Genomic DNA, 56,503 nt, shown 5'->3' with positions numbered 1-56,503 from the left:
AGCCGCGCGCCACCGCACGCGGTGCACGGCGTGTAGCTGCGGTACTTCGACAAGAGCACGCGGATGTGCATCTTGTACGCCTTGCTCTCGAGGTAGTCGAAGAAGCGCAGCACGCCGTACCACTGCCTGTTCCAGTCGCCCTTCCAGTGCGGCGAGCCGTGGATCACCCAGTCGCGCTGCGCCGGCGTCAGCTGGTTCCACGCCGTGTCGCGCGGGATGCCGGCCTCGCCGGCGTAGCGCAGCAGGTCGTCCTGCACCTCGGCCCATGCGGGGGTCTGGAATGGCTTCATCGCACCGTTGCGCAGCGTCTTGCGGCCGTCGGGGATCACGAGGCCGAGGTCGACGCCGATCACGCGCCCGAAGCCGCGGCAGGTCTCGCACGCGCCGTACGCCGAGTTGAAGCTGAACAGGCTCGGCTGCGGGTCGGCGTAGCGGATGTCGGACTCGGGGCAGTGCAGCCCGGTCGACCAGCGCCAGACGTCGGTCGTGCCGTCGTCGCGCTGCACCTGCACGTCGACACGGCCGCCGCCGCGCTTGAGCGCCGTTTCGATCGCTTCGTTGATCCGCACGTCCTCGGCGCCCGATGCGCGGAAGCGGTCGGCCACCACGTCGAGCACCTTCTTGTCGCCGACCTGCCGCTCGCCATGCACGCGCGCGAAGCCGCTCGCCGCGAGCCACTGCTCGACCTCGGCGGCCGTCGTGTTCGCCGGCAGCTCGACCGGGAACGTCACCGTCAGTCGCGGGTCGCCGGCCGCGGCGGCGCGCGCGCGCAGGTCGGCCTGGATCGTCGCCGGCGTGTCGTGGCGCACCGGCCGCGCCGTGACGCGGTCGAACAGCTGGCCGGCGCGCGCGAACAACAGCTTCAGGTGGTCGTTCAGCTCGGTCATCGTGCCGACCGTGCTGCGGCTCGTGCGCACCGGGTTGGTCTGGTCGATCGCGATCGCCGGCGGCACGCCGTCGACGCGGTCGACCGCCGGGCGGTCCATGCGGTCGAGGAACTGGCGCGCGTAGGCGCTGAACGTCTCGACGTAACGGCGCTGACCTTCGGCGTACAGTGTGTCGAACACGAGGCTCGACTTGCCCGAGCCGCTGGGGCCCGTGACGACCGTCATCTCGCCGGTGCGGATGTCGAGGTCGAGGTGCTTCAGGTTGTGCTGGCGCGCGCCGCGGATGCGGATCAGGCCCCGGTCGGCCGGCGGCACGCCGGGGTCGAGGGCAGGCGTCTCGGGACCGACGGGCGTGGACATCGCTCGGAAGGGCTGCGTACGACTCGGAACCGGCCATCGTAGCAGCGCTGCCGCGGCCCCGGTGGCGCCCGCCGGCTGCCGTCGCGCGCCTGCCGCCGCCCCCTCCGAAGGGGCATGGCGCCGCGCGGCCGGCGCGGCCCATCATGGCCGGCATGGCGACGCGGGATGCAGCACCGGCCCTGCCGGACCCCGACAGCGACGACGCCGGCTTCACGCTCGACGAGGCCGAACGGGCCCGCCGCAAGGCGGCCAACGAGCGCCGCCTGTACACCGTCCAGGTGCCCGCGCTGCGCGCGGCCGGCTACGTCGTGCTGTGCGCGCTGCTGCTGGTGCAGGCCTGGCGCGACGGCGCACGGCTGACCTCGCCCGCGCTGTGGACGCTGATCGTCGCCAACCTCGCCTGCGCCGCCGGCGCCTGGCTCGCGCTGCGCCTCGGCCACGGGCGCACCGGCCGCATCGACCTCGGCCTCGTGCTGTTCCACCTCGACATCGCGATGTGGCTGGTGAACCTGCAGCACCTCGAGCAGGCGAACCTGTTCTTCGCCTACTTCCTGCTCGTGCGCGTCGCCGACCAGGTCGGATTCGGCTTCCGGCGTGCGCTGTACTTCGCGCACGCCGTCGTGGCCGCCTACCTCGCCTATGCCGTGGTGATCGCGTGGCGCGATCCGGCGCGCGCGCTGTGGGGCGAGCGGCTCGGCATCGCGACCGGGATGTATCTGCTGGGCGGCTACCTCGCGCTGACCGGCCTCGTCACCGAGCGCCTGCGCCGCCGCTCGCGCCAGGCCGTGCACGCGGCGCGCGCCCTCGTCGAGCGCCTCGAGCAGAAGACGCGCGACCTGCAGGCGCAGGCCGACGAGCTGCAGCGCGCCCGCGAGCAGGCCGAGCAGGCCAGCCTTGCGAAGTCGCAGTTCCTCGCCGTCACCAGCCACGAGATCCGCACGCCGATGAACGGCATCCTCGGCGCAACGGAACTGCTCGCCGCCACGCCGCTGACGGCGACCCAGCAGCGCTACGTGCGCACCGTGCACCACTCGGCGACGGCACTGCTCGCGCTGATCGACGACGTGCTCGACCTGTCGCAGCTCGAAGCCGGCCGCCCGACGCTCGTCCCCGAACCGGTGGACCTGCGCGCCCTCGTCGCCGAGGCGGTCGACCTCGCCAGCGTCGCGGCGCGCGACAAGCCGATCACGCTGGACGTCGACGTCGCGCCGCAGGTGCCCGCGCGCGTGCAGGCCGAACCGCGGCGGCTGCGGCAGCTGCTGCTGAACCTGCTGCACAACGCGGTCAAGTTCACCGAACGCGGCCACGTGCGGCTCGCCGTCTCGCCGGTGCCCGACGCCTCCGGCGGCACGTCGTCGCTGCGCTTCTCGGTGCACGACAGCGGCATCGGCATCGCGCCCGAACGCCTCGGCGACCTGTTCGTCCCGTTCTCGCAGCTCGACGCTTCGAGCACGCGCCGCCATGGGGGCAGCGGTCTCGGGCTCGCGATCGTCAAGCAGCTGGCCGAAGCGATGCACGGTCAGGTGCGCGTGCACAGCCGCCCCGGCGTCGGATCGCACTTCTGGGTCGACCTGCCGCTGCCCGCCACAGCCGCACCGGCGCCACCACCGGCGCTCGAGCCAGCGTGCAGCGACGAGGTCGGTGCGGCCGTGCTGCTGGTCGAGGACGACCCGGTCAACCAGATGGTCGTCGAGCAGATGCTGCTGCAGCTCGGCTGCGACGTCGACGTCGCCACCGACGGCGAGGCCGCGCGGCGCGCCGTCGAGCGCAAGCGCTACGACCTCGTGTTCATGGACTGCCACATGCCGGTGATGGACGGCTACGAGGCCACGCGCCGCATCCGCACCGACGAGCAGGTCGCCGGCACGCGCACGCCGATCATCGCGCTGACCGCCGACGCGCTGGCGGCCGACCGCGAACGCTGTTTCGCCGCCGGCATGGACGGCTTCATGACCAAGCCGGTGAACACGGCCCAGCTGTCGGCGACGATCGAGCGCTGGACCGGGCGGCGCACGCACCCCGCCACGCGCTGGTGAGCGACGTGCTACAGCCGCCGGTGCGCGAGCGCCGGCAGCTGCAGGCGCACCTGCCGCTGGCGCTCGGCGTCGATGTCGGCGATCACGACGCCCTCGCCTTCGGCACGCACCGCGAGCACTTCGCCCCACGGGTCGACGATCATGCTGTGGCCCCAGGTGCGGCGGCCGTTCTCGTGCGTGCCGCCCTGCGCGGCGGCGATCACGTGGCACTGGTTCTCGACGGCGCGCGCGCGCAGCAGCAGCTCCCAGTGCGCGCGCCCCGTCGTGCACGTGAACGCCGCCGGCACGCTGATGAGGTCGAGCGGCGTCGTATCGCCGAACGTCATCGCGCGGTACAGCTCGGGAAAGCGCAGGTCGTAGCACACGCTCAGCCCGGTGCGCAGCCCGGCGGCCACGACCGTGACCGGCTCGACGCCCGGCTCGAGCACGCGGGCCTCGTCGTAGCTCTCGCGGCCGTTGTCGAACGCGAACAGGTGCAGCTTGTCGTAGCGCGCCGCGCGCGTGCCGTCGGGCGCGTAGACGCAGCAGGCGTTGCGCACGCGCTGGTGGCCCGGCTCGCGGATCGGCAGCGTGCCGCCGATGATCCACAGCCGGTGTGCGCGCGCCTGGTCCGACAGGAACGCTTGGATCGGGCCGCCGCGGCCGCTGCCGTCGTCGGGCTCGGCGAAGGCCAGCTTGTCGGTCTCGGCGCCCATCAGGCAGAAGTACTCGGGCAGCGCGACGAGCACCGCCCCCTGGCGGGCGGCGTCGGCGATCAGGCCGGCGGCGGCGGCCAGGTTGCGCTCGACGCTCGGCGTCGAGACCATCTGCAGCGCGGCGATCTTCATCGTCGGGTCCTTCGCGGGGTGTGCGGGCGTCACTGCGCCGGCGTGGCCGGCGCGGCGTCAGCCGTGCGCACGACGCGCTCGACCTTCGGGTCGCTCCAGCTGCCGGTGACGTGGAATTCTCGCGTGCTCGCCTGCATCAGCGGCTGGCGCAGGAACAGCTGCGCGACGAAGCTGCCGAGCCCGACGGCGGGGTTGATGATCGAGTAGACCAGCGACGCCGTGCCGGCGTTGATCTCGGGCACGACGATCACGCGCAGGTCCTGCGTCTCCTGCCACAGGTCGGCCTGCCCCTCCATCAGCACCGCCGCCTGCAACCCGCGCAGGCGCAGGTTGTTGCTGCGTGCGACGCCGTCGGCGATCGTCACGTCGCCCGACGCGTCCTCGAACGCGAAGCCGTCCTGGAACACGTCGCGGAAGTCGAGCGCGAGCCGCCGCGGCAGCGACTGCAGGCTGAGCACCGACAGCAGCCGCGCCGCGCCGGGGTCGGCCCTCAGGAAGCGCCCGCTGCCCAGCGCCAGCCGCAGCCGGCCGTCGAGCGACGGCGTGTGCAGCGCCAGCGGCGAGCCCTGCCACGACACCTCTCCCGTCAGCCGCCCCTTGCCGCCGCGCAGCGTGCCGGGCCAGCCGAGGCGGTCGAGCAGTGCGCCCGCATCGGCCAGCTCGAGCCCGAAGTCGGCCGTCATGCGCGCGGGGTCGCGCCCGGCCGCAGGGCGCCAGCGGCCGGTGGCCGTCAGGACCGCGGCGTCGTTGGACAGCCGCAACCTGCCGAGCCGCCACTCGTGCGCGCCGCTGCCGTCGGCAAGCGGCACGTTGGTCGCGTCGACCTCGAGACGGCCGAGGGCCTTGCCGTCGAGCACGAAGCGCTCGACGACGACGTCGAGCGACGGCACGCGCCGCGGCGCGCGGTTGAGCAGCGACTCGTCGTGGGCCGCATCCGTGGCTGGCACCTCCAGGTGCGTCAGCCGCGCGCGCAGGCCGCCCGGCGCCGACGGCGTGCTCGCGCGCCACTCGGCGTAGCCGGCCAGCCGGTCGGCCGCGGCCGTGATGCGCCACAGGCCGCCGGACGCCAGCGACGCGCCGGCGACGACCCCAGTCAACTCACGCCCCTCGGCGCGCAGGCGGTCGATGCGCAGGCCGACCTGCGTCGGCGCGTAGCCGCCGGCCATCGCCACCCCCGCCGCGTCGCCGCCGCCCGCGCGGTCGAGCACACCCTGCCACGCGGCCGTGTCGAGTTCGCGCAGCGTCGCCACCGCGGCGACGCCCTCGGCCGGCCACGGCGCCGGCTCGTTGACGCCGATGCCGCCGCGCCGCACGCGCCGCTGCGCGCCGTCGCCCTCGCGTTCGAAGCGCGCCTGCACGCGCTCACCGAGCGTCAGCGTCAGCTCGTCGACGTCACGCCCGGACGCCGCGCGCGCCAGCGGCGACGTCGCGTAGCGCAGCGGCAAGGCCTCGTTGGCGGCCTTGCCCAGCGGTGCGGGCAGCCGCACGGCCAGGCCGACGAGGTCGCTCGTGACCTCGATCGCCGGCGCCTGTCCGGCGCGCGACTCGATCTGCAGCCGGTAGGGCGCCTCGCCGTCGAGCCATGCCGCCACGCGCGCCAGCGCCGGGATCTCGGTCGCTGCACGCAACCCGTCGGCGCGCGCGGTGCCGCGCGCGGCCACGCGCAGCACGCCGTCGCGGCCCAGCCCGGCGTCGATCGTGACGTCCCCGCCCAGTACGCGCGCGCTCGCCCCGCGCACCGCGAAGCCCTCGTGCGTGAAGTCGACGCGCCCGCGCGCGGCGGCCAGCATGGGCAGCGACGGCACGAGCCGCACGTCGTTGCCCGCCAGCGCGAGCGTGCCGCGCACCGCACTGCGCGCGGTGTCGTCGAGCGGCACGCGAAGGCCCAGCTGCAACTCGCCGACGCCATCGATGGTGGCTTCGGCCAGTGCGTCGCCGAGCCAGGCGCCCACCGGCGACGCGTGCAGGTAGCGCAGCAGGTCGGCCGCCGGGCCGCGCGCGGTGCCGTCGAGCTGCAGCACCGGCGTGTGCGCGAGGTCGGCGATCGTCGCCTGCACGCCACGCATCGCGACGCCATAGAAGCGCGCGCTCGCGTCGCGCACCGTCATCGTCGCGCGGCGGAACTCGAGCTCGCCGGCGACGTCGCGAAACGCGGGCCACGGCGACGTCCACCCGGGCTCGTCGGGCACGTACGCGAAGTCGACCCCCTCGACGCGTCCGGCGATGCGGAACTCGCCGTCGACGCCGTCGGCATAGGGGAAGTCCCAGAGGTCGCCGCGCACCTCGAAGCGCGCCTGCGTCAGCCGCCCGCCGCGGATCGCGCGCTCGACGTAGCTGCGCGCCGATGCCGGCAGACCGAGCGGCAGGTAGCGCGCGACGGCCGCCGCGCGCCCCTCGTCGATGCTGCCGCTGAGCTCGAGCCGCCCGGGCAGGCGCGCGCCGCGGCCGAAACCGTCGCCGTCGCCGGTGTGCCACTGCGCCTCGAAGCGCCCGCGCGCGTCGGCATTCGCGAAGCGCGCGTCGCGCACCTGCAGCGCGACGCGCGGCGGCGCGCCCGCGGCCTGGGCCTGGACCTGCCACTCGAGCCGCGCATCGAAGCGCGCCAGCGGCACCTCGGGACGCTCGAAGACGCCCGGCAACACGAGCGCGCCGTCGGCCACGCTCAGCTGCGCGCGACCGCTGCGCTCGGTCGCCTCGAGGTCGATGCGCGCCCCGCGCCAGCCCGGACGCCCGACGACCGCCGCGCCGTCGGCGGCCGGCGCGGGCTGCGCCGCCACCGCGAGGTCGCGCACGACGGCCTTCACGCGGTACTGGTGCGGCGCATCGAGCGGGCCGTCCCAGCGCAGCTCGAGCGGCTCGACGATGCCCTGCGGCTGCAACTCGTCGAGCAGCTGGCGCAGCGCCTCCCCGAGCGGCAGCCGCTCGGCGACGGCCGCCATCAGCGCGAGGTCGAGGCGGTCGGCGTGGAACTCGCCGCCCGTCACCGGCTGCGGGCCACTCGGGTCGTCGCGCTGCTGCAGCACGACGCGCAGCTGGCCCGCCGGCCACGTGCCGCCATCGCCGTCGGTGAACGCGAAGTCGCGCGCGGCCAGCGTCCAGCTGCGCGCGTCGCGCTGCACCGACAGACGCCCGCGCGCCTGCTGCAGCTGCAGCGGCGCCAGCGTCGGCGCCAGCCGCAGCGACACCGACTCGAGGGCGACGTCGGCCGTCGCACCGGCGAGCCGGCCGCGCTCGAGCTGCAGCCACGCGCGCAGCGCACCGCGCCCCTCGCTCCACTCGAACGGCAGCTCGACGTGGCGGCGCAGTTCGGCGCCGTCGATGCGCGGCAGGTCGACGTAGACCTCGCCGCCGAAGCGCCGCCAGTCGTCGCCGGGGCCCAGCAGCGGCGCGGCCAGCCGCGCGCGCAGCGAAAAGCGCTCGCCCCAGGCCGGCGGGGGCGTCGCGTCGAGGCGCGCCTCGTGGCGGCGGCCCACATTGCGCACGACGACGTCCACCGCGTCGAGCTCCAGCGGTGGCGCTGCGCGCAGCTCGTCGACCCAGCGCAGCCGTCCGGCGCGCACGACGACCTCGCGCTGGTGCAGCAGCCACTCGAGCGCCGCGCTGTCGACGGGCGTCGATGCCTGCGCGCCGAGCTCGAAACCGGCAACGCGGATGCGCCCGAGCGCGTCGCGCCGCAGCTCGAGCTGCGCGCCGTCGACCAGCAGCTGCTGGAACTGCGGCTCGAGCGCCAGCAGCGAACGCACCGCCGGCACCGCCGTCACGCGCGGCAGCCGCAGCACCTCGCGCTGGTCGCGGTCGAGCAGCACGACGTCGGTCAGCTCGACGGTGGGCACCCAGGCGCCGGACTCCACGCGGATGTCGCCGATGCGCACGGCGGCGCCGAGCGCACGGCTGGCCTGCACCTCGAGCTGCGGCAGCCACGCGCGCGCATTGGGCAAAATCCCCCAATACAGCGTGATCCAAGCGATGAGCAATAAGCTCCACGCGCCAAACACGACCCCGAACGCGATGCGCGCGGCCACACGTGCCCAAGAGGTGCGCAAGGGTGGCGGCGCGGGGTCGGAATCGAGACGGGAGGCAGGCAACGACATGTCGACTCGCCAGCCGCGCGAGACTGTGCTCGGCGCTGCGCCGTGCTTGCGCGCGCGCGCCACGCCGCCCGCCTGGCGGCGGGCAATCTAGCACACCGCCTCCCCGCCAATGACGTCACCCCCGCTGCCCGCCCCGCCGTCGCTGCCGGCGGGCATGGCGTCGGCCGCGCACAGCCGCTTAGTGCAGCGCGTGCGCCGCCGCTACGCCGACGAACTGCCGCTGCTGGCCGCCGGCGTGCCCGACGCCGCCACGATCGGCGCCCTGATCGACACGCTGTGTGCCCGCGGACGCGACCTGGGCGCGGCGATGCGCGTCGCGCGCCAGCTGGTGCTCGAGCGCCTGGCGGTGCTCGACGTCGAGCAGGGCGCCGCGCTCGACGACGTGACCGGCGCGATGACGGCGCTGGCCGAGGTCACGCTCGAGCGCGCGCTCGCGCAGGCGCACGCCGACGAGCAGGTGCGCCACGGCGCACCGCGCAGCGACGCCGGCGCGCCGATCGAGATGTGGATCGTCGGCATGGGCAAGCTCGGCGCGCGCGAGCTCAACGTCTCGTCCGACATCGACCTCGTCTACGTCTACGACGACGACGGCCACACCGACGGCGCGGTGCCGGTCAGCGCACACGAGTATTTCTCGAAGGTCGCCAAGCGGCTGTACGCGCTGATCGGCGACACGACCGACGACGGCTTCGTGTTCCGCGTCGACCTCGCGCTGCGGCCCAACGGCCTGTCCGGGCCGCCGGTGGTCAGCCTCGGGATGCTCGAGGAGTACTTCCTCGTGCAGGGCCGCGAGTGGGAGCGCTTCGCGTGGCTGAAGAGCCGCGTCGTCGCGCCGCGCGCGGCCGTCACGAGCGGGCGTGCGCTGGCGTTGCGCGCGCTCGTGCAGCCCTTCGTCTACCGCCGCTACCTCGACTACGGCGTGTTCGAGGGGCTGCGCCAGCTGCACGCGAAGATCCGCGACGAGGCGCAGCGCCGCGCCGCCGGCCGCCCCGAGCGCGCCAACGACGTCAAGCTCTCGCGCGGCGGCATCCGTGAGATCGAGTTCATCGTGCAGCTGCTGCTCGTCGTGCGCGGCGGCCAGTTTCCCGAGATCCGCACGCGCTCGACGCTGCGCGGGCTCGACCGCCTCGTCGCGCGCGGGCTGATGAGCGCCGACACCGCGGCGCGGCTGGCCGAGGCCTACGTGTTCCTGCGCCGCATTGAGCACCGCATCCAGTACCTCGACGACCAGCAGACGCACCTGCTGCCCACCGCCGACGGCGACCTCGGCTGGATCGCGCGCTCGCTGGGCCTCGCGTGTCACGCCGACGCGTGCGAGCTGCTCGACCGGCTGTGCGCGACGCGCGAGTTCGTCGCCACCGAGTTCGACGCGCTGCTGCACGACGGGCGCGCACCCTCTGGCGGCAACGGCCGCGGCGGCTGCCGCCACTGCGGGTCGGGCCCGCTGGCGATCGACAGCGAGCGCCTGCTCGAGAAGCTGCCCGCCGCGATGGCCGAGCGCGTGCGCGCGTGGGCGCGCCAGCCGCGCGTGCAGGCGCTGCGCGACGACAGCAAGCTGCGCCTGGGCCATCTGGTGCAGCGCGTGGCCGCGGCGGTCGCCGCCGGCGACGCGACCGAGGACGCCGCGCTGCGCTTCGTCGACTGGGTCGAGCCGCTGCTGCGCCGCGAGAGCTACCTCGCGCTGCTCGTCGAGCGTCCCGAGGTGCTCGGCCGCCTGCTGCGCCTGCTCGGGCTGGCGCGCTGGCCGATGCGCTATCTGCTGCGCCACCCCGGCGTGATCGACGAGCTCGCCGACACGCGGCTGCTCGGCGGGCGCTTCGACGCCGCGAGCTACCGGCGCGACCTCGAAGAGCGCCACGCGGCGTGGCAACGCTCGGGCGAGGCGTCGGAGGAATCGCTGCTCGACACGCTGCGCCGCGCGCACCACGCCGAGGTGTTCCGCACGCTGGTGCGCGACGTCGAAGGCCAGATCACGGTCGAGCAGGTCGCCGACGACCTGTCGGCGCTGGCCGACGCCACCCTCGCCTGCACGATCGACTGGGCCTGGCCGCGGCTGAAGCAGCGCCACCGCGACGACCCGCGGCTCGCGGTGATCGCCTACGGCAAGCTCGGTGGCAAGGAGCTCGGCTACGGCAGCGATCTGGACCTCGTGTTCCTCTACGACGACGACGACGAGCGCGCACCCGAGGTCTACGGCGCCTTCGTGCGCAAGCTGATCACGTGGCTGACGCTGCGCACCGCCGCCGGCGAGCTGTTCGAGATCGACACGGCGCTGCGGCCCAACGGCAACTCGGGTCTGCTCGTGACGTCGATGCGGTCGTTCGAGGCCTACCAGGAGGGGCGCGGCAGCAACACCGCGTGGACCTGGGAGCACCAGGCGCTCACGCGCGCGCGCTGGTGCGCCGGCGCGCCCGACCTCGCGCCGCGCTTCGAGGCAGTGCGCCGCCACGTGCTGGCCGCCGAGCGCGATGCGGCCGCGCTGCGCGCCGAGATCCACGCGATGCGCGACAAGGTGCGCGCCGCGCACCCGGTCAAGCCGGGGCTGTTCGACGTCAAGCACAGCGAAGGCGGCATGATCGACGCCGAGTTCGCGGTGCAGTACCTCGTGCTCGCGCACGCCGCGCGACACCCGGCGCTGCTCGACAACGTCGGCAACATCGCGCTGCTGCTGCGCGCCGAGGCCGCGGCGCTGCTGCCGCCGGGCGTCGGCCAGGCCGCCGCCGATGCGTACCGCGAACTGCGCCGCGCGCAGCACCGCGCGCGGCTCGACGAGCAGCCGACCCAGGTCGACCCGGCGCTGCTGAGCCGCGAGCGCGACGCGATCCTCGCGCTGTGGCACGCGGTGTTCGGCTGAACGGTGACCGCGGCCTCGCGTGGGCCGCACTCGGGATCGCACTGCTCGCCGGCGCGCTCGTCGCGACGGCGCTGCCAGCGGCGGCGCTCGACTGGCAGCCCGCGCTGGCGTGGCGCGAGCCGTGGCGCTGGTGGAGCGCCGCGTTCGTGCACTGGAGCGCGCGGCACCTGGCCGTCAACGTCGTCGGGGTCGCCGCCGTCGTCGCTTGGGGCTGGGTCGCGCGGGTGCCCGCGCGCAGCGCGCTCGCGTGGGCCGCGGCGTGGCCGGTGACGCACCTGGCGCTGCTCGCGCAGCCGCAGCTCGCGCACTACGGCGGCCTGTCCGGGGTGCTGCACGCCGGCGTCGCGATCGTCGCCGTGCGGTTGCTGGTGCGCGAGCGCGGCGCGCGGCGCACCATCGGTGCGGCCGTGCTCGGCGCCCTGGCGCTCAAGGTCGTGCTCGAGGCGCCGTGGCGCGCCGCCTTGCAGAGCGTGCCGCCGTGGGACTTCGCGGTCGCGCCACTGGCGCACGCGAGCGGTGCGGCAGCGGGCGCGCTGCTCGGCGCCTGGGCGGCGCGGCCACGACGCGGCCGGCTAGCATCGACGCGATGACCGATCGCAAGACGAGCCTCGACGCCATCGCCGTCGCGTCGCTGGTGCTGTGCTGCGTGCTGTGGGGGCTGAACCAGGTCGCGGCGAAGGTCGCGCTGGTCGAGATTCCGCCGCTGCTGCAGGCGGGCGCTCGCTCGCTGGGGGGCGCGGCGCTGGTGTTCCTGTGGGCGGCATCGCGCCGGCTGCCGCTGCGCGACGCGCCCGGCGCGCCGCCGACGGCGCGCGCGGGCTGGCTGGCCGGTGCGCTGTTCGCCGCCGAGTTCGCGTGCATCTTCGTCGGGCTGCAGTTCACGACGGCCGGCCGCATGGCGGTGTTCCTGTACCTGTCACCGTTCGTCGTCGCGCTGGGCATGCCATTCATCGCGCGCGCCGAGCGGCTGTCGGCGCTGCAGCTCGGCGGGCTGGTGGCCGCCTTCGCCGGTGTCGCGTTCGCGTTCGCCGACGGCTTCGGCGCCAAGGCGGTCAGCGACCGGCAGTGGATCGGCGACGGTTTGGGCGTGCTGGCGGCGCTGTTCTGGGGCGCGACGACGCTCGTCATCCGCGGCTCGGCGCTGACCAGCGCGCTGCCCGAGAAGACGCTGCTGTACCAGCTGGCCGTCTCGGGCCTGCTGCTGACGGCCGGCGGCGTCGCGGTGGGCGAGTCGTGGCCGGCGCAGACGAGCGCGCTCGCGTGGGCGCTGCTCGCGTTCCAGACCGTCGTCGTCACGTTCGCGAGCTACCTGCTGTGGTTCTGGCTGATCCGCCACTACCCGGCGACGCTGATCGCCTCGTTCGTGCTGCTGACGCCGGTGTTCGGGCTGCTCGCCGGCGCGCTGCTGCTCGGCGAGCCGGTGACGGTGCGGCTCGTCGTCGCGCTGGTGGCGGTGTCGGCGGGTATTGCCGTCGTCAGCCGGCCGGCGCGCCCGCGCGCGGCCGCATAGACTCGCTACCCACCCCCACCCGAGGAGACTGACGATGATCACGCTGTGCGGCTTCCCGCTGTCGAACTACTACAACAAGGTCAAGCTCGCGCTGCTCGAGAAGGGCGTGCCGTTCACCGAGGAGCGCGTGATGACGGGCCGCACCGACGAGGCGGTGCTGTCGGCCTCGCCGCTGGGCAAGATCCCGTTCATCCGCACGCCGCACGGGCCGCTGTGCGAGAGCCAGGCCATCCTCGAGTACCTCGAAGCCGCGCACCCGACGCCGGCGCTGCTGCCGGCCGACCCGTTCGCGGCGGCGAAGGTGCGCGAGCTGATGATCTTCACGAACCTGCACCTCGAGCTGGTCGCGCGCGAGCTGTATGCGCAGGCCTTCTTCGGCGGCACGGTCAGCGAGGCGACGCAGGAGCGCGTGCGCAAGCAGCTGACGAAGAACATCCCGGCGTTCAAGCGGCTGGCGAAGTTCGCGCCGTACGTCGCCGGCGACACCTTCACGATGGCCGACTGCGCCGCCTACGTGAACCTGCCGCTGGTGGCGCTGGCCACGCGCAGCGTGCTCGGCACCGACCTGCTGGCCGAGCACGGCATCGACTGGAAGGGCTACGGCAAGATGATCGCGCAGCGCCCGAGCGCGCAGAAGGTCGATGCCGACCGCAAGGCCGACCTCGACGCGCTGGCCGCGAGCAAGAAGGCCTGACGCCGCGTCGGCCGGCTCAGACCGGCTGCAGCGCCGGCGCGGCCGCCAGGCGCGCGCTGATTTCCTTGCGGAAGCGGTTGAGCTCCTGCACGCTGGCGAAGCTGCGCTCCATCAGCAGGCCGAGGTTGTGCAGGATGCGCTCGACGACCTTGCCTTCCCACGCGGCGTCGAACTGGATCTGGCGGTCGAGCCAGCGCTCGAGCCACTGCGGGTCGGGCAGGCGGCTTTGCACCGTGTCGCGCGGGAACAGCTTCTCGTTGACGTGCAGGTTCGTCGGGTGCAGCGCCTGCGCGGTGCGGCGCGCGCTGGCCATCAGCACGCCGACCTTCGCGAACGCGGCGCGCGCCTCGTCGCCGAAGCGCGCCAGCGCGCGCTTCATGTAGCGCAGGTACGCGCCGCCGTGGCGCGCCTCGTCGCGCGCCAGCGTCTCGTAGATGGCCTTGATGACCGGCTCGGTGTGCCACTCGGCGGCACGCCGGTACCAGTGGTTCAGCCGCACTTCACCGCAGAAGTGCAGCATCAGCGTCTCGAGCGGCGGCGCGGGGTCGAACTCGAAGCGCACCGCGTGCAGCTCGTCCTCGGTGGGCACCAGGTCCGGGCGGAAGCGGCGCAGGTACTCCATCAGCACCAGCGAGTGCTTCTGCTCCTCGAAGAACCACACGCTCATGAACGCCGAGAAGTCGCTGTCGTCGCGGTTGTCGCGCAGGAACATCTCGGTGGCCGGCAGCGCCGCCCATTCGGTGATCGCATTCATCTTCACCGTCTGCGCCTGCTCGTCGCTCAGCCGCGCGGCGTCGAACCGGTCCCATGGAATGTCGGTGTCCATGTTCCAGCGCACGGCTTCGAGTTGCTTGAACAGTTCAGGGTAGAGCATGGCGGTCCTGCGATCGGCGGCGGGATTGTAGGCGGCCCCTGCGGGCGAGCGCGTCCAGGGGCTGTGTGCTCAGCGGCGGGCCGCGCGCCAGGCGTGCACCGCTGCCACGAGCGCGTCGAGCGTGGGCATCGCGTCGACGCCTTCGACGGCGTGGCGCTGCAGCAGCGGCAGGACCCCGCCGGCCCACAGCGCCGTCGTCGCCGGCAGCTTCGCGCGCAGTTCGGCCAGCCCGTCGAGGATGTGGTTCGGGTTGACGCTGGCGGTGAACCCGATCGCGACGACGTCGGCGCGGTAGGCCTCGGCGGCGAGCACGATGTCCCACAGCGGCGTCTGCACGCCCAGCGACACGCACGCCGCCCCTTCGATGGCCAGCGTCGCCTCGGCCATCAGCAGCCCGAGCCCGTGCGGCTCGCCGGGGAAGGTGGTCAGCAGCACGCGCGGCCTCGCGCCGGCCTCCGGCTCGGGCAGCGCCGCCAGCGCGTGGCGCAGGACCGACTGCAGCGACTCGGTCAGCGCGTGTTCCTGGTAGACCTCCAGATCGCCGCGAACCCACGCCTCGCCGACGACGGTGGCCAGCGGCGCCGCGACCTCGACGACAAAGCGACCGAGGCCCGCACGCGCGAGGCCGCGCGCCAGCGCGCGCCGCAAGCCGACGATGTCGTGCGCGCGCAGGCGGTCGAGGTAGGGCTGCAGGTCCGACGGCGTCACCGCCAGCGCGCGGCCGGGTACGGGCGGGCGCTGGTCCGGCATCGAGGCCGCCAGTCGCTGCAGGTCCTCGCTCGGCAACGACACGATGCGTCCAGGCCGGTGGCCGGCGTCGAGCAGGCGCTTGACCGTGCGCAGCTTCTCGACCTGTTCGAGCGGGTAGGCGCGCTCGCCGTGGCGGTCGCGCTGCGGGGCCGGAAAGCCGTAGCGTCGCTCCCACGCGCGAAGCGTGTCCTTACTCAGGCCGGTGTCGCGCTCGACGGCAGCGATCGACAGCGTCAGCGGGCGCGAGGCGCGCGCCATCCCGCCGCCTTGCGACACGGTGGCCTCGGCCATGTCGACGGCATTGCTGTCCAGGACGCTCATCGGCAACTCTCGGGTTCGCGGCCTAATATTGGCTCGTCGTCAATATTTGCACAGGACAAGGGGTATGAATCGAAGAGTTTGCCGTCGGCCGGCGGCGTGGCACCGGCGGGTGGGCGTGGCGTTCGCGGCGGTGCTGGCCATGTCGTCGGCAACCGCCGCAGGTCGCGACGCGACGTGCCCGGCGCTGCTGCAGCAGACGATGCCACGTCTGCAGGACGAGCGGCCGATCGACCTGTGCACCCATGCGGGCAAGGTCGTGCTCGTCGTCAACACGGCGAGCTATTGCGGCTTCACGGGGCAGTACAAGGGCCTCGAGGCGCTGCAGCAGCGCTATGCGGCACGCGGCTTCGTCGTGCTCGGCTTCCCGTCGAACGATTTCGGCCGGCAGGAGCCGGGCAGCAACGCCCAGATCGCCGAATTCTGCGAGAACACCTTTGGTGTCCGCTTCCCGATGTTCGCCAAGTCGAGCGTCGTCGGCGCACAGGCCAACCCGCTGTTCCGCGCCCTCGCGCAGCGCACCGGGCAAGCCCCGCAGTGGAACTTCCACAAGTACCTCGTCAGCCGCGATGGGCAGGAGGTGGTCAGCTTCGCCAGCGCAGTCGATCCGCAATCCCGAGCGCTGACCAAGGAAATCGAGCGGCTGCTGGCCAAAGAATAGACTTTTGAGTATATTAATAGACGCTATGGTTCACATCGCGTCTAGCCAGACTCGCCGCTTTCCTTGCCCCCGCGCGCGGGTGCGTGATCAGCGTCGGGGAACTCACGCGCCCGGCGCCGCTCATAGGCAGTGCGCGTCAGGGTCGCCGATGGCGACGGCGTCGAAGGTTTCCCTGCTGTGCAGCCCGCCGGCTTCGCCGGCTGGAATCTCGGAGCGTCTCTCCTCCTCCCTCCTCCCTCCCTCCTTCGCTCCGGGGCGGCCCACAGCAGCTTTTATCCCGCGGGGCACCGGCTTCGGTGCCCCGCTTGCGTTGGTGCAGGGCTGAACGATGCGCCGCGTCGCCGTCATCGGCTCCGGCATCTCGGGTCTGGCCGCCGCGTGGCACCTCGCGCGCGAGGCACGGGTCACGCTGTTCGAGGCCGGCCGCTGGTTCGGCGGTCACACGAACACGGTCGACGTGACGCTCGACGGCGTCACGCACGGCATCGACACCGGTTTCATCGTCCTCAACGAGCGCACCTACCCGCGGCTGCTCGCGCTGTTCGCCGAACTCGGCGTGCCGCTGGCGCCGTCGGACATGTCGTTCTCGGTGCAGGTGCCCGACCTGCCGCTCGAATGGAGTGGCAGCAACCTCAACAGCGTGTTCGCGCAGCGCTCGAACCTGCTGCGCCCGCGCTTCTGGAAGCTGCTCGCCGAGATCCTGCGCTTCAACCGCGTGACGACGGCGATCGCGCAACGCAATGCCGACGACGAGCTGCGCCAGCCGATCGGCGAGTTCCTGCGCGCGCAGGGCTTCGGCAACGAGTTCCGCGACTGGTACTTCCTGCCGATGATCGGCTGCATCTGGTCGTGCCCGACCGACCAGATGCTGCGCTTCCCGATCGCGACGATGATCCGCTTCTGCCACAACCACGGTCTGCTGCAGGTCGACGACCGGCCGCCGTGGTTCACGGTGCGCGGCGGCGCGCGGCAGTACGTGCGCAAGATGCTCGAGCGCATCGACGACGCGCGCCTGAACACGCCGGTGCGCTCGGTGCGTCGCATCCCGCCGGGGTCGGCCGAGTACGGCGTCGTCGTCGCGACCGACCACGGCAGCGAGCGCTTCGACGACGTCGTGCTCGCGTGCCACTCCGACCAGAGCCTCGCGCTGCTCGCCGACGCGACCGACGCCGAGCGCGAGGTGCTCGGCGCGATCCGCTACCACCCCAACCGCGCGGTGCTGCACACCGACACCACCGTGCTGCCGCGGCGCCGGCTCGCGTGGGCGTCGTGGAACTACGAGCGTGCGTCGGACGACGCGCGCGAGCGCTCGCAGGTGTGCCTGCACTACCTGATGAACAAGCTGCAGCCGCTGCCTTTCACGACGCCGCTCGTCGTCTCGCTGAACCCGGTGCGCGCGCCGCGCGCCGCCGCGGTGCTGGCCGAGTTCGACTACGCGCACCCGGTGTTCGACCAGGCCGCGATCGACGCGCAGCAGCGCCTGCACGAGATCCAGGGCCGCGCGCACACCTGGTTCTGCGGCGCGTGGACGCGCTACGGCTTCCACGAGGACGGCCTGATGTCGGGGCTCGCCGTCGTCGACGGTCTGCGCGCCGCGTGGCACCAGAGCGCGGCGACGACGCCGGAGGCCGCGTGAGCGCACCGCGCGCGCTGCTCGGCCGTGGCGTGGTGCGCCACCAGCGGCTGCGTCCGGCGCGCCACGGCTTCGCGTACCCGACCTACTTCCTGCTGCTGCCGCTGCGCACGCTGCGCGCGCAACCCGACGCGGCGCTGCCGCGCAACCGCTTCGCGCCGATCGCGTTCTTCGACCGCGACCACGGCGACGGGCGCGACGACTGCCTCGCGTGGCTCGACGAGTTGCTGGTGCGCGAAGGCATCGCCGACGCCGACGGCGAGGTCTGGCTGCACTGCTATCCGCGCGTGCTCGGTTACGTGTTCAAGCCCGTCAGCTTCTGGTACTGCCACCGCCGCGACGGCTCGCTCGCGGCGATCGTCGCCGAGGTCAACAACACGTTCGGCGAACGTCACTGCTATCTGCTCGCCGGCGAGCGCGTCGGCTTCGGGCGCGAGCTGACGGCGCGCAAGGTGTTCCACGTCTCGCCGTTCTGCCGCATCGAGGGCGACTACCGCTTCCGCTTCATGCGCACCGACCTCGCCGGCCGCGGCCGGCCGCCGCGCACCGCCGTGCGCATCGACCTCCACGACGCCGACGGCCCGCTGCTGCAGACCAGCGTCAGCGGCGTGCTCGAGCCGCTGACGGCCGCCGCGCTGCGGCGCGCTTTCGTCGGCACGCCGCTGATGACGCTGGGCGTCATCGCGCGCATCCACTGGCAGGCGCTGCTGCTTTGGGCCAAGCGCGTACCGTTTTTCCGCAAGCCGGCGCCGCCGGCCGCCTTCGTGACCCGTTGAACGACGACGAGCCCTCCGATGAGCACGACCACCACCGCCTCGCTTGCCCTGCCCGCGTCGGCGCCGCGCGCCGCGCGCCTCGTGCTGAATATGCTGCAGCACCTGCAGCGCGCCACGCTCGACGTGCAGCTGCCCGACGGCCACCAGCTGCGCTTCGGCAACCCGGCCGACACCGGGCCGCGCGGCGCGATCCGCCTGCGAACCTGGGACGTGTGCGCCGCCGCGCTGAAGTCGGGCGACATCGGCTTCGCCGAGTCGTACATCGCCGGCACCTGGACGACGCCCGACCTCGCCGCGCTGCTGAAGGTCTTCATCGCCAACCGCGACGCCGCCGAGCAGCTGATCTACGGCTCGTGGTGGGGTTCGCTCGCGTACCGGCTCAAGCACCTGCTGCACCGCAACTCGCGCCGCGGCAGCCGCAAGAACATCCACGCGCACTACGACATCGGCAACTCGTTCTACACGCTGTGGCTCGACGAGACGATGAACTACTCGAGCGCGTGGTTCGCCGGCGACACGTCGCGCTCGCTGCCCGATGCGCAGCACGCCAAGGTGCGCCGCGCGCTCGCGCAGTGCGGCATCGCGCCGGGTGGGCGGCTGCTCGAGATCGGCTGCGGCTGGGGCGCGCTGGCCGAGATCGCCGCGCGCGACTTCGGCGCCCACGTCACCGGGCTGACGCTGTCGACCGAGCAGCTCGCGCACGCGACGAAGCGGCTGGCCGACGCGGGCCTCGCCGACCGCGCCGACCTGCGCCTGCAGGACTACCGCGACGTCACCGACGCGCCGTTCGACGCGATCTGCTCGATCGAGATGTTCGAGGCCGTCGGCCGCGAGTACTGGCCGCACTACTTCCGCACCGTGCACGACAAGCTCAAGCCGGGGGGGCGCGCGTGCATCCAGACGATCACGATCCGTGACGACCTGTTCGAGCGCTACGTGCGCTCGACCGACTTCATCCAGCAGTACATCTTCCCCGGCGGGCTGTTGCCGAGCGCGCAGGCGTTCCGCGCCGAGGCGGCCCGCGCCGCGCTGCGCGTCGTCGACGAGTTCGCGTTCGGCCACGACTACGCCGAGACGCTCGCGCGCTGGCGCACCGCGTTCCTGCAGCGCGAGCCGCAGGTGCGCAAGCTCGGCTTCGACACGCGCTTCATGCGCACGTGGGAGTTCTACCTCGCGTACTGCGAGGCCGCGTTCGCCACCGGCAACACCGACGTCGTGCAGTTCACGCTGCAGCGCGACGGAGGCCGCCCGTGACGCGCGGCGCCGGCGTGTCGCGGCGCGCGCTGCTGCTCGCCACCACGGGCGCGGTGGCCGCGGCGTCGTGGCCAGCACGCGCGTCGATCGCGCCGCCCGAGATCGCTGCCGAACTGCCCGGCGTGCTCCTGCTCGGCAGCGGCCGCCTGCGTTTCCTCGGCCTGCAGGTCTACGAGGCGCGGCTGTGGGCGCCGCGCCCGCTGGCCGACGACGACTATGCGCGCGTGCCGCTGGCCCTCGAGATCGAATACGCGCGCCGGCTCGTCGGGCGGCTGATCGCCGAGCGCTCGATCGTCGAGATGCGCCGCCTCGCCGCGTTCGACGACGCGCGCGCCGAGCGCTGGCAGGCGCAGCTCGCGGCGATCCTGCCCGACGTCGACCGCGGCGACCGGCTCACCGGCGTGCAGCTGCCCGGCACCGCCGCGCGCTTCTTCGCCAACGGGCGCGCGATCGGCGAAGTGCGCGACGCCGAATTCACGCGGCTGTTCTTCGGCATCTGGCTGTCGCCGCAGACGTCGGAGCCGCAGCTGCGCGCGGCGCTGCTGGGCACCTGACGATGGCGACGCCCGCGATGGCCGCGCCGGCCGCAGCGACGGCGGCGCCGCCCGCCGGCTGGCGCCTCGGCGTCGCCTATGGCGGCCTCGGGCTGCCGCTGGCCTTCGTCGCGCTGCCGCTGTACGTGATGCTGCCGAACCACTACGCGAGCGTGTTCGGCGTGCCGCTCGCGCTGCTCGGCGCAGTGCTGCTCGGCGCGCGCCTGTTCGACGCCGTGACCGACCCGTGGATCGGCCGCCTCGTCGACCGCTGGTTCGAGCACTCGACGGCGCGCGTCCTCGTCGCCGCCGTCGCTGCCGCAGTCGCGGCGGCGGTGGGCTTTCGCGCCCTGTTCTTCCCGCCGGTCGAGGGCACCGCGGCGCTGCTCGTCTGGTGCGCCGCCGCGCTGGTGTGGACCTACCTCGCGTACAGCGTGCTCGCGGTGCTGCACCAGGCCTGGGGCGCGCGGCTCGGCGGCGACGCCGCGCAGCGTGCGCGCGTCGTCGCGTGGCGCGAGGGCTTCGCGCTCGTCGGTGTGCTGGTGGCCAGTGTGCTCCCGGCGCTGGCCGGGATGGGCGCGGCCACCGTCGTGTTCGCCGTCGCGCTGGCCGCCGGCGTCGCGCTGCTGGCGCAGGCGCCGCGCACGGCGTCGCACCCCGCCGCAGCCGGCAGGGTGCCGTCGATGACGCTGCCGCTGGGCGATGCGGCGTTCCGCCGCCTGCTCGCCGTGTTCCTCGTCAACGGGATCGCCAGCGCCGTGCCGGCGACGCTGGTGCTGTTCTTCATCCGCGACCGGCTCGACGCGCCGGCGTTCGAGCCGCTGTTCCTCGCCAGCTACTTCGCCGCCGGTGCGCTGTCGATGCCGCTGTGGGTGCGCATCGTGCGCCGCGTCGGGCTCGCGCGTGCGTGGCTGGCCGGCATGCTGCTCGCGGTGGCCACGTTCGTCTGGGCCGCGTTCCTCGGCGCCGGCGACGTCGCCGCGTTCACCGTCGTGTGCATCGCGAGCGGCCTGGCGCTCGGCGCCGACCTCGCGCTGCCGGGCGCGCTGCTCGCCGGCGTGATCCAGCGCGCCGGGCGCAGCGGTCAGGCCGAGGGCGCCTACTTCGGCTGGTGGAACTTCGCCACCAAGCTCAACCTCGCGCTGGCCGCCGGGCTCGCGCTGCCGCTGCTGCAGCTGTTCGGCTACACGCCGGGCAGCCGCGAGCCGCAGGCGCTCACGGCGCTGACGGTGGCGTACTGTGCGCTGCCGTGCGTGCTCAAGCTCGGCGCCGCGGCGCTGCTCGTCACGCGCTGGATGCGCGACCCCCACGGAGCCTGCGAATGAACCGACGACTGTGGCTCGGCGCTGCCGCCGGCACCGCCGCGCTCGCGCTGGCCGGCTGCGCCGGCCCGAAGCCGGCCGACTACGCCGCCGAGCGGCCGCTGCTGGACCTGCGCGAGTACTTCAACGGCGACGTCGTCGCGCACGGCATCTTCACCGACCGCAGCGGCAGGGTCGTGCGCCGCTTCACGGTGCTGATGAAGTGCCACTGGAACGGCGACGACGGCGTGCTCGACGAGTACTTCACCTACAGCGACGGCGAGACGCAGCGCCGCGTCTGGCGGCTCAAGAAGTGGCCCGACGGCCGCTACACCGGCACCGCCGACGACGTGATCGGCGAAGCCAGCGGTCAGGCCGCCGGCAACGCGTTCAACTGGCGCTACACGCTCGCGCTGCCGGTCGACGGCAAGGTCTACCACGTGCAGTTCGACGACTGGATGTACCTCGTCGACGAGCGCGTGATGCTCAACAAGGCCGTGATGAGCAAGTTCGGCATCACGCTGGGCGAAGTCACGCTCGCGTTCAGCAAGCGCTGACCGGCACCTGACGTGACCGATTGCGAGACGCCGCGATGCCGCTGAACCCGCCGATCACCGACTGGACGCGCCAGGTCGTCTGGCTCGTCGGCGCGTCGTCGGGCATCGGCCGCGCCACCGCCGCGCACCTGGACGCGCTCGGCGCGCGCGTCGTCGTCTCGGCGCGCAACGCCGCGGCGCTCGACGCGTTCGCCGCGCAGCACGCGGGCAGCCTGGCCATCGCGCTCGACGCGACCGACCGCGACGCGATGCGCACGGTCGCCGCGCGCATCGTCGAACAGCACGGGCGCATCGACCTCGCGATGTACTGCGCCGGCCACTACAAGCCGATGCGCGCGACCGCGTTCGACCTCGACGACGCGCTGCGCCACCAGCAGGTCAACTACGTCGGTGCGCTGCACCTGCTCGATGCCGTGCTGCCGCAGCTGATCCGCCAGGCCGGGGCCGGCCAGCCCGCGCACCTGAGCCTGGTGTCGAGCGTGGCCGGCTACCGCGGGCTGCCGAAGTCGCTCGCGTACGGGCCGACGAAGGCCGCGCTGATCAACCTCGCCGAGACGCTGTACCTCGACCTGCACCCGCTGGGCGTCGGCGTCTCGGTGATCAACCCGGGCTTCGTCGACACGCCGCTGACGGCGCAGAACGAGTTCCGCATGCCGGCGCTGATCGGCTCCGACGAGGCCGCGCGCCAGATCGTCGCCGGCTGGCAGAAGGGCCGCTTCGAGATCCACTTCCCGAAGCGCTTCACGCACGCGCTCAAGGCGCTGAGCGTGCTCAGCGACGGGCTGTACTTCGCGGCGATCCGCCGCGCCACCGGGCTGTGAGCCGCCACGCCGATGCGCGCGTCGCGCGCCTGGTGGCACGCTTCGAGGCGCTCGCGCCGTCGGACCTGCCTCGGCTGGCCGAGCTCTACGCCGACGGCGCACGCTTCAAGGACCCGTTCCACGACGTGCGCGGCGTCGACGCGATCGCGGGCGTCTTCGCGCACATGTTCGCCGCGCTCGACGCGCCGCGCTTCGTCGTGCGCGACATCGTCGTCGACGGCGACCAGTGCTTCCTGACCTGGGACTTCCTGTTCCGCATGAAGCGCTTCGCGCAGGGCGAGCAGTGCATCCACGGCGGCTCGCACCTGAAGCTGGCCGCCGACGGGCGCATCGCCGAGCACCGCGACTACTGGGACGCGGCCGAGGAGCTGTACGAGAAGCTGCCGGGCATCGGCGCGCTGATGCGCTGGCTCAAGCGGCGCGCGCGGTCATGAGCCCGCGCGTGGCCGTCGTCGGTGCCGGCATCGCGGGCCTGGCCTGCGGCGCGCGGCTGCGCGACGCGGGCCTGGCCGTGACGCTGTTCGACAAGGGCCGCCAGCCCGGCGGCCGTCTGGCCACGCGCGCGACCGACGTCGGCACGTTCGACCACGGCGCCGCGTCGTTCGCGGTGCGCGCCGACGGCCACGACGAGGGCTTCGGCGCCGAAGTCGCGCGCTGGGCCGCCGCCGGCGTCGTCGCGCCCGATCCCGTGCTGCCCGGCGCGTGGATGGGCGTGCCGACGATGAACGCGCTGCCGCGCGCGCTCGCGGCGACGCTCGACGTGCGCCAGGGCGTGCGCGTCGCGGCGATCGGGCGCGACGGCGGGCGCTGGCACGTGCTCGACGCCGAGCGCCGCGTGCTCGGCGACGGCGCGTTCGACGCCGTCGTCGTCGCGACGCCGGCCGAGCAGGCCGTGCCGCTGCTGGCAGGCTCGCCGGCGCTGGCGCAGGTGCTGAGCGGCGTGCACAGCGAAGCCTGCTGGGCCGTGATGGCGGCGTGGAACGCCGGCGCGCCGGTGCTCGAGCGCCCGCTGCTCGGCCCGCTGTGCCACCGCCCCGACAGCACCGCGCCGCTGGGCCCGCTGGCCTGCGTACGGCTCGAGAACGGCAAGCCGTCGCGCGACGCGTCCGGCGCGCAGCGCTGGGTGCTGACGGCCACGCCGTACTGGAGCGCGCACAACCTGGAACTCGACGCGGCCGAGGTCGTCCGCCACCTGCTCGACGACCTCGCCCGCCGCTCGGTGCGCGCGCTGGGCACGCCGGTGCACGCCGTCGCGCACCGCTGGCGCTACGCCGAGGTGCCGCAGCCGGTGGCCGCGCCGTGCGGCTGGGATGCCGAGCGCGCGCTCGGCGCCTGCGGCGACGCGTGGTGCGCCGACCCGGGCGCCTCGAGCGTCGAGCGCGCGTGGCGCTCGGGCCGTGCGCTGGCGCAATGCGTCGTCGCGGCGCTGCCGGCCGACGCGCGGCGGCGCTGACGCGGCGCCTCGCGCGACCTCAGTCGTCGGTGCCGGGCCAGCGACCGTCGCGCGCGAGCGCGGCGCGGATCGCGTCGCCGTCGGCGTCGAGCCCCGGCGCGGGCCGCTCGGCGGCGGCGCGCCGGCCGTCGAAGCGCATCGGGCTCAGCACGGCCGGCGGCACCGCGCCATCCGCCGCGCGCGCGATGCCGCGCGCGACGACGTGCGGGTCGGCGAACACCTGGCCGATGTCGAGGATCGGCGCGCACGGCACCGCCGCCGCTTCGAGCGCCTCGACCCACGCCGCCGTCGTGCGCTGGCGCATCACCTGCTGCAGGCGCGGCACGAGTTCGTCGCGGTGGCGCACGCGCTCGGTGTTGGTCGCGTAGCGGGAATCGGCGGCGAGCTCGGCGCAGCCGGCCACGGCACAGAAGCGCTCGAACTGGCCGTCGTTGCCGACCGCGAGCACGACGTGGCCGTCGGCACTTTCGAACACCTGGTACGGCACGATGCTCGGGTGCGCGTTGCCCTGGCGCTGCGGCACGCGGCCGCTGCAGAGATAACCGCTGGCCTGGTTCGCGAGCATCGCGACCTGCACGTCGAGCAGCGCGGCGTCGATGTGGCGCCCGCGGCCGGTGGCCTTCGCCTCGTGCAGCGCGGCAAGGATCGCGGTGGTGGCGTACAGCCCCGTCATCAGGTCCGCCACGGCAACCCCGACCTTCTGCGGCTCGCGCCCGGGCTCGCCGGTGATGCTCATCAGCCCGCCCTGCGCCTGAATCGCGAAGTCGTAGCCGGCGCGCTGCGCGTACGGCCCGTCCTGGCCGTAGCCGGTGATCGAGCAGTAGATCAGGCGCGGGTTCAGGTCCGCGAGCGTCGCATGGTCGAGCCCGTACTTCGCGAGCTGGCCGACCTTGTAGTTCTCGATCAGCACGTCGGCCTCGGCGGCGAGCGCGCGCACGAGCGCCTGGCCGTCGGCGCTCGCGAGGTCGGCCGCGACCGAGCGCTTGCCGCGGTTGGCCGCGAGGTAGTAGCTCGCCGTGCGCGCGCCGTCGGGCGCCTGCCACCACGGCGGGCCCCACGCGCGCGTGTCGTCGCCGGCGCCGGGGCGCTCGACCTTGATCACGTCGGCGCCGTAGTCGGCCAGCAGCTGCCCGCACCACGGCCCCGCGAGCACGCGCGACAGGTCGAGCACGCGCACGCCAGCCAGCGGGCGTGGCGCGCGATCGGTCGGGGATGGTTCGCTCACCTCGGTCAACCTCGGGCGACGCCGCGCCGACGCGTCAGGCGGCCGCCGCGGATCCGGCTTCGCCGGTCCGCCGGCGGCGCCCCCTCGAGGGGGATGCGCCGAAGGCGCTGCGGGGGTGGTCCATCAGAACGCCGCGATCCCGGTGATCGCGCGCCCGAGGATCAGCGCGTGGATGTCGTGCGTGCCCTCGTAGGTGTTGACGACCTCCAGGTTCACCAGGTGCCGCGCGATGCCGAACTCGTCGCTGATGCCGTTGCCGCCGAGCATGTCGCGCGCCGTGCGCGCGATCTCCAGCGCCTTGCCGCAGCTGTTGCGCTTGAGCAGCGACGTCGCCTCGATCGACGCCGTGCCGGCGTCCTTCATGCGCCCGAACACCAGGCAGCCCTGCAGCCCCAGCGCGATCTCGGTGGCCATGTCGGCGAGCTTCTTCTGCACCAGCTGGTTGGCCGCCAGCGGACGGCCGAACTGCTTGCGGTCGAGCACGTACTGGCGCGCGGTGGCGTAGCAGAACTCGGCCGCGCCGAGCGCACCCCACGCGATGCCGTAGCGCGCGCTGTTCAGGCACGTGAACGGGCCCTTCAGCCCGCGCACCTCGGGGAACGCGTTCTCGTCGGGGCAGAACACGTCGTCCATCACGATCTCGCCGGTGATGCTCGCGCGCAGCCCCACCTTGCCGTGGATCGCCGGTGCCGACAGGCCCTTCCACCCCTTCTCGAGCACGAAGCCGCGGATCTGCCCGTCGTCGTCCTTGGCCCAGACGACGAACACGTCGGCGATCGGGCTGTTGCTGATCCACATCTTCTGCCCCGTCAGGCGCCAGCCGCCGTCGACCTTGCGCGCGCGCGTGGTCATGCTCGCCGGGTCCGAGCCGGCGTTGGGCTCGGTCAGGCCGAAGCAGCCGATCCACTCGCCGCGCGCGAGCTTGGGCAGGTACTTCTGCTTCGTCGCCTCGGTGCCGAACTCATGGATCGGCACCATCACGAGCGACGACTGCACGCTCATCATCGAGCGGTAGCCCGAGTCGACGCGCTCGACCTCGCGCGCGATGAGGCCGTAGGCGACGTAGTTCAGGCCCGCGCCGCCGTAGGCCTCGGGGATCGTCGGCCCGAGCAGCCCGAGCTCGCCCATCTCGCGGAAGATCGCCGGGTCGGTCGTCTCGCTGCGGAAGGCGTCTTTGACACGCGGCAGCAGCCGCTCCTGACAGTACGCGTGCGCGGCGTCGCGCACCGCGCGCTCGTCGTCGCTCAGCTGCGCATCGAGCAGCAGCGGGTCGTCCCAGTGGAAGGCGGGCTTGGCCATCGCGGTCTCCGGTGCGGGGTCATCGAAATGCGGCGCCTTCACTCGGCACACGCACCAGCCGACATGCTAAGCGGCCCGCGCTCCGGCGGGCAAACGAGAATTCGGCATCGACGAGTGCAAGAAACGCACTTCGACAAGGAGCCCGCGATGCGCCGCCGCCTGCCCAGCACGACCGCCCTCGTCGCCTTCGAGGCGGCCGCCCGCCACCAGAGCTTCACGCTCGCCGCCGAGGAGCTCGCGCTGACGCAAAGTGCGGTGTGCCGCCAGATCGCCGCGCTCGAAGCCACGCTGGGCGTCAAGCTGTTCCGGCGCACGCGCCGCGGCGTCGCGCTGACGCCGGCCGGCGCCGGGTACGCGCGCCGCGTCGCAGCGCGGCTGGCCGCGCTCGAGGCCGACGCGCTCGACGTCGCCGCCGGCGATGGCGGAGAGCGCCGCGTCATCGAGCTGGCCGTGGTGCCCACGTTCGCCACGCGCTGGCTGCTGCCGCGGCTGCCCGACCTCGCGCGCGCCGCGCCGCAGCTGCAGCTGAACCTGCACGTGCGCACGCGCCCGTTCCTGTTCGACGGCAGCGGGCTCGACGCGGCGATCCACGCCGGCGACGGTCACTGGGCCGGGTGCCGCTGCGTGCCGCTGATCGGCGAACGGCTGGTGCCGGTGTGCAGCCCGGCAGTGGTGCCGCGCGGCCAGCGGCTGAGCGTCGAAGCGCTCGGCCGCCTGCCGCTGCTGCAGCAGACGACGCGCCCCGACGCGTGGCGGCGCTGGTTCGCGCAGGCGGGCGTCGAGGTCGACGGCGATCTGCGCGGCCCCCGCTACGAGCTGTTCTCGATGAGCATCGAGGCCGCGGTGCAGGGCCTGGGCGTCGCACTGGTGCCCGACATCTTCGTCGCCGACGAGCTCGCCAGCGGCCGCCTCGTGCAGCCGGTGCCCGCCGCGTTCGACAGCGACCGCCGCTACGAGCTCGTCGTGCCCGACGGGGCGGCGAGCCCGGCGCTCGAGACCTTCGAACGCTGGCTGCTCGCCACGGCGCGCTGAGGCCCGCGCCGCCGGGCGCGGCCGCTCACCCGCACGCGAGCGCCGCCGCGTCGTCTTCGCGCACGTCGGTGCCGTGCACGAGTTCGAAGCTCGACGGGTACCAGGCGCAGCCGCGCGGCAGGTCGTCGTCGCCGGCCAGCGCCGGCAGGACGTCGGCCGTGCCATCCTGCACGCGCGTCGAGGCGGCGCCCCGACGGCGGCGCCCGTGGCGCGCACGTGCGAACCAGCGCCACGGCACGAGCGAGGACAGCGAGCGGATGGAGGTCATGCCAGTCTCCCGGTCATCGTGGGCCCGCACACCGGCCCTTCGACGCCATCGTCGGTGACGCGGGTGCCGTACTCAATCGCCCGCAGGTCGGTCACCCGTCGGAGGCCCCCGGCGGGGCCGACAATGCCGCATGGCCGACGCGATCGACACCGCGCTGCAACGCCACCATCGCCTCGTGCAGGCGCTGTGCCGCGCCGGCGGCTGGCCCGACGCCGACGGGCCGGTCGAGGTCGTGCAGACCCACCTGTCGACGGTGCTGCTGTCGCGCACCTGGGCGCTGAAGCTGAAGAAGCCGCTCGCGCTCGACTTCGTCGACTTCTCGACGCTCGAGCGCCGGCGCCACTTCTGCGAGGAGGAGCTGCGGCTGAACCGCCGCACCGCGAGCGCGTGGTATGTCGACGTGCAGCCGGTGACCGGCACCGTCGATGCGCCGCGGCTCGGCGGCGACGGCGAGCCGATCGAGTGGGCGCTGCGCATGCGCCGCTTCGACAGCGCGAGCGCGTTCGACCGCCTCGCCGACGCCGGTGCACTGACGCGCGCGCACATCGATGCCCTCGCGGCCACGGTGGCCGCGTTCCACGGTGCGCTGCCGGCGTCGCCGGCCGCCTACGGGGACCCGCAAGTCGCGCTGCGCGTCGCGCTCGACAACCTGCGCACGCTGGCAACGCTGCGCGCCGATGCGGCCGCCATCGACGCACTGCACCGCTGGACGCGCGAACGCTTCGACGCCATCGCCGAGACGCTGGCATGGCGCCGCGCGCAGGGCCGCGTGCGCGAGGGCCATGGCGACCTGCACCTGGCCAACATCGCGTGGCTCGACGGGCAGGCGGTGCCTTTCGACGCGCTCGAGTTCGACCCGCGGCTGCGCCACGTCGACGTGCTCGCCGACGCCGTGTTCGCGTTCATGGACCTGCTCGACCACGGCCTGCCGGCGCTCGCGTGGCGCTACCTGAGCCAGTACCTCGAGCACACCGGCGACCACGACGGGCTGCCCGTGCTGCGCTGGTTCGCCGCGTACCGCGCGCTGGTGCGCGCCAAGGTCGCGGCGATCCGCGCCGCGCAGCCGGACGCGGCGCCCGCCGAGCGCACCGCCGCCGACGCTGCCGCGCAGCGGCGCCTCGCGCTCGCGCACGACCTCGCGCACCCGCCGGCGCCGCGCCTGGTGCTGACCAGCGGCGTCAGCGGCAGCGGCAAGAGCACGGTCGCGCAGCGGCTGGTCGAGGCGCTCGGCGCGGTGCGCGTGCGCTCCGACGTCGAACGCAAGCGGCTGTACGGCCTGACCGCGACCGCGCGCGTCGCCGACCCCGCGGCGCTGTACCACGCGCGCGCGACCGAGCGCACCTACGCGCGGCTCGAAGCCGTCGCGCGGCACGCGATCGAAGGCGGCATCTCGGTCGTCGTCGACGCCGCGTTCCTGCGCCGCCGCGAGCGCGACGCGATGCGCGCGCTGGCGCGCACGCTCGGCGTCGACTGCGTGACCGTCGAGTGCACGGCGCCCGAGCCGGTGCTGCGCGAGCGGCTCGCGCGCCGCGCCGCCGACAACCGCGACGCGTCGGACGCGACCGCCGACGTGCTCGCGCTGCAGCTGCGCGTGCGCGAACCGCTCGCCGCCGACGAGGGTGCCGTCGTGCTCGACACCGACACGACACCGGGCGAGGTCGACGCGCGCGTCGACGCGCTGGTGGCCGGCTGGCGGCGCGGCTGACACGCGCGCTCTACCATCGGCGCCCACCCACCGCCACCGCGACGACCGTGATGCGCATCGACTTCGTCTCCGACGTGGCCTGCCCGTGGTGCGCGATCGGCCTGAACGCGCTCGAACGCGCGCTCGAGCGGCTGCGCGCGCAGCCGGGCGGCTTCGACGTCGAGCTGCACATCCAGCCGTTCGAGCTGAACCCGGGGCTCGGCCCCGACGGCGAGGACGCCGCCGCGTACCTGAAGGCGAAGTACGGCCTGAGCGACGCGCAGCTCGCAGCGTCGCGCGAAACGCTGCGCGAGCGCGGCGCCGCGGTCGGCTTCGCGTTCGGCGAGCGGCTGCGCGTGTGGAACACGTTCGACGCGCACCGGCTGCTGCACCACGCCGGGCTGCAGGGCGGCGACGTCCAGCGCCGGCTCAAGCACGCGCTGCTCGTCGCGTACCACCGCGACGGGCGCAACCCCGGCGCCGCCGACGTGCTGCTCGAACTCGCACGCGACGCCGGCCTCGACGACGACGGCGCGCGCGCCGTGATCGCGTCCGACGCGCATGCCGACGACGTGCGCGCGGCCGAGCGGGCCTGGCAGCAGGCCGGCATCCGCGCCGTGCCGTCGGTGGTGATCGACGGCCGGCACCTGCTGCAGGGCACGCAGACGCCCGACGCCTACGCGCAGGCGCTGCGCGAGCTCGCACGCTGAGCGCGCGGGCGCGCGCCGCTCACGCGTGCGCGAAGTTGACCGGCAGCCCGGGCACGTCGACGCGCAGCCGCAGCACGGCGCCGGCCCAGGGCTCGCGCGCGAGCTCGTCGGCGCCGAGCCCCTTGCGCGCCGTCGTCACGTACAGCGTCTTCAGGTCGTCGTCGCCGAAGCACGGCATCGTCGGGCTGCGCACCGGCAGCGGCACCTCGCGCGTCAGCGTGCCGTCGGGTGCGAAGCGCAGCAGCCGCGCGCCCTCGTACATCGCGACCCAGTAGCCGCCGTCGGCGTCGACGGCGGCACCGTCGGGGCGGCCACCGTAGGCCGCCGGGGCCGCCGCGTCGCGCGACGCGAAGCGCGCGAACTCGCGCTGGCGCGACAGCGTGCCGCCACTGACGTCGAAGTCGAACGCGTACACCACGTGCGCGCGCGTGTCGGCCCAGTACATCGTGCGGCCGTCGGGGCTCCACGCCAGCCCGTTGCTCGCGCTGATGCCGCCGGCCACGCGCTCGATCCGGCCGGCGTCGAAGCGGTACAGCGCCGCCTCGCCGGTGCGCCCGTCCTCGCTGTAGGTGCCGACCCACAGCCGCCCGAGCGCGTCGGCCTTGCCGTCGTTGAAGCGCTGCGTCGCGGTGTCGTACGGCGCCTTCGCGACGCGCCGCGTCAGGCCGGCGCCGGGGTCGAAGTGCCACAGCCCGTCGCGCAGCGCCAGCAGCAGCCCGCCGCCGAGCCGCGGCGCGACACAGCCCGGCTCGGTGGGCAGCGGCCACTGGCGGTGCGCGCCGTCGCGCCCGGTCCAGCGGTGCAGCGCGCGCCCGGGGATGTCGACCCAGTACAGCGCCGCCTCGCGCGGATGCCAGAACGGCGACTCGCCGAGCGCGCAGGCCGGCACGCCTGCCAGTGGCTCGACGGCGGTCATGCCGGCGCGATGTCGAGCTGCATCCACGCCTCGAACGCCTGCCCCGGCTCGAGCGCGCGCAGCCCGTGCGCGAGCGGCTGCGCCATGTGGATCGCGTTGCTGACGTGGCCGACCGGCTCGACGCAGAAGTAGTCCTTGGCCGGCGGCGTGTAGACCACCAGCCGGTCGAGCGACGAGGTCAGCCGCAGCGAGAATTTCTCGTCGCGGATGCGCGCGGCGCCCTGCCAGCCGTCGAACACGTGGTCGAAGTCGAGGTGCGCGACGTCGCCGTCGAGCCCGCTTTGCGCGACGCGGCGCGTCGGCAGCTGCGTCGTCGGGTCCGACTCCCAGCGGTGCGTCAGCTCGGCGTGCAGGCGGCTGCGCGCGCGCTTCGGGAAGTACGGGTGCCAGCCGAGCCCCACCGGCTGCGCATGCGGCGCCGTGTTCACGAAGCGCATCGACACGCGCAGCGACTGCGGCGAGAGCTCGAAGCGCTGGTCGAGCGTGAACGCGAACGGCCAGTCGGCGTCGCCGCCGTGCACGAGCGCGAGCGCCGCGGTGTGGCCGTCGGCCGACTCGACGGTCCACGCGCGCTGCCAGGCGACGCCGTGTATCGAATGCGGGCCATCGTCGAGACTCGGGCGCGTCGTGTGGTCGTGCCCGAGCCAGCGGAAGCGCGCGAAGCCGAGCCGGTTCGAGTACGGCGCCAGCGGGTAGCAGCCGGACTGCCGCGAGCGCTCGAGCGCCGGCGGCTCGGTGCTGCGCAGCACCGGCAGCCCGGCGTGCCACAGCCCGGCGACGCAGCCGCCGAGGTCGGGGCGCAGCGCCAGGCGCAGCTCGCCGGCGGTCAGTTCGAGGGGCGAGGCGGTCGTCATCGCGGGCTCGGGTGGGTGGGGGCGGTCAGCAGGTCGCGCCGTCGGTGTGCGTGCCGTGGACCACCGAGTGCACGACGTCGTCGCCTTCCTGCGTGCGCAGCGCACCGGCGGCGGCCTGCGCACCGCGCATCAGCAGCGCGAGGTCGGACGCGATCGCGACGAAGTCGAAGCCCGCGGCGCGGTACTGCACCACCGCCGCCGGCGAGTCGCCGATCGTGCCCACCGGCTTGCCGAGCACCTTGCACTGCGCGGCGGCCTTCGCCATGCGCTCGACCACTGCCGGGTGGTGGGCCTGGCCGAGGTGACCCATCGCGGCCGACAGATCGGCCGGGCCGATGAACAGCGCGTCGACGCCGGGCACCTCGGCGATCGCCGGCAGCGCGTCGAGCGCGGCCGGCGTCTCCAGCTGCACGATGACGCCGACGCAGCGGTTGGCCTGCGCGGCGTAGTTGGCCACGGTGCCGAATTTGGTCGCGCGGCTGGTGCCGACGACGCCGCGCACGCCCTCGGGCGGGTAGCGCGTGGCGGCCACTGCGCGGCGCGCCTCGTCGGCGCTTTGCACGAACGGGAACATCACCGTCGTCGCGCCGGCGTCGAGCACGCGCTTGACGACGACCGGCTCGTTCCACGGCACGCGCACCACCGGCACCATCTTCGTGTTGCCGACCGCCTGCAGCATGCCGACGAGCCCGGCGACGTCCAGCGGCGCGTGTTCCATGTCGATCACGCCCCAGTCGAAGCCGGCGTGGCCGATCGCCTCGGCGACGATGGGGCTGGCCGACAGCACCCAGGTGCCCACCGGCGTGTGCGCGCCGCTGGCGCGCAGCAGTTGTCGAAACGGGTTCATCGTGGTCTCCTTCGCGCTCGCGCCGTCAGCCGAGGTCGGCCTTCAGGTAGTGGGCCCCGGGCAGCGGGTTGTAGTAGTACGGCGGCACCTCCTCGAAGCCGAGCGACGCGTACAGGCCGCGCGCGGCCTCCATGTCGTCGAGCGTGTCGAGCAGCATCACCGAGTAGCCGGCGCCGGTGGCGTGGTCCATCAGCGCCTGCGCGAGCAGGCGCCCGATGCCGAAGCGGCGGAACGGCCGGCGCACGTACAGCCGCTTCATCTCGCACGCGTTGGCGTAATCCACGTCGACGAGCGGGCGCACCGCGCCGCAGCCGGCGAGTTCGCCGTCGACGAAGGCCAGCAGCAGCGCGCCCTGCGGCGGCGCGTAGTCGCCGGGCAGCCGCGCGAGCTCGTCGTCGAAGCCCTGGAAGCCCAGGTCGACGCCGAGCTGCTCGGCGTACTCGCGGAAGATCTCGCGCGCCAGCGCCAGGTGCTCGGGGCTGTCGGCCGGCGTCAAGTCGATGCGCGGCGGCAGGCTGCTCGGCTCGGACATCGCGCGTGGTGCCGTCGTCATGCCATCGTCACGAGCCAGCGCACGACGACGGCGCAGCCCGCGATCAGCACGGCGGCGAACAGCCGCGTAGCCAGCGTGTCGGTCGACGCCGGCGTCCCTGGGGCCAGCGTCTTGTCGCCGTGCCACATCGGTGCGACGAGGTCGCGCCCACGCAGCCGGTACACGACGATCGCCGCGACGTGCATCACGACGAGCGCGATCAGCGCCCACTGGCCGAAGGTCTTGTGGTACGCCGTGGCCGCCAGGCCCGTCTCGACGGCGACGAAGCGGTTCAGCGGCCCGACGTTGGCGATCTCGTCGTCGGCCACGAGCCCCGTGGCGACCTGCGCGGCCAGCACCGCGAGCAGCGCGAACACCGACAGCGCGCCCAGCGGGCTGTGGCCGGCGTCGAGGTGCTCGCCCGGCTGCGGCGCCCCGCGCAGGTAGCGCACGAGGCGCCCCGGCGTCGGCACGAAGCTCGCGAAGCGCGACCAGTGCCCGCCGACGAAGCCCCAGACGAGGCGAAACGCCAGCAGCGCGAGCACGGCGTAGCCGAAGCGGAAGTGCCACACCATCGCGTTGCCGCCGATCTTCGCGCTGACGACGGCGGCGACGACGGCCAGCGCGAGCGCCCAGTGGAACAGGCGCGTGGGCAGGTCCCAGATGCGTACGGGCACGGCGGCGTCGGCGGGGCGGGCGGTCTCGGGCATGGGCGACGAGCGGCTCAGGACACAACGATAACCCGGCGCGCCGCCGGCGGCGATGGCGGAGTAACCGAGGTCACAGACGGCTCATCGCTTGTCCCTACACTGGCCGCGGTCCGGAGCACTCCGGACACCCACGTCCCTCGAACCGACCGGAGAGACCACGCATGAAGCGATTTGCACTCACCGCGGCGACCGCCGCGCTCGCCGTGACGACTGCGCTGCCCGCGGCGGCCCAGTTCCAGCGCCCCGACGACGCCGTCAAGTACCGCAAGGGCGCGTTCTTCGTGATGGGCCAGCACTTCGGCCGCATCGGCGCGATGGCCAACGGCCGCGTCCCGTTCGACGCCGCGGCGGCCACCGCGAATGCCGAGATCGTCGCGATGCTGGCCCCGCTGCCGTTCGCCGGCTTCATCGACGGCACCGACAAGGGCGACACGCGCGCGCTGCCGAAGATCTGGACCGAACGGGCCCAGTTCGACGCCGGCGCGAAGAAGCTGCAGGAAGAAACGCAGAAGCTCGTCGCCGCGGCGAAGTCGAACAACCTCGACCAGCTCAAGGCGGCGTTTGGCGCCGTGGGCCAGACCTGCAAGGCCTGCCACGACAACTACCGCAAGGAGTAAGCCCGCGCCCGCAGGCGCGCCGAAGCGGCGCCCGGACGGCCCGATGGCCGCGCACTGTGCCGCCGGCACGTCGGTCGCGGCGCGGCGGGCCATCGTCGCCCGGCGGCGCACCGGGCTCACGCGCCGCCGGTGAGCTCGACGACGCCGCGCGGCGTCTCGAGGACGGCGTGCAGCGGCGCGCCACGATCGTGGACGGTCACGCCGGGCACGTCGAGCGCGACCGCGGCCGACAGCGGCACGCCGCCGACGGCGAACGCACGCAGCGCCACGCCGCGCGCCGGCAGCGTCGCCGTCGGGTGCGCGCCGTCCCATTCGATCCACAGCGGCCACGCACCGGCGGCGAAGCGGCGCGCGTCGTCGCGCAGCGTGATGCGCCAGCGCAGCGTGCCGCGCTGCGCCGCCACGATGGCGCCCGGGTCGACGCCGAGCCGCGCGAGTGCCGCGCGGCGCGCGTCGAGTGCGTCGGTGCGCGCGACCCAGTGCACGAGCTGCGGGCCGTGGCGACGCAGGCGCTGCTGCAGCCACGGGTCGTCGAGCCCGAACCAGCGCACGCGTGCCGGCGCCGGCGCGTCGGGGTCGACGGCGATGATCTCGAGGTAACTCTGCGGGAATACGTCGCTGCCGGTCGCGAGCAGCCGGTTGTGCGTGCCCATCAGCGCGTGACGGCCGCCGGCGTCGGGCACGACGCCCAGCGTCGCCTCGCACCACGCCGCGCCATCGTCGAGCGTCGCTGCGGCGACGACGAGGTGGTCGAGTGCGGCCGTCACAGCGCGACCGTGCCTTCGATGCAGACGGCGACCTCGCCACCGATCCAGACGTCGTCGCCGATGCGCTCGACGTGCACGCGCCCGTCGGCGCCGAGCGCGCCGCCCTGCGCGGCGACGTAGCGCGGCGGCGCCAGTCCGGCGCCAGTCAGCCACTGCGCGAGGCCGGCGTTGAGGCTGCCGGTCACGGGGTCCTCGAACATCCCGTTCGGGCCGGGGAAGAACGCGCGCACCTCGAACGCCGTCTCGCCACCGGGCGCCTCGGGGCCGACGACGCCGAGCTTGACGTCGCAGCCGCCGAAGTCCGGGCGCAGCGCGCGCACCGCCGCGGCCGACGGCAGCATCACGGCGACCCAGCCGGGGCCGTTGTCGACGTGCTGGTGCGCGACGAGGTCGGCGCGCGGCACGCGCAGCCAGCCGGCGATGCGCGCGAGGAGCGCCTCGTCGAGCGGCCCGGTGCGCACGAGCGGCGGCGCGGCGAAGGCCAGCCGCGCTCCGTCGCGGCGCACGCGCACCAAGCCCACACCGCACTGCTGCACGACGACGCGGCCGTCCTTCGGCACGCCGCCGGCGGCGAGCCACGCAGCCGCGCTGCCCAGTGTCGGGTGGCCGGCGAACGGCAGCTCGCCGCCGGGGGTGAAGATGCGCACGCGGTAGTCGGCGCGCGCATCGGTGGGCGGCAGCAGGTACGTCGTCTCCGACAGGTTGGTCCAGCGCGCGAACGCGGCCATGCGCGCGTCGTCGAGCGTCTGCGCGTCGTGCACGACGGCCAGCGGGTTGCCCGCCAGCGCGCGTGCACCGAAGACGTCGAGCTGCGTGAAGCGGTACCGGCGCATCGGCGCGCTGCCGGTCGCGGCGGGTGCCGCTCTCAGGCCGCGGCCTTATTCGCCGGCGCCTTGCGCGCGGCGGTCTTTTTCGCCGGCGCCTTCGCGGCCACCTTGCGCGCGGGCGCCTTCTTCGCGGCGGCCTTCTTCGCCGGCGCCTTCTTCGCCGGGACCTTCTTGGCCGCGGCCTTCTTCGCCGTCGCGAGCTTCGTGGCCGCCGCCTTCTTCAGCGTCGCGGCTTCCTTCTCGACCGCCTTCGCGGCGGCCTTGGCCTTGCGCTGCGCCGTGGCCTGCGCGGCAGCGAGCTTCTTCTGTGCTGCCTTGACCTTCTGCTCGCCCTTGCGCATTGCCGCGCGCACCGACTTCTCGGCCTCGGCCATCGCCTTCTTCACGCGTGCCTCAGCCTTCTTGAGCATCGCGTCGAGCTTGCGCTTGGCCTGGTCGCGCTTCTTCAGCGCGGCCTTCTTCGCCTTGCCCAGCTCGGCCGACGCCGCGGCGCCCACCTGATCGAGCTTCTGGGTCACGGCCTCGCCCACGTGGTGCGCGGCCTGCGCCAGGTTGTCGGCCGCCTGGGCCATCTCGGACTTCTTCGCTCTCGTCGTTGCCATACGTGTGTCCTTCGTCGTGTGTGTGTGTGTGCGTCTGCGACTGCAGTTGCAGCCGCCGCGAATGTAGCGCGCCCACGCGCGACTGTGCGGGGATGAGCCTCGCGCCGACGCGTCGACACCACGCATCGAGCACGCGGCGTTCGACGGGCCGGAGCAGGGCGCCGCACGCGCGCCGAGGTGTCGCACGTCACGTCGCGAACACCCGCCTGGCGTACGATGCGCGCGGCGCGTGAGGCGTCGGCTGCCGACGCGCGCCACGGGGAGGAGCGCTTGGACTTCGAATCGACGTTGCCGCTGGGTCGACCCGATCTGGTCAGCGTCAGCGCGTTCCAGCGCTACCTCGACGACGTCGCCGCCGTGCGCGACCTGCCGCCGACGCACTCGGGGCTGGCGTCGCTGAGCCCGTCGCTGTGGCAGGACCTGGTGCGCTTCGAAGCCGCAGGCCGCGCGGCCGAGCTGCTCGAAGTCGTCGCCGCCGGGCTGCGCCACGGCCACGCGCTGGCGATCCACGTGCAGGCCGGCGCGCGCGTGCTGCCACTGACGCTGTACCCGCGCGAGCGGCAGTTCCACTGCCCGCTGCCGCTGGCCGAGGTGCTGTCGCTGCGCCTGGGCGAGCTTCAGGTGATGCTCGTCGAGGCGGCGCCGCTGGCGTCGCGCGGTGCGCCGAGCCACCCGCTGGCCGGGCGGCGCGAGCACTTCCACCCGCTGCTGCCGCTGACGTGGGCGCTGGCGCTGCGCGGCGCGCGCCCGACGCCGCTGCCCGAGATCGCCGGGCCGCTGGCCTACCGCGTCTCGCCGGGCGTCGACCTGCGCGGGCTCGGGCTGTCGGCCGTCGTGCAGGTCGCCGTGCGGCGGCTGCAGATGGAGACCGTCAACCTGCGGCGGCTGGCGGAATTCCCCGGCCTCGACCGCGAGCGCGCGAAGCGCCTGCTCAACGCGCTGTACCTGCACGGCGCGCTGATCGTCAGCCGCAGCCATCCGGCCGCGAGCGACAGCTGGTTCGACGTGCTGTGAGCGCCGCGCGGCGCCTCAGCGTGCCGGCGTGCGGATCAGGTGGTCGAACGCCGACAGAGCCGCCTTCGCGCCGTCACCGGCGGCGATGATGATCTGCTTGTACGGCACCGTCGTCGCGTCGCCGGCAGCGAAGATGCCCGGCGCGCTGGTGGCACCCTTCGCGTCGACGACGATCTCGCCCCAGCGGCTGAGCTCGACCGTGCCCTTGAGCCACTCGGTGTTGGGCACCAGGCCGATCTGCACGAACACACCAGCCAGCTCGATGCGGTGCTCGATGCCGCTCGCGCGGTCCTTGTAGATCAGCCCGTCGACCTTCTGGCCGTCGCCGGTGATCTCGGTCGTCTGCGCGTTGACGTGGATCGTGACGTTGGGCAGGCTCTTCAGCTTGTTCACGAGCACGGCGTCGGCCTTGAGCTGGTCGGCGAACTCGAGCAGCGTCACGTGCTCGACGACGCCGGCCAGGTCGATCGCCGCCTCGACGCCCGAGTTGCCGCCGCCGACCACCGCCACCTTCTTGCCCTTGAACAGCGGCCCGTCGCAGTGCGGGCAGTAGGCCACGCCCTTCGTCTTGTACTGCTCCTCGCCGGGCACGCCGAGGCTGCGCCAGCGCGCGCCGGTGGCGAGGATCACGGTGCGCCCCTTCAGCTCGGCGCCGTTGGCCAGCCGCACGGTCGCCAGGCCGCCCGGCTGCGCAGCGGGCTCGAGCGCGGCCACCCGCTGGCCGTTCATCACGTCGACGTCGTAGGCGCGCACGTGCGCCTCGAGCGCGGCGGCGAACTTCGGCCCCTCGGTGTAAGGCACCGAGACGAAGTTCTCGATGCCCAGCGTGTCGAGCGTCTGGCCGCCGAAGCGCTCGGCGACGATGCCGGTGCGGATGCCCTTGCGCGCGGCGTAGACCGCCGCCGCCGCGCCGGCCGGGCCGCCGCCGACGATCAGCACGTCGAACGGCGCCTTCGCGCCGAGCCTGGCGGCGTCGCGCGCGGCCGCGCCGGTGTCGACCTTCGCGAGGATCTCGGCGAGCTCCATGCGGCCCGAGCCGAACGGCTGGCCGTTGAGGAACACGGTCGGCACGGCCATGATCTGGCGCTGCTCGACCTCCTGCCGGAACAGACCCCCGTCGATCGCGACGTGGCGGATGCGCGGGTTGAGCACCGCCATCAGGTTGAGCGCCTGCACGACGTCGGGGCAGTTGTGGCAGGTCAGGCTCATCCACGTCTCGAACACGAGGTCGCGACCGTCGTCGGTGCGCAGCGCGCGGATCTGCTCGATCAGCTCGGCGTCGACCTTCGGCGGGTGGCCGCCGGCTTGCAGCAGCGCGAGCACGAGCGACGTGAACTCGTGGCCCATCGGGATCGCTGCGAAGCGCACGCCCATGTCCTCGCCGGCGCGCGTGATCTGGAACGACGGCCGGCGCTCGACCGTGCCGTCGAAGCGCGCACTGACTTTGTCGCTCAGCGCGGCGATCTCTTCGAGCAGCTCGCGCATCTGCGCCGACTCGGGGCGGTCGTCGAGCGACGCGACGAGTTCGACCGGCTGCGCGATGCGCTCGAGGTAGGTCTTGAGCTGGGTCCGGATGGCGGCGTCGAGCATGGCGATCTCCTGCAAACGTGAGGGCGAGTCGGTCCCGGCCCGCTCGCCAAGGCCCCGCGTGGCCTTGGCGACCGGACCCGAAGGTTCAGTCGTTCAGTCAGACGACGAGGCGGCATCGGCCGCCCGTCGCCCATCCAGCGGCCGCCGCGGACCCGGCTTCGCCGGGCCGCTGGCGGCGCCCCCTGGCGGGGGCGCGTGAAGCGCGTCGGGGGTGGGCCCGATCAGATCTTGCCCACCAGGTCGAGCGACGGCGTCAGCGTCGCCGCGCCTTCGTTCCACTTGGCCGGGCAGACTTGGCCGGGGTGCTTCGCGACGTACTGGGCGGCCTTGAGCTTGCGCAGCGTCTCCTTCATGTCGCGCGCGATCGCGTTGTCGTGGATCTCGGCGGTCTTGATGACGCCCTCCGGGTTCACGATGAAGGTGCCGCGCAGCGCCAGGCCCTCTTCCTCGATGTGCACGCCGAACATGCGCGTGAGCTTGTGCGTCGGGTCGCCGACCAGCGGGAAGCGGGCCTTGCCCACCGCCGGGCTCGTCTCGTGCCAGACCTTGTGCGAGAAGTGCGTGTCGGTCGTGATGACGTAGACCTCGGCGCCGAGGTCCTTGAACTCGGCGTAGTGGTCGGCCGCATCCTCGACTTCGGTCGGGCAGTTGAACGTGAACGCCGCCGGCATGAAGATCAGGACGGACCACTTGCCCTTCAGCGACTCGTCGGTCACCTCGACGAACTTGCCGTTGTGGAACGCGGTGGTCTTGAACGGCTGGACTTGGGTGTTGATCAGCGACATCGTGTACCTCTCGATAGACAGGGTTTATGGAAAGACAGGAACCGACAGCCGGAATATTAGGTGCGGCGCAGCATTTGTGGGATTGATTGATCAAATCGGCGCAATAGAGCAGGCAAATAGAGTTACCGCAAGACCTCCGCCCCGCAACCGATGTGGGCGCACGCTCGCGATGCGAGCGTCATGGTTCTTCGGAGTCCCTGCGGCGCAGTCTCGCGGGCTCAGCGCGACGCGAGCGCTTCCCAGCGCTCCAGCGCCGCCATCAGCTCGTCCTCGATCTGCGCGTAACGCGCCTGCAGCGCCGCCACGGCCTGCGGCTCGCGCGTGTACAGGTCGGCGCTCGCGAGCCGCTCGGCGATCGCTTTCTGCTCGGCTTCGAGCGCTTCGATGCGCGCCGGCAGTTCGTCGAGCTCGCGCTGCTCCTTGAAGCCGAGCTTGCGGGGCTTCGACGCCGGGGCCGGGGGACCCGCCGGGGTCGCCGCCGCGGGCTTCGGCGTCGCTGGCGGTGCCGCGGCGGCGACGCTGCGTTCGCGCTGCCGCTGCCAGTCCTCGTATCCACCCTCGTACTCGCGCCAGCGCCCGTCGCCTTCGTATGCGATCGTGCTCGTGACAACGTTGTCGAGGAAACGCCGGTCGTGGCTGACGAGGAACACGGTGCCCGTGTAGTCCTGCAGCAGCTGCTCGAGCAGCTCGAGCGTGTCGATGTCCAGGTCGTTCGTCGGCTCGTCGAGCACGAGCACGTTGGCCGGCAGCGCGAACAGGCGCGCGAGCAGCAGCCGGTTGCGCTCGCCGCCCGACAGCGTCCTCACCGGCGCATGCGCGCGCTCGGGCGCGAACAGGAAGTCGGCGAGGTAGCTCATCACGTGCTTGCGGCCGCCGCCGCTGTCGATCCACTCGCTGCCGGGGCTGATCGTGTCGGCCAGCGTCGCGTCGAGGTCCAAGGCGCTTCGCATCTGGTCGAAGTACGCCACCTGCAGCTTCGTGCCGCGGCGCACCGTGCCGGAGGTCGGCGCCAGTTCGCCGAGGATCAGCTTGAGCAGCGTCGTCTTGCCGGCGCCGTTGGGGCCGATCAGGCCGACCTCGTCGCCGCGCAGGATCGTCGCGCTGAAGCGGTCGACGACCGTCTTGTCGCCGAAGCGCATCGTGACGTCCTTCAGCTCCGCGACGATGCGCCCGCTCCTCGTGCCGGCGTCGACGTCGAGCCGCACCTGACCGAGCGCATCGCGCCGCGCCGCGCGCTGCGCGCGCAGCTGCTGCAGGCGCTGCACGCGCGCGACACTGCGCGTGCGCCGTGCCTCGACGCCCTGGCGGATCCACGCCTCCTCCTGCGCGAGCAGCTTGTCGGCGCGCGCGTGGGCGAGCGCCTCGGCGGCGAGCTCCTGCTCCTTCGCCCGCTCGTAGGCGGCGAAGTTGCCCGGGTAGCTGCGCAGCTGGCCGCGGTCGAGCTCGAGGATGCGCGTGCACACCGCGTCGAGGAACGCGCGGTCGTGCGTCACGACGATGACGCTGCCGCGGAACTCGCGCAGCAGGTCCTCGAGCCACGCGATCGCGTCGAGGTCGAGGTGGTTCGTCGGCTCGTCGAGCAGCAGCACGTCGGGCAGCGCGACGAGCGCCTGCGCGAGCGCGACGCGCTTCTTCGTGCCGCCCGACAGCTCGCCGATGCGGCGCGTGCCGTCGAGCGCGAGGCGCTGCAGCGTCGTGGCTACGCGCGTCTCCCAGTTCCACGCGTCGAGCGCCTCGATGCGCGTCTGCAGCGCGTCGAGGTCGACGCCGCTCGGGTGCGCCTCGTAGAGCGCGCGCAGCTCGCGCGCCTCGGCGACGCCGTCGGCAACGGTGTCGAACACGGTCGCGTCGTCGTCGAACGCCGGCTCCTGCGGCACGTAGCGGATGCGCAGCCCCTGCGTGACCTGCAGCAGCCCGTCGTCGGGCTTCTCGAGGCCGGCCGCGATCTTCAGCAGCGACGACTTGCCCGCGCCGTTGCGCCCGATCAGCCCGAGCCGCTCGCCGGCGTCGAGCGCGAAGCCGGTGCCGTCGAGCAGCGGCACGTGGCCGTAGGCGAGGTGGGCGTTGGTGAGCGACAGGACGGCCATGGTCCCGGCATTGTGGCCGCCGCCGGCCCGTCGCTCAGAACCAGGCGTGCAGGCCGAGCGACAGATGGCGCCGCCAGTAGCCGCTGCCGCCCAGCCCGAAGCCGCTGCCCGCGCCGCCGACGGACAGCCGTGCGCGAGCCGAGGCGCCCAGGTCCCAGCCGGCCACGAGCTCCCATTGGTGCGGCTGGGCGTGCGACCGGTTGCCGTCGCCGTCGACCTCGGTCGCCGTGCCCAGCCCCAGGCGCAGCGCGAGGTCCCACGGCCGCTGCTCGACCTCGACGGTCGTGAACAGGCGCGCCTCGCGGTAGCTCTCGGGGTTCCAGTAGCCGCGCGCGGGCACGGTCGCGCTCGTCGGGCGCGAACTGTCGAAGGCCATCGCCTCGGCGCCGACCGTCCAGCGCGGACGCGACGCCAGCAGCCACTGCGCGCGCGCGTTGACGCGCTGGCGCGCATTGCCGTCGTCGAAGCGCAGCGACGCGACGCCCAGCGACAGCGTCGCGCGCGGGTGCGGCCGGTGGTCGACGCCCAGCGACAGCGCGTCGACGTGCACGCGTTCGGCGATCGCCTGCGGCGTCTCGACGAGCTCGCGCGCCGCCTCGGCGTCGAGCCGCCAGCCGTCGCGCGGCAGCCAGGTCACGCGCGCGTGGCCGCTCCACGGCGTCCAGCCGCCCCAGTCGCTCGCGCGCAGCGCCAGCGACGGCCACCACACGCCGTGGCCCACCCCCGGCTCGCCGAACCGCACGCGCCACAGCGCCTGCAACTCGCGGCCGTGCGCCGCGTCGGCGGGCGCGTCGAGCTCGACGCGGCGCAGCCGCAGCTCGGCCGTCGCGCCGGCGGCGGGCCGCCAGCCGAATCCGGTGACGGCCGCGGTGACGTCGAGGTCGTCGGCATCGCTCGCGCGTTCGACGCTGCCATAGGCATAGGGCCGCGTCTCGCGGGCCACCCGGTGGTCGCGCCACCAGGCGAGGTCGGCGTCGGCGGTGCGCTCGAGCAGCGGCAGCGCCCGGTCCTCGAAGCCGGCCCAGGCCCAGGCGCGCGCGAGGTCGCCGCGCTCGTCGGCGCTCGCGGCGCCGCCAAGGCGCTCGAACTCGCGCAGCGCCTGCTGGTGGCGCCCGGCGAGGTTCCAGCCGTGCGCGCGCAGCCAAGCGCTGCGGCGGTCGGTGGGGTCGCGCGCGAGCATCGCGGCGAGCAGCGCGTCGGCCTCGGCGTGGCGGTCGGCCCAGATCAGCGCCCGCGCGAGGCGACGCTCGACGTTCGCCTGGCCGGGCTTGACGTCGAGCGACGCGCGCCACGCGGCGATCGCGCCGTCGGCGTCGCGCAGCGCATCGCGCGCCTGGCCCAGGCCGTCGAGAGCGTCGGCGCGGTCGGCACCGGTCGCTGCCAGCGCCTCGAACAGCGGCGCGGCGGCCGCGGCGTCGCCGGCCCACAGCGTCTGCCACGCGAGCGACGGCAGCACGTCGGCACGGCGCTCGGGCGCGATCGCGAGCACGCGGCGATAGCGCGCCACCGCCTCCGCGTTGCGGTCGGCGAAGCCGCTGACGCGCGCGGCCTCGATCCACAGGTCGGCATCGTCGGGCCGCTCGGCGAGCAAGGCCTCGTACAGCGGCAGCGCGACGGCGAAGTCGCGCCGCTCGACGGCCGCGCGCGCCGGCGCGAGCGCGTCGGCCGGCTGCGCCTGCACGGGCCAGGCGGCAGCCAGCGCCAGCACGGCACCGACGACCCAGCGCCTCACGACGCCGCTCCTTCGCGCGCCGTGCGCCAGCGCACCGCCTCGCGCTGCGGACGGCGGAACAGGTACGACAGCGACAGCACCGTCGTCACCGACTGGAACATCCAGTACACGAGCGGGTACCACACCGCATACGGCACGAAGCGCACGATGTCGGGGTCGTAGCGGCGGTCGACCCAGGCGCCTGTGAACAGCTGCGCGAGGCAGATCGTCGCGATCGTCATGCCCCACAGGTTCGGGATCGGCGACGCGCCCACCGGCGGCAGCCCGAGCGCATACGACGCGGTCCAGATCGCGCTCAGCACGACGAAGCACGCGGCCCACAGGATCGACAGCGACGACTCGACGAACACCGGCCACAGCCGCCGGTAGCGCCAGTGGCGCATCACGTCGGCGTGCTTGTGCAGCACCTGCATCAGCCCGCGCGCCCAGCGCCGACGCTGGCGGTACAGGCCGCGCCACGACAGCGGCACCGTCATCCAGCAGATCGCGCGCGGCTCGTAGCGCACGTCGTAGAAGCGCTTTTGCAGCTTCCACGTCAGCTCGATGTCCTCGGTCGGCATCTCGGGGCTGAAGCCGCCGACGTCGACCACCGCGCTGCGCCGCAGCGCGGCGACGACCCCCGAGACCGTGACGACGCGGCCCCAGATGCGCTGCGCACGCCGCAGCAGGCTGATGATCGACGAGAACTCCATCGCCTGCAGCCGCGCGAGGAAGGTCTCGGTGTTGCGCACGCGCGGGTTGCCGGTGACGGCGGCCACCCGTGGCGCGTCGAAGTGCGGCACGATGTGGCGCAGCATCTGTGCGTCGGGCTCGGCGTCGGCGTCGAGGCACATCAGGATCTCGCCGCGCGCCAGCGGGATCGCGTCGTTGAGCGCCATCGCCTTGCCTTCGTTGACCTCCTTGCGCACGAGGCGCAGGCGCGCATCGGCGCGCAGCGGCGCGAGCGCGTCGAGCGTGCCGTCGCTCGAGCCGTCGTCGACGACGATGACCTCGAACCGCGGGTAGTCCATGCGCAGCATCGCCGCCACCGAGCGCGCGATCACGGCGCGCTCGTCGTGTGCCGGCACCAGCACGCTGACCAGGGGCCACTCGCGTCGCGCGTCGGCCGCCGCCGGCTCGCGCGGCTCCCAGCGCAGCCGGTACAGCACCGCCGTCGTGATCCACATGAGGCTGGTCACGATCGGGTAGGCGGCGAAGAAGACGAGCGCGAGCCAGTACGGCCACGAGTGCTGGATCGCGAGCAGCGCCGACTCAACCATGCGCGACCTCCCGCTCGCGCCCCGCCGGCTCGGCGACGGACCGGAAGCGCTTGCGCCCGCCGTCGACGTCGATCACGACGGCACGCGCGTCGCGCAGCGCGACGAAGTCGGCGACGATCTCACGTCCGTTGTAGTCGCGCTCGTAGCGCCAGGTCACGGCAGGCACGCTGCGCCGCGGCCCGCGGCGGCGGTAAATCCCGATGTTGTGGACGATCCATGCCACCGTCAGCGTCGGCGCGACGACGAGCGTGCCGACGATCAGCGCGCGCAGGTCGGCCGAATCCCACGGCCGAACGAGCACGAGGCTCCACAGCCACACGAACCCGGCCCACCCGAGCACGACGAGCACGACATGGCCGACGGCGTGCAGCGGCGAGCGCAGTCCCGCCGGGCGCGTGCGGTCCGGCAGACTCACGCGGCGAGCGTGCGCGTCGGGAAGCGGCGGCGCCGCGCCGCCCCGAGCAGCGCAAAGGCGGCACCGGCCAGCGCGAGCGTCCCCGGCGCCGGGACCGAACCGGTGGGCAGCAGGTGCTCGGTCGGCACCAGCGTCCATTTGTCACTGCCGGGCCGCATCCAGCGCAGGTCGACGACGCCGGCCTCGAGGCGGTTCCACATCCCCAATTCGAAGCCGTACAGACCGGGCGAAAGCTGCAAGTCCTCGTCGAAGCCATTGCGATCGCGCGGATTCAGGAAGTCGCGGCCGATCTCGAGCGCCGCACCGCCCGCACCGATCAGCCGGAAGAAGAAGCCGTCGTCATTGAGCACGCTGAAGTTGTAGTCACCGGCCTCGACGATGCGGATGAAGCCGGTGAAATGCGCCGTCCAGTTCTCCTCGCCCAGCGACCCGGGCAGGGCCCCGGCTTTACCCCAGGTCGCGTCATAGGCCACGTTGTAAGTGGCGTTGCCGAAGTTGATCTCGGACACGATCCCCGTCCAGCAGCCGACAATCAGCCCCGTGCAACCCGAGGTCAGGTACCCCTGCTGCACGGTGTCGAAGTCGGCGCGCCCCCACAGACCGGTACCCCAGCCGAAACTGCCGATGGGCGCACCGCTGCCATAGCTGCGGGCATCCTCGTTCCACAGCACCGTGCTGCCACGCCACGTGCCGTCGATCTGGAGGAATGTCGCACTCGCTCCGCTGCCGGTGGCGAAGCTGACCGCGTACTGCGGCGCGAGGACCACGGCGGCCTGCGCGGTCGACACGAGCGAGGCTGTCGCCAGCACGCACCACGTCAGAGGCGCGCGCAACCCGCCGACAACTTGCAGGAGGCGCGGCAGCGCGACGGAGCGTGGCTTCGAAAGACGGAACACGGCAGTCACTGGAAACACTTTGTTGCAACGGAACACCATGTTAGGCACAAGCGGACACTGCGACCGCGCCATGCGAACGTATGAGCGCTGCGCGCGTGTACAAGTTGGCGCGACCATCCCCCGCATCCGCGGGGTGAACATCCGCGAGGCCACCCGCCCCGCGGACGCCGCGGTGCTAGCGGCCCGCCACGCGCTCGACCGCGTCGACGAACACCTTCGCGGCGTCGAAGCCGGTCTGATGCGCGATCTCCTGGAAGCCGGTCGGGCTCGTGACGTTGATCTCGGTGAGGCACTCGCCGATCACGTCGAGCCCTGCGAAGAGGATGCCGCGCTGCGCGAGCACGCGGCCGACGCCGAGTGCGATCTCGCGGTCGCGCGCCGAGATCGGCTGCGCGACGCCCTTGCCGCCCACCGCGAGGTTGCCGCGGATCTCGCTGCCCTGCGGGATCCGCGCGAGGCAGAACGGGATCGGCTCGCCGTCGATCACGATCACCCGCTTGTCGCCGTGCACGATCTCGGGCAGGTATTTCTGCGCCATCACGGTGACGGCGCCATGGCGGTTCAGCGTCTCGGTGATCGCGCCGAGGTTCAGCCCGTCGGGGCCGACGCGGAAGATGCCCATGCCGCCCATGCCGTCGAGCGGCTTCAGGATCACATCGCGGTGCTCGTCGTGGAACGCGCGGATCGCGTGCGCGTCGCGCGTGACGAGCGTCGGCGCGATGAACTGCGGGAACTCCATCACCGCGAGCTTCTCGGGGTGGTCGCGCAGCGCGCGCGGCTTGTTGACCACCGTCGCGCCCTCGCGCTCGGCCTGCTCGAGCAGGTGCGTCGCGTAGAAGTACTCGCTGTCGAACGGCGGGTCCTTGCGCATCAGCACGACGTCGGCGTCGGCCAGCGCCAGCTCGCGCTCCTGCACGACGTCGAACCAGGCCTTCGCGTCGCCGGTCAGCGTGATCGCGCGCGCGCGCCGCGCCACGACGCGCGAGCCGGTGCGCCACACCAGGTCGGCCGGCTCGCAGGCCCAGATCACGTGGCCGCGCGATGCGGCCTCGCGCATCATCGCGAACGTGGTGTCCTTGGCGGTCTTGAAGGTCTTGAGCGGGTCGGCGACGAAAAGCAGGTTCACGATCGGCATCCGGTTCGCCGTCAGCGGCGCAGGCGGTAGTGTTGCACCGCCAGCGCGAGTGCGCCGGCGACGGCTGACGACGCTTGCCGAGCAGCACGTGCGGGGCTGTCTGTTCCTGTCGAGCGACGAACACCTCGCATGCGCCGTCGAGGCGCGCGTCGAGCGCATGGGCGATCCGAGGCGCAGTGCCACGTTCTGGTCGGTACACGCGGGTGCCGCCTGCGCGCCGTATCCCTTCGCCAACGGCCGGCCGGAGCAGTTCGCCGACGAACGCTGCATCGAGTTCAGATCGGCCTTGTCCGGCGCGCCGCGGCGCTACTGCTGCAGCCTGACGGCCGCGTTCGGGCCGGCCGACAGCAACGGCCTCGTCAGTCTCGAGATCACGCCCCGGCACGTGGCCGCCGGTCCGCCACCGCGCCCACGCGTGTTCCGGCATACCGCGTCGCCGCAGGCGCCGATGAGCTACCCGCTGATGTCGCCGGCCGGCTTCGGCATCTGCTCGAGCACCGCCTGCCGCAGCGCGAGCACGAGCTCGTCGCCATCCAGCGGCTTGTGCATCACGGGCAGACCCGTCGCCACCACGTCGACGATGCGATCTGGCGCGGTATCACCGGTGATGATCAGCGCAGGCACCGCGAAACCCATCGCCTCACGCACCGCGCGCACGGCGTCGGCGCCGGTCACGCCGGCGGCCAGACGAAAGTCGGTCACGACGACGTCGGGCCGTACGCGGTCGCGAAGTACAGCCAGCGCCTCCGTGGTGTCGCGCGCGGTGTGCACAGTCCAGCCACGACCCGCCAGCAGTGTCGTCATGTCGTCGAGCAACGCGGGGTCGTCGTCGATCACGAGCACGGAAGCACCGGCGCCGTCGATCGCGACCGCAGCAACGGCGCCAGCCGGCGGACCTTGCGATGGCGCCGATGCGGTCGGCAGCGCGAGCGTGAACCGGCAGCCACGGCCAACGTCGCTGTCGAGCAGGACGTCGATATCGAGCAGCTGCGCCAGACGCCTGACGATCGAAAGCCCCAGCCCCAGCCCGCGCGCGCGGTCGCGCGACGGGTTGTCGAGTTGGTAGAACTCCTCGAACACCCGCTCATGCTCCGCACGCGGGATGCCGCGGCCAGTGTCGAAGACGACGAGTCGGGCACGCTCTGCCGGTGCGCCCGTCGGCAGGATCTGCACGCCGACCTCACCGCGGGGCGTGAACTTGATCGCGTTGCCGATCAGATTGCCAACGATGCGCTCGAGCAGGACCGGATCGGTCCATGCCTCGACCGGTGCGCCGCCGGTGTCCAGACGCCACCCCAGGCCGGCTTCGCGTGCGGCAGCCTGGAATGGAGGCGCGATCGCCGCCAGCAGTGGGCCCAGTTCGACCGCCTGCCGACGTACGTCGACATGACCGGCCTCGAGCCGCGAGAAGTCGACTAGCTGGTCGAGCAAGCCACGGCACTGGACAAGGCTGCGCCGCATGCCCGACTCGATGCGTTCGACGTAAGGATCGTCGACGCGGCGCACGACGTCGCCGAGCGCCGAGACATTCAAGCTCAGCGCGAACAGCGGCTGGCGCAGGTCGTGGCTGACCGAAGCCAGCACGCGCGACTTCGCCGCACTGGCTTCGGTGACACGGTCGCGCTCGGCGCGCAGCGCCTCGCCGGCGCGCTCGAGCGCCTCATTGGCGGCACGGATGCGATCGCGCTCCTGCTCGAGCTTGCTGGCGTACGACAGCAGCGCCTCGCCCTGCGCGCCGAGCTCGCGCACGTAGCCCGCGAGCACACGCAGCAGGTATGCCGTCAACACCGCGATGAGCACCCCTTCCCAGGTCGCCTTGGCCGCCCAACCGGCGATGACAGCGCCGAGTGCGGGTAGCCCCCATGCCAGCATGACCCTCGGCTCGCCACCGCACGTGGCCACGGCGCCCGCCGCGAGCCCAAGCACGACCATCGTCACGAGGATCTCGGTTTCGGCGTCGCCGCCCCAGAACGCGATGGCGACGATGACGGCACGCACGACGCCGACCCCCGCCGACCAGTACACGAGCCGCCGCAGGTCGTCCTGCGCCGATCCGACGTCGTGGTGTGGCATGTCGCGCACCGCGCGCCGTCGGGCTTGCTGAACGGCCTCCATCGTCGCCCACCACGCGAGCGCCGGCACCCACAGGTCGTGCCGCCCGACGAGCCAGGTCAGCAGTGCGTCGGCGACCAGGATCGGCAGGCGTGTGAGCTGCAGCTGGCGGGCGATGCTCGCGACACGCTGACGTGCGACCCGATCGGCGAGCGTGGGAAGCGGCGCCACGCAGTTCGTGCTAGTCGATGCGGGCACCCCGCCGTGCCGCCAGTGATACGGCCTCGGCGCGACCGCCGACACCTATCCGCCGGTACAGCTCGGTCACGTGCGTCTTGACGGTCGCCAAACCAATGCCGAGCTCGCGCGCGATGATCTTGTCGCTGGCACCGCGCAGCAGCACCCGCAGCACCGCGAGCTGCCGCGGCGTCAGCTGCGGAAAGCACTCGGCGAGGTCGCGTCCGTGCCACGAAGGACGCACCGACGGCGACGGCGACACCGCCACCGGAAGATGCCCGGGCAGGTAGATACCGCCGCGCATCACGATGTCGATGGCCTCGCGCATCGACTCGAAACTGGCAGCGTTCTTGCGCAGGAAGCCGCATGCGCCGAGCTCGAGCGCCTGAGCGACGACGCCAGCGCTGTCGTCGCCGGACATCACGACAATGCGCGCGTGCGGGCACGCCTCGCTCAGCGCGTTGAAGCAGTGTGCCGCGCCATCGGTATCGAGCCACCAGTCGAGCAGCACGAGCTGGGGCCGCCACTGCGCCGCGAGGCTCACGGCGGCGGCCTCATCGACCGCGACATCGACGTCGAGGTCGCGGTGTCTGGCTTCGATCGCAAGCTTCAGCGCGTCGAGCAGCAGCCTGTCGTTGTCCACCAGGAGCACGCGCATTGCCATGGACCTCCGGTCGCCGTGCCCCCCCAACGCCGGAGTGGCACAACGCGCCTATGGACTCTACCGAAGCCGGCGCCGCCCCGGGTCGTGCAAACGAAGGATCCCCGCCTCCACCGCAGGACGGGCGACGTCTGCGCATCGACGGCCTACCTTCTGACGCGTCGGCGCGCAGATACAGCGGCGCGCCTCCCCCGCGGGAAAGCGACAATGATCTTGCATGACCGCGCAAACGACCGAACCCCCCGGCGGTGTTGTCGGAGATCGCCTCGAGACGCCGCCGGCCGACACGGCACCTGCGGCAGCAGCCGCCGACGGTGCCGAGGCGCTGGCGGCGTGGCTGTTCGGCCGACTCGACGTGGGTGAGCGGTGGCTCGGCGACGAGGCGGCGGTGCGGCGCGCGAACGCCGCTGCGAGCGAGGCGCTGCGCGATCGCCCCGTTTTCGAGTTGCACGCGGGTCGGCTCACGTCGCGTCGGCCGGCTGACCGTCAGCGGCTCAGGCGAGTCCTGGCCAAGGCCGCCGGGCGCGGCGCTACCGGCCTGGTGCGGCTGGGCGCGTGCGGCGAGGGCGGAACTCTCGCGCTGCATGCGCTCCAGTTGCATGCCGGCCGGACCTCGTGGGTGTGCCTGCTCGATCGGCGCCGGCCGGCGAGTCGGCTCGCGGTGCGGCAGTTCGCGCAGGCCTGCGCACTAACGACGGCTGAATCGGCAGTACTGTGGCACGTCTGCGTGGGGCGCCGCCCCCACGAGATCGCCGAGCCGCACGACGTAGCCACGTCGGCGGCGCGCACCCGGATCCGCGCGGTGCACGAAAAGGCGGGGAGCCGCACGATCCGCGCGCTGATCGAGTCGCTCGCGCACCTGCCGCCGGTGCACGGTACCGAACCGGACGTCGCACGGGCATACACCCCGAGCTGCGCCTCGAACGCCGCCCGGCCGGCGTTTCGCCCGCCTTTCCCCTCGACTGTCTGCACCGCGTTCCCCGAGGGAACGACGGAAGCACCGCTGACGACCTTCGCCCGCAGTCCTCGACCGGGGATCGCGGCCATCTGAAGGCCTGCTGGCCTGCCCCAGCAGACCTTCGCAACCTTTGGAGACGCACCATGACTCCATTACTGTCCTGTCCCTGGCCTTCTTCACCGTGGCGACTCCTGACCTCGTTCGCTGCGTCGGGTGCGCTCGCGCTCGCGCTGCAAGCCTGTGGCAGCGGTGGCGGTGGCGACGCACCGGCCGTCGCCACGACGACGATCGAGGGCACAGTCGCGGTCGGCGCCGCCCTGCCCGGCGCCTCGCTCAGCGTCAGCGACGCCGACCCGACGACGCCCGACGTCACCGGCACTGCGGACGCCAGCGGCTTCTACGTGATTGACGTCTCGACGCAGCGACCGCCACTGGTCGTGACCGCCCGCGGCGTGGTCAACGGCGAGTCGGTGCGCGTGGTCGCCGTCGTCCCGACGGCATCCGCAGGCACCGATCTCACCGTCAACGTGACACCGCTGACGACGGCGATCGCCGCGCTCGTGGCACCGGGTGGCGACGTGGATGCGCTGGCCAGCGCGAGCGCTGCCGCCGCCGTCAGCGCGGCGGAAGTCGACAACGCCACGACGTTGGTCGTCAACACGCTGCGCTCGAACCCGGCGTTCGACGCAGCGCTCGGCACCGGATTCGACCCGCTGACGACGCCCTTCGTCGCCGACGGCAGCGGTATCGACGCGGTGCTCGACCAGGTGCAGGTCGAGGTCTCGGCCACCGGTGTGACGATCACTAACCTGACGGCAGCGGTCGACGACAGCGGCCCGCCGCCACCGGCCGTGCTGACGGCGCAGCAGCTGAGCGACCCCGCGAACGCGCCCACGCTGCCGGCGAGCGTGCCGACGGCGGACCTGCCGACACCCGCCGAGATGCTCGCGCTGGCAAGGAAGATCGAAGACTGTCTGGCCCTGCCGCTGGCGCAGCGCGTGACGCTGGACGCGAACAACGACGTGACGGGCGTCTCGCTGGCGTGCAGCTTCGCGCCGCCCGACTGGAAGGACGACGGCGGCAACTGGGCCGAACGCGTGGGCACCAACCTGCTGCGCTACACGCACTACACGGGCGCCAAGGTCGGGCAGCCGACGATCGCCGCGGTCTTCGAGCCGCCGAACTCCAGCGGCACGACGTTCCAGCACCCGTACTGCAACACGCAGCGCTGCGTCGTGATGAACGTGCCGCTCGTCACCGCATCGGGCCGACCTTTGACCACGTTCTGGCAGCTCGGCAAGGTGGCCGGGCAGTGGCACTACGTCGGCAACCAGCTGCCCTACGCGATGGGTGTCGAGATACGGTCCTACAAGTACATCGCCGTCAACTCGGCACTCGCGGCGCAGGACCCGGACAGCTACTACCGGCAGGATCGGCTCGAGGCGACGATCCGCCTGATCTTCAACCCCGCAGCCAGCAGCGACGCGAACACGCCGAACATCCGCGCCGTCGTCTGGAAAGGCCCCGGGTTGCCGGCCGCTGGAATCGTCACACACCGGTCGCAACGCTGCGGCACCGAGGACCGCTTCCCGATCACGAATCAGGAGGGCCTGTTGACGGTCAACAACTCGTCGCAAGTCCAGTTCTGGAACAACAGCGGCGGCATCGACTTCATCGTCGATGCGGCCCGGCTCGACGGCACGCCGCTTGCGTTGCCGACACCGACGTCGAACTGGGCGACCACCGCTGCGCCCGCCAACCAGAACGTACGCAGTGCGCCGTTCAGCGGCAGCATCCCGGCCTGGTCGACGTATCGTGCAGAGATCTACACGTTCGCGAACACGGCCTCGACGCCGGACGAGGTCATCGTCGTGCGCAACGCGACACCGTTCGAGCCTGCCGCCACCGGTGCAACCAAGAGCTGGCCGACGCTGCCGCAGGCGTTCATCGATCATTACCTGACACCCACCGGTGCCAAAGCAGGCGCGCTCACGAGCCTCGACGAGTCGATGAACTGGGTCAACCCGACGGACGGTCATGTCATTTTGGGCTACCTGTTCGGCCAGAACCGCATCACCGCCACCAACGGTGAGAACGAGACCAACGCCTACTGGAAGCGTGGGCTGATGGCGTTCCGCCCGCAGGCGTTCGGCGATGAGTCCGTCACGCCGGCCTACGATTGGGGCGCCATCTTGTCGAGCGTCTCGTTGTCGCCCTCGACGGCCTCGATCGGGAGCAATCCGAACCCGCGTTGCACCGCGCCGGAGATCGTCGCACTCGACACCGACAACACGAACGTCTCGTACCGCGAGGCCGGCCTGCAGTTCCGCGGTGCCGACCGTAAGCTGTACCAGGCGTCGTACTTCTGGACGAACCAGTAGCGAGTCGGCTCGCGGCTGGACGGCGGCGCTGCGCCAGGCGCCGCCGTCCGTGACCGCTGGCGAGCGTGCCGGCGCAGGTGCCGGGCGGCCGTCAGATCTGGATCTTCGCGCCCAGCTCAACGACGCGCGTGGGCGGCAGCGACAGGAAGTCGGCCGCGCGCGCCGCGTTGCGGTGCATCGCGGCGAAGAGCTTTTCGCGCCACAGTGCCATGCCGCGCGCGAACGTCGGCACGACGATGTCGCGCGACAGGAAGTAGCTGGTGTCCATCTCGTCGAGCGGCACGCCGCGGTCGCGCAGCAGCGCCAGCGCGGCCGGCACGTCGGGGTCGTTCTTGAAGCCGTAGTTCAGCGTGACCTGCCAGCAGTCGTGGCCGAGCGGCTGCATCTGCACGCGCTTGTCGAAGCCGATCCACGGCACCTCGTGGTGGCGGACCGTGACGAACAGGTTGTACTCGTGCAGCACCTTGTTGTGCTTGAGATTGTGCAGCAGCGCATTGGGCGCGAGCCCTTCCTCGGCGGTCAGGAACACCGCGGTGCCCGGCACACGCGCCGGCGGGCTGACGAACACGGCGTCTAGGAAGCCGCGCAGGTCGATCGCGTCGTCGCGCAACCGCTCGGCCATCAGCGCGCGGCCCTGCAGCCACGTCAGCATCAGCGTGAACATGCCCAGGCCGATGACGAGCGGGAACCAGCCTCCAGCGACCAGCTTGAGCAGGTTCGACGCGAAGAACGTGACGTCGATGACGAAGAAGACGCCCGTCGCACCGAGGCACAGCGCCAGCGGGTACTTCCAGCCGTAGCGCAGCACGAAGAAGGTCATCACGGTGGTGATCGTCATGTCCAGCGTCACCGCGATGCCGTAGGCCGCGGCAAGCCTCGACGAACTGCCGAAGAGCACCACCGCCAGCACGATCAGCACGTACAGCCCCCAGTTGACGAAGGGCACGTAGATCTGCCCCGTCTCGCGCACCGAGGTGTGCAGCAGCCGCATGCGCGGCAGCAGACCCATCTGCATCGCCTGCTTGGTGACCGAGAACGCCGCCGTGATCAGCGCCTGCGACGCGATCACCGTCGCCGCAGTCGCGAGGCACACCAGCGGCAGCCGCGCCCACTCGGGCGCGAGGCGGTAGAACGGGTTGTCGATCGCCTGCGGCTGCGCGAGCAGCAGTGCGCCCTGGCCGAAGTAGTTGACGACCAGCGCCGGCATCACGAGGCCATACCACGCGAGGCGGATCGGCAGCCGGCCGAAGTGGCCGAGGTCGGCGTACAGCGCCTCGCCGCCGGTGACGGTCAGCACGACGGCACCGAGTGCGACGAAGGCCACCAGCGGCTCCTCGGCGACGAAGCCGAACGCGTACGCCGGGTTCAGCGCCGCGAGCACCGACGGGTTGGCGGCCACCTGCGGCGCGCCGAGCGCGATCAGCACGACGAACCACACCAGCGTGACCGGCCCGAAGAAGCGCCCGATGCCGCCGGTGCCGAAGCGCTGCACCGCGAACAGCACCGTCAGCACGACGAGCGTGACGGGCACGATGAACTCGTGCAGCGCCGGCGCCGCGACCTCGAGCCCCTCGACGGCCGACAGCACCGAGATCGCCGGCGTGATGACGCCGTCGCCGTAGAACACCGCGGTGCCGAACATGCCCACCATCAGCAGCGCACGCCGCAGCCGCGGCCGGTCGGCCACCGCGCTGGTGGCCAGCGCGAGCATCGCGATCAGCCCGCCCTCGCCGTGGTTGTCGGCGCGCAGGATTAGCAGCACGTACTTGATCGAGACGATGACCGTCATCGTCCAGAAGACGAGCGACAGCACGCCCAGCACGTGCTCCGGCGTCACCGGCACGCGCCCGGCGTGGAACACCTCCTTCAGCGCGTACAGCGGGCTGGTGCCGATGTCGCCGTAGACGACGCCCAGCGCGCCGAGCGTCAGTCCCGCCAGCGCCCCGATGCGTGCCGGCGACGGCGCGGACGACGGGGAAGCGGTCATGCACGCATTCTGCACGCCGCCTGCGCGCCGCGGCGGGTCCCTCGTCGTTTCGTGTGGAACCCAACATTCACAATGACCCTTGGTCGTCGAGCCCGGTGGGTATGTGGACAGGCCGCTTGCCGGCCTGTCCACATGTCCACGGGGCGGGCTTCGCCGGGGGAGTTGATTCGATGAGCGTCGGGGTCGAAGCGCTGTTCACCAGCGCGCTGGGGTTGCAGCCGCCATGGGTGGTCG

At 73.0% G+C, this 56,503-nt stretch carries 49 protein-coding genes (1 of these 49 cut by a window edge); 22 read left to right on the top strand and 27 right to left on the bottom strand.

The window, feature by feature from the left end:
• A protein-coding gene (gene uvrA / locus DRV96_RS09135) for an excinuclease ABC subunit UvrA (RefSeq protein ID WP_119290131.1) crosses the window boundary here: on the bottom strand, window positions 1–1,247 show its beginning. Its footprint begins 4,465 nt before the window's first position; only the first 1,247 of its 5,712 coding nucleotides appear in the window; it begins with the start codon at window positions 1,245–1,247; its stop codon lies beyond the left edge, outside the window.
• A 152-nt stretch (window positions 1,248–1,399) separates the two neighbouring features.
• Between uvrA and DRV96_RS09130 the strand changes: the two genes are divergently transcribed.
• Window positions 1,400–3,283 carry an ATP-binding protein gene (locus DRV96_RS09130; RefSeq protein ID WP_162910996.1) on the top strand — a complete coding sequence of 628 codons (1,884 nt, stop codon included), beginning with the start codon at window positions 1,400–1,402 and terminating at the stop codon, window positions 3,281–3,283.
• An 8-nt stretch (window positions 3,284–3,291) separates the two neighbouring features.
• Here DRV96_RS09130 and DRV96_RS09125 read toward each other — a convergent pair whose 3' ends face one another.
• Window positions 3,292–4,143, bottom strand: a complete 852-nt coding sequence (locus tag DRV96_RS09125) for a carbon-nitrogen hydrolase family protein (RefSeq protein WP_419187042.1) — start codon at window positions 4,141–4,143, stop codon at window positions 3,292–3,294.
• Complete coding sequence (locus DRV96_RS09120; protein WP_272867953.1) at window positions 4,140–8,201, bottom strand: YhdP family protein; 4,062 nt, start codon at window positions 8,199–8,201, stop codon at window positions 4,140–4,142. The genes DRV96_RS09125 and DRV96_RS09120 overlap by 4 nt, the downstream gene beginning before the upstream one ends.
• A 109-nt stretch (window positions 8,202–8,310) precedes the next feature.
• On the opposite strand from DRV96_RS09120, the gene glnE reads away from it, so the two are divergent.
• Genes glnE through DRV96_RS09100 form a run of 4 tightly spaced genes read left to right on the top strand, consistent with a single transcriptional unit; the run spans window position 8,311 to window position 13,259 of the window.
• The gene (gene glnE / locus DRV96_RS09115) at window positions 8,311–11,055 is read left to right on the top strand and encodes a bifunctional [glutamate--ammonia ligase]-adenylyl-L-tyrosine phosphorylase/[glutamate--ammonia-ligase] adenylyltransferase (RefSeq protein WP_210757006.1); all 2,745 of its coding nucleotides are present in this window, start codon (window positions 8,311–8,313) and stop codon (window positions 11,053–11,055) included.
• Window positions 11,034–11,645 carry a rhombosortase gene (gene rrtA / locus DRV96_RS09110; RefSeq protein ID WP_119290124.1) on the top strand — a complete coding sequence of 204 codons (612 nt, stop codon included), beginning with the start codon at window positions 11,034–11,036 and terminating at the stop codon, window positions 11,643–11,645. The genes glnE and rrtA overlap by 22 nt, the downstream gene beginning before the upstream one ends.
• Window positions 11,642–12,565 carry a DMT family transporter gene (locus DRV96_RS09105; protein ID WP_119290122.1) on the top strand — a complete coding sequence of 308 codons (924 nt, stop codon included), beginning with the start codon at window positions 11,642–11,644 and terminating at the stop codon, window positions 12,563–12,565. The genes rrtA and DRV96_RS09105 overlap by 4 nt, the downstream gene beginning before the upstream one ends.
• 34 nt (window positions 12,566–12,599) lie before the next feature.
• A complete protein-coding gene (locus DRV96_RS09100; RefSeq protein ID WP_119290120.1) occupies window positions 12,600–13,259 on the top strand; it encodes a glutathione S-transferase family protein in 660 nt (219 codons plus the stop codon).
• A gap of 16 nt (window positions 13,260–13,275) precedes the next feature.
• Here the strand turns inward: DRV96_RS09100 and DRV96_RS09095 are convergent, their stop codons facing one another.
• Both DRV96_RS09095 and DRV96_RS09090 read right to left on the bottom strand, forming a co-directional pair.
• Window positions 13,276–14,133, bottom strand: coding sequence for a ferritin family protein (locus DRV96_RS09095; protein WP_119290118.1), 858 nt, complete (start codon window positions 14,131–14,133; stop codon window positions 13,276–13,278).
• A gap of 69 nt (window positions 14,134–14,202) precedes the next feature.
• Window positions 14,203–15,204 carry a MerR family transcriptional regulator gene (locus DRV96_RS09090; RefSeq protein WP_235823351.1) on the bottom strand — a complete coding sequence of 334 codons (1,002 nt, stop codon included), beginning with the start codon at window positions 15,202–15,204 and terminating at the stop codon, window positions 14,203–14,205.
• A 64-nt stretch (window positions 15,205–15,268) separates the two neighbouring features.
• Between DRV96_RS09090 and DRV96_RS09085 the strand changes: the two genes are divergently transcribed.
• The 10 genes from DRV96_RS09085 to DRV96_RS09040 all read left to right on the top strand — a co-directional run bounded on the left by DRV96_RS09085 (window position 15,269) and on the right by DRV96_RS09040 (window position 24,190).
• Window positions 15,269–15,862, top strand: a complete 594-nt coding sequence (locus DRV96_RS09085; RefSeq protein ID WP_119290116.1) for a glutathione peroxidase — start codon at window positions 15,269–15,271, stop codon at window positions 15,860–15,862.
• A gap of 328 nt (window positions 15,863–16,190) precedes the next feature.
• Window positions 16,191–17,498 carry an NAD(P)/FAD-dependent oxidoreductase gene (locus DRV96_RS09080; protein ID WP_119290114.1) on the top strand — a complete coding sequence of 436 codons (1,308 nt, stop codon included), beginning with the start codon at window positions 16,191–16,193 and terminating at the stop codon, window positions 17,496–17,498.
• Window positions 17,495–18,271 carry a DUF1365 domain-containing protein gene (locus tag DRV96_RS09075; protein ID WP_119290193.1) on the top strand — a complete coding sequence of 259 codons (777 nt, stop codon included), beginning with the start codon at window positions 17,495–17,497 and terminating at the stop codon, window positions 18,269–18,271. Before DRV96_RS09080 ends, DRV96_RS09075 begins: the two co-directional genes overlap by 4 nt.
• Before the next feature lie 18 nt (window positions 18,272–18,289).
• Window positions 18,290–19,525: an SAM-dependent methyltransferase gene (locus DRV96_RS09070; protein ID WP_119290112.1), complete on the top strand. Its 1,236-nt coding sequence runs from the start codon at window positions 18,290–18,292 to the stop codon at window positions 19,523–19,525.
• Window positions 19,522–20,079, top strand: a complete 558-nt coding sequence (locus tag DRV96_RS09065; protein WP_235823350.1) for a chalcone isomerase family protein — start codon at window positions 19,522–19,524, stop codon at window positions 20,077–20,079. The genes DRV96_RS09070 and DRV96_RS09065 overlap by 4 nt, the downstream gene beginning before the upstream one ends.
• A gap of 2 nt (window positions 20,080–20,081) precedes the next feature.
• Window positions 20,082–21,383 (top strand): MFS transporter, encoded by a 1,302-nt coding sequence (locus tag DRV96_RS09060; RefSeq protein WP_119290110.1) that lies wholly within the window; start codon window positions 20,082–20,084, stop codon window positions 21,381–21,383.
• Window positions 21,380–21,916, top strand: coding sequence for a DUF3833 domain-containing protein (locus tag DRV96_RS09055; RefSeq protein ID WP_119290108.1), 537 nt, complete (start codon window positions 21,380–21,382; stop codon window positions 21,914–21,916). Before DRV96_RS09060 ends, DRV96_RS09055 begins: the two co-directional genes overlap by 4 nt.
• A 35-nt stretch (window positions 21,917–21,951) precedes the next feature.
• Window positions 21,952–22,737: an SDR family NAD(P)-dependent oxidoreductase gene (locus DRV96_RS09050; RefSeq protein WP_119290106.1), complete on the top strand. Its 786-nt coding sequence runs from the start codon at window positions 21,952–21,954 to the stop codon at window positions 22,735–22,737.
• A complete protein-coding gene (locus DRV96_RS09045; protein WP_119290104.1) occupies window positions 22,734–23,171 on the top strand; it encodes a nuclear transport factor 2 family protein in 438 nt (145 codons plus the stop codon). Before DRV96_RS09050 ends, DRV96_RS09045 begins: the two co-directional genes overlap by 4 nt.
• A complete protein-coding gene (locus DRV96_RS09040; protein WP_119290102.1) occupies window positions 23,168–24,190 on the top strand; it encodes an NAD(P)/FAD-dependent oxidoreductase in 1,023 nt (340 codons plus the stop codon). The genes DRV96_RS09045 and DRV96_RS09040 overlap by 4 nt, the downstream gene beginning before the upstream one ends.
• Window positions 24,191–24,209: 19 nt before the next feature.
• On the opposite strand, the gene DRV96_RS09035 is transcribed toward DRV96_RS09040, so the two are convergent.
• Window positions 24,210–25,415: a CaiB/BaiF CoA transferase family protein gene (locus DRV96_RS09035; RefSeq protein ID WP_119290189.1), complete on the bottom strand. Its 1,206-nt coding sequence runs from the start codon at window positions 25,413–25,415 to the stop codon at window positions 24,210–24,212.
• 123 nt (window positions 25,416–25,538) lie between these two features.
• A complete protein-coding gene (locus DRV96_RS09030; RefSeq protein ID WP_119290100.1) occupies window positions 25,539–26,714 on the bottom strand; it encodes an acyl-CoA dehydrogenase in 1,176 nt (391 codons plus the stop codon).
• Window positions 26,715–26,861: 147 nt separating this feature from the next.
• Here DRV96_RS09030 and DRV96_RS09025 point away from each other — a divergent pair, with 147 nt between their 5' ends.
• Window positions 26,862–27,746, top strand: coding sequence for a LysR substrate-binding domain-containing protein (locus DRV96_RS09025; protein WP_119290187.1), 885 nt, complete (start codon window positions 26,862–26,864; stop codon window positions 27,744–27,746).
• A 25-nt stretch (window positions 27,747–27,771) separates the two neighbouring features.
• Here DRV96_RS09025 and DRV96_RS09020 read toward each other — a convergent pair whose 3' ends face one another.
• Complete coding sequence (locus DRV96_RS09020; RefSeq protein ID WP_119290098.1) at window positions 27,772–28,014, bottom strand: hypothetical protein; 243 nt, start codon at window positions 28,012–28,014, stop codon at window positions 27,772–27,774.
• A 130-nt stretch (window positions 28,015–28,144) separates the two neighbouring features.
• On the opposite strand from DRV96_RS09020, the gene DRV96_RS09015 reads away from it, so the two are divergent.
• Together DRV96_RS09015 and DRV96_RS09010 are read left to right on the top strand one after the other, a co-directional pair.
• Window positions 28,145–29,719 carry a bifunctional aminoglycoside phosphotransferase/ATP-binding protein gene (locus DRV96_RS09015; protein ID WP_119290095.1) on the top strand — a complete coding sequence of 525 codons (1,575 nt, stop codon included), beginning with the start codon at window positions 28,145–28,147 and terminating at the stop codon, window positions 29,717–29,719.
• A 50-nt stretch (window positions 29,720–29,769) separates the two neighbouring features.
• Window positions 29,770–30,408, top strand: a complete 639-nt coding sequence (locus DRV96_RS09010) for a DsbA family oxidoreductase (protein WP_119290093.1) — start codon at window positions 29,770–29,772, stop codon at window positions 30,406–30,408.
• 19 nt (window positions 30,409–30,427) lie between these two features.
• Here the strand turns inward: DRV96_RS09010 and DRV96_RS09005 are convergent, their stop codons facing one another.
• The 5 genes from DRV96_RS09005 to DRV96_RS08985 are packed head-to-tail and all read right to left on the bottom strand — an operon-like array spanning window position 30,428 to window position 34,267.
• Entirely contained in the window at window positions 30,428–31,324 is an 897-nt protein-coding gene (locus DRV96_RS09005; protein ID WP_119290091.1) for an SMP-30/gluconolactonase/LRE family protein, read from the bottom strand.
• Complete coding sequence (locus DRV96_RS09000) at window positions 31,321–32,178, bottom strand: aldose 1-epimerase (RefSeq protein ID WP_119290089.1); 858 nt, start codon at window positions 32,176–32,178, stop codon at window positions 31,321–31,323. The genes DRV96_RS09005 and DRV96_RS09000 overlap by 4 nt, the downstream gene beginning before the upstream one ends.
• A 25-nt stretch (window positions 32,179–32,203) precedes the next feature.
• Window positions 32,204–33,025: an HpcH/HpaI aldolase family protein gene (locus DRV96_RS08995; protein ID WP_119290087.1), complete on the bottom strand. Its 822-nt coding sequence runs from the start codon at window positions 33,023–33,025 to the stop codon at window positions 32,204–32,206.
• 25 nt (window positions 33,026–33,050) lie between these two features.
• Complete coding sequence (locus DRV96_RS08990) at window positions 33,051–33,557, bottom strand: GNAT family N-acetyltransferase (RefSeq protein ID WP_119290185.1); 507 nt, start codon at window positions 33,555–33,557, stop codon at window positions 33,051–33,053.
• 17 nt (window positions 33,558–33,574) lie between these two features.
• Entirely contained in the window at window positions 33,575–34,267 is a 693-nt protein-coding gene (locus DRV96_RS08985; RefSeq protein WP_119290086.1) for a cytochrome b/b6 domain-containing protein, read from the bottom strand.
• A 161-nt stretch (window positions 34,268–34,428) separates the two neighbouring features.
• Between DRV96_RS08985 and DRV96_RS08980 the strand changes: the two genes are divergently transcribed.
• Window positions 34,429–34,884 (top strand): c-type cytochrome, encoded by a 456-nt coding sequence (locus tag DRV96_RS08980; protein WP_119290083.1) that lies wholly within the window; start codon window positions 34,429–34,431, stop codon window positions 34,882–34,884.
• Between the two features lie 116 nt (window positions 34,885–35,000).
• Here the strand turns inward: DRV96_RS08980 and DRV96_RS08975 are convergent, their stop codons facing one another.
• From DRV96_RS08975 to DRV96_RS18395, 3 genes are read right to left on the bottom strand one after another with little or no spacing between them, the layout of a single operon-like run.
• Window positions 35,001–35,651 carry a VOC family protein gene (locus DRV96_RS08975; protein ID WP_119290081.1) on the bottom strand — a complete coding sequence of 217 codons (651 nt, stop codon included), beginning with the start codon at window positions 35,649–35,651 and terminating at the stop codon, window positions 35,001–35,003.
• Window positions 35,648–36,484, bottom strand: a complete 837-nt coding sequence (locus DRV96_RS08970) for a PhzF family phenazine biosynthesis protein (protein WP_119290079.1) — start codon at window positions 36,482–36,484, stop codon at window positions 35,648–35,650. The genes DRV96_RS08975 and DRV96_RS08970 overlap by 4 nt, the downstream gene beginning before the upstream one ends.
• Before the next feature lie 32 nt (window positions 36,485–36,516).
• Window positions 36,517–37,080, bottom strand: a complete 564-nt coding sequence (locus tag DRV96_RS18395) for a histone H1 (protein ID WP_210757005.1) — start codon at window positions 37,078–37,080, stop codon at window positions 36,517–36,519.
• Between the two features lie 270 nt (window positions 37,081–37,350).
• Between DRV96_RS18395 and DRV96_RS08960 the strand changes: the two genes are divergently transcribed.
• The gene (locus DRV96_RS08960; RefSeq protein ID WP_235823348.1) at window positions 37,351–38,094 is read left to right on the top strand and encodes a hypothetical protein; all 744 of its coding nucleotides are present in this window, start codon (window positions 37,351–37,353) and stop codon (window positions 38,092–38,094) included.
• Window positions 38,095–38,109: 15 nt separating this feature from the next.
• On the opposite strand, the gene ahpF is transcribed toward DRV96_RS08960, so the two are convergent.
• The 10 genes from ahpF to DRV96_RS08910 form a co-directional block, all read right to left on the bottom strand.
• Complete coding sequence (ahpF, locus tag DRV96_RS08955; RefSeq protein ID WP_119290183.1) at window positions 38,110–39,684, bottom strand: alkyl hydroperoxide reductase subunit F; 1,575 nt, start codon at window positions 39,682–39,684, stop codon at window positions 38,110–38,112.
• Between the two features lie 221 nt (window positions 39,685–39,905).
• A complete protein-coding gene (gene ahpC / locus DRV96_RS08950; protein ID WP_119290072.1) occupies window positions 39,906–40,469 on the bottom strand; it encodes an alkyl hydroperoxide reductase subunit C in 564 nt (187 codons plus the stop codon).
• 218 nt (window positions 40,470–40,687) lie between these two features.
• On the bottom strand, window positions 40,688–42,556 hold the full coding sequence (locus DRV96_RS08945; RefSeq protein ID WP_119290070.1) for an ATP-binding cassette domain-containing protein: 1,869 nt from the start codon (window positions 42,554–42,556) through the stop codon (window positions 40,688–40,690).
• A gap of 34 nt (window positions 42,557–42,590) precedes the next feature.
• Window positions 42,591–44,288 carry a hypothetical protein gene (locus DRV96_RS08940; protein WP_119290068.1) on the bottom strand — a complete coding sequence of 566 codons (1,698 nt, stop codon included), beginning with the start codon at window positions 44,286–44,288 and terminating at the stop codon, window positions 42,591–42,593.
• Window positions 44,285–45,547 carry a glycosyltransferase gene (locus DRV96_RS08935; RefSeq protein WP_119290066.1) on the bottom strand — a complete coding sequence of 421 codons (1,263 nt, stop codon included), beginning with the start codon at window positions 45,545–45,547 and terminating at the stop codon, window positions 44,285–44,287. Before DRV96_RS08935 ends, DRV96_RS08940 begins: the two co-directional genes overlap by 4 nt.
• Entirely contained in the window at window positions 45,540–45,962 is a 423-nt protein-coding gene (locus DRV96_RS08930) for a hypothetical protein (RefSeq protein WP_119290064.1), read from the bottom strand. Before DRV96_RS08930 ends, DRV96_RS08935 begins: the two co-directional genes overlap by 8 nt.
• Complete coding sequence (locus DRV96_RS08925) at window positions 45,959–46,867, bottom strand: PEP-CTERM sorting domain-containing protein (protein ID WP_235823347.1); 909 nt, start codon at window positions 46,865–46,867, stop codon at window positions 45,959–45,961. The genes DRV96_RS08930 and DRV96_RS08925 overlap by 4 nt, the downstream gene beginning before the upstream one ends.
• A 166-nt stretch (window positions 46,868–47,033) precedes the next feature.
• Window positions 47,034–47,984 carry a glutathione synthase gene (gshB, locus tag DRV96_RS08920; protein ID WP_119290181.1) on the bottom strand — a complete coding sequence of 317 codons (951 nt, stop codon included), beginning with the start codon at window positions 47,982–47,984 and terminating at the stop codon, window positions 47,034–47,036.
• 462 nt (window positions 47,985–48,446) lie between these two features.
• Window positions 48,447–50,276 carry an ATP-binding response regulator gene (locus DRV96_RS08915; protein ID WP_119290060.1) on the bottom strand — a complete coding sequence of 610 codons (1,830 nt, stop codon included), beginning with the start codon at window positions 50,274–50,276 and terminating at the stop codon, window positions 48,447–48,449.
• 10 nt (window positions 50,277–50,286) lie between these two features.
• Entirely contained in the window at window positions 50,287–50,940 is a 654-nt protein-coding gene (locus DRV96_RS08910; protein WP_162910994.1) for a LuxR C-terminal-related transcriptional regulator, read from the bottom strand.
• A gap of 220 nt (window positions 50,941–51,160) precedes the next feature.
• Here DRV96_RS08910 and DRV96_RS08905 point away from each other — a divergent pair, with 220 nt between their 5' ends.
• The gene (locus DRV96_RS08905) at window positions 51,161–51,994 is read left to right on the top strand and encodes a helix-turn-helix transcriptional regulator (RefSeq protein WP_119290056.1); all 834 of its coding nucleotides are present in this window, start codon (window positions 51,161–51,163) and stop codon (window positions 51,992–51,994) included.
• 50 nt (window positions 51,995–52,044) lie between these two features.
• A complete protein-coding gene (locus DRV96_RS08900; RefSeq protein WP_119290054.1) occupies window positions 52,045–54,282 on the top strand; it encodes a carboxypeptidase-like regulatory domain-containing protein in 2,238 nt (745 codons plus the stop codon).
• 91 nt (window positions 54,283–54,373) lie between these two features.
• Here the strand turns inward: DRV96_RS08900 and DRV96_RS08895 are convergent, their stop codons facing one another.
• Window positions 54,374–56,269, bottom strand: coding sequence for a potassium transporter Kup (locus DRV96_RS08895; RefSeq protein WP_119290052.1), 1,896 nt, complete (start codon window positions 56,267–56,269; stop codon window positions 54,374–54,376).
• Between the last annotated feature and the right edge of the window lie 234 nt (window positions 56,270–56,503).

The organism is Azohydromonas sediminis (assembly GCF_003574675.1).
GTDB lineage: Bacteria > Pseudomonadota > Gammaproteobacteria > Burkholderiales > Burkholderiaceae_C > Calidifontimicrobium > Calidifontimicrobium sediminis.
This window is presented reverse-complemented; position numbering and strand designations above follow the sequence as displayed.

Bases quoted from the DNA above. Each gene is read 5' to 3' on its own strand.
- DRV96_RS08970 (WP_119290079.1), bottom strand. From the start codon at position 36,484: ATGCGCCGGTACCGCTTCACGCAGCTCGACGTCTTCGGTGCACGCGCG.
- DRV96_RS09050 (WP_119290106.1), top strand. From the start codon at position 21,952: ATGCCGCTGAACCCGCCGATCACCGACTGGACGCGCCAGGTCGTCTGG.
- DRV96_RS09025 (WP_119290187.1), top strand. From the start codon at position 26,862: ATGCGCCGCCGCCTGCCCAGCACGACCGCCCTCGTCGCCTTCGAGGCG.
- DRV96_RS09040 (WP_119290102.1), top strand. From the start codon at position 23,168: ATGAGCCCGCGCGTGGCCGTCGTCGGTGCCGGCATCGCGGGCCTGGCC.
- DRV96_RS08900 (WP_119290054.1), top strand. From the start codon at position 52,045: ATGACTCCATTACTGTCCTGTCCCTGGCCTTCTTCACCGTGGCGACTC.
- DRV96_RS09005 (WP_119290091.1), bottom strand. From the start codon at position 31,324: ATGACCGCCGTCGAGCCACTGGCAGGCGTGCCGGCCTGCGCGCTCGGC.
- DRV96_RS18395 (WP_210757005.1), bottom strand. From the start codon at position 37,080: ATGGCAACGACGAGAGCGAAGAAGTCCGAGATGGCCCAGGCGGCCGAC.
- DRV96_RS08995 (WP_119290087.1), bottom strand. From the start codon at position 33,025: ATGAACCCGTTTCGACAACTGCTGCGCGCCAGCGGCGCGCACACGCCG.
- DRV96_RS08990 (WP_119290185.1), bottom strand. From the start codon at position 33,557: ATGTCCGAGCCGAGCAGCCTGCCGCCGCGCATCGACTTGACGCCGGCC.
- DRV96_RS09080 (WP_119290114.1), top strand. From the start codon at position 16,191: ATGCGCCGCGTCGCCGTCATCGGCTCCGGCATCTCGGGTCTGGCCGCC.
- DRV96_RS09000 (WP_119290089.1), bottom strand. From the start codon at position 32,178: ATGACGACCGCCTCGCCCCTCGAACTGACCGCCGGCGAGCTGCGCCTG.
- DRV96_RS09100 (WP_119290120.1), top strand. From the start codon at position 12,600: ATGATCACGCTGTGCGGCTTCCCGCTGTCGAACTACTACAACAAGGTC.
- DRV96_RS09105 (WP_119290122.1), top strand. From the start codon at position 11,642: ATGACCGATCGCAAGACGAGCCTCGACGCCATCGCCGTCGCGTCGCTG.
- DRV96_RS09015 (WP_119290095.1), top strand. From the start codon at position 28,145: ATGGCCGACGCGATCGACACCGCGCTGCAACGCCACCATCGCCTCGTG.
- DRV96_RS09070 (WP_119290112.1), top strand. From the start codon at position 18,290: ATGAGCACGACCACCACCGCCTCGCTTGCCCTGCCCGCGTCGGCGCCG.
- DRV96_RS09030 (WP_119290100.1), bottom strand. From the start codon at position 26,714: ATGGCCAAGCCCGCCTTCCACTGGGACGACCCGCTGCTGCTCGATGCG.
- DRV96_RS09130 (WP_162910996.1), top strand. From the start codon at position 1,400: ATGGCGACGCGGGATGCAGCACCGGCCCTGCCGGACCCCGACAGCGAC.
- DRV96_RS09120 (WP_272867953.1), bottom strand. From the start codon at position 8,201: ATGTCGTTGCCTGCCTCCCGTCTCGATTCCGACCCCGCGCCGCCACCC.
- DRV96_RS08985 (WP_119290086.1), bottom strand. From the start codon at position 34,267: ATGCCCGAGACCGCCCGCCCCGCCGACGCCGCCGTGCCCGTACGCATC.
- ahpC (WP_119290072.1), bottom strand. From the start codon at position 40,469: ATGTCGCTGATCAACACCCAAGTCCAGCCGTTCAAGACCACCGCGTTC.
- DRV96_RS09055 (WP_119290108.1), top strand. From the start codon at position 21,380: ATGAACCGACGACTGTGGCTCGGCGCTGCCGCCGGCACCGCCGCGCTC.
- DRV96_RS09060 (WP_119290110.1), top strand. From the start codon at position 20,082: ATGGCGACGCCCGCGATGGCCGCGCCGGCCGCAGCGACGGCGGCGCCG.
- DRV96_RS08905 (WP_119290056.1), top strand. From the start codon at position 51,161: ATGACCGCGCAAACGACCGAACCCCCCGGCGGTGTTGTCGGAGATCGC.
- glnE (WP_210757006.1), top strand. From the start codon at position 8,311: ATGACGTCACCCCCGCTGCCCGCCCCGCCGTCGCTGCCGGCGGGCATG.
- DRV96_RS08895 (WP_119290052.1), bottom strand. From the start codon at position 56,269: ATGACCGCTTCCCCGTCGTCCGCGCCGTCGCCGGCACGCATCGGGGCG.
- ahpF (WP_119290183.1), bottom strand. From the start codon at position 39,684: ATGCTCGACGCCGCCATCCGGACCCAGCTCAAGACCTACCTCGAGCGC.
- DRV96_RS08910 (WP_162910994.1), bottom strand. From the start codon at position 50,940: ATGCGCGTGCTCCTGGTGGACAACGACAGGCTGCTGCTCGACGCGCTG.
- DRV96_RS08980 (WP_119290083.1), top strand. From the start codon at position 34,429: ATGAAGCGATTTGCACTCACCGCGGCGACCGCCGCGCTCGCCGTGACG.
- DRV96_RS09095 (WP_119290118.1), bottom strand. From the start codon at position 14,133: ATGCTCTACCCTGAACTGTTCAAGCAACTCGAAGCCGTGCGCTGGAAC.
- DRV96_RS08935 (WP_119290066.1), bottom strand. From the start codon at position 45,547: ATGGTTGAGTCGGCGCTGCTCGCGATCCAGCACTCGTGGCCGTACTGG.
- DRV96_RS09090 (WP_235823351.1), bottom strand. From the start codon at position 15,204: ATGAGCGTCCTGGACAGCAATGCCGTCGACATGGCCGAGGCCACCGTG.
- DRV96_RS09010 (WP_119290093.1), top strand. From the start codon at position 29,770: ATGCGCATCGACTTCGTCTCCGACGTGGCCTGCCCGTGGTGCGCGATC.
- DRV96_RS08945 (WP_119290070.1), bottom strand. From the start codon at position 42,556: ATGGCCGTCCTGTCGCTCACCAACGCCCACCTCGCCTACGGCCACGTG.
- DRV96_RS09020 (WP_119290098.1), bottom strand. From the start codon at position 28,014: ATGACCTCCATCCGCTCGCTGTCCTCGCTCGTGCCGTGGCGCTGGTTC.
- DRV96_RS09085 (WP_119290116.1), top strand. From the start codon at position 15,269: ATGAATCGAAGAGTTTGCCGTCGGCCGGCGGCGTGGCACCGGCGGGTG.